Raw genomic sequence first — 56,185 nt, 5'->3', positions numbered from 1 at the left:
CGAAGGGTTGGTGGCGCTGTATGAGCCGGGCGCGGTACTGGCGTTGCCGAACGGCCAGGTCGCCACAGGCCGTGCGGAGATCCGCCAGGCGTATGAGCACCTGGTCGCTGACAAGCCCACCTTCGCCCCTGGACAGCAGCAGCCCACACTGCAGAACGGCGACCTGGCGCTCACGTCGGTGCGCTTGGCCGACGGCGGTGTCACCGTCGAGGTGGCTCGCCGCCAGCCCGACGGCACGTGGTTGTGGGCGATCGACCAGCCCAGCCTTCTGGGGTAGGTCACAGCCACTCGTTGATGGCGGCGATAGTCACGGTGGCCTCGTATCGGACGGCAAGCTTGTCGTACCTGGTCGCGACGGCCCGGTGGCGTTTGAGCCGGTTGATGCCGCATTCCACGGCGTGACGCTCACGGTAGTCGATCTTGCAGAACGTGGGTGGCCGACCACCTCGGCTGCCCCGGTTCTTGCGGTGGCGGATCTGATCAGCCTTCTCCGGGATCGTGCAGGTGATGCCACGCCTGCGCAGATAGGTGCGGTTAGCGCGGGAGCCGTACGCCTTATCGGCGCGGACCTTATCGGGGCGCTTGCGAGGGCGTCCAGGTCCGAGCCGGGGCACGCCGATCCGCTCCAACACGGGCTGGAACTGGGGAGAATCCCCACGTTGACCGGCGGTGATGATCAGCGATCACAGCTTCTGGCCCTGCTCGACGGCCAGATGCAGCTTGGTGGTCAGCCCTCCCCGAGAGCGGCCCAGCCCGTGGTCGGCGGGCTCGACATCGACGCCGCCGGGCGGCTCTACCTGCAGATCCCCCTTTTTCGCGCACCGGCGGCGTGCTGGTGCGCGCGGGTGATCGTGGAGTCCACGCTCACGTCCCAGGTGATCAGACCCTTGGCGTCTGCTCTGGCCTGCAGTTCCTTCAAGATCCGCGCCCAGGTGCCGTTCCGCTGCCAACGCCGGAACAGCCCGTATACCGTTTCCCACTCGCCATACCGGACGGGCACGTCCCGCCACGGCGCGCCTGTGCGCGTCCGCCACCGGATCCCATCGATGAGCTGCCGTTTCGTCCACTTCGGCGGCCTGCCCGGCTTCTTACCGACTGGCAGCAACGGCTCCAGGACCGCCCACTGCGCGGCGGTCAAATCACCACGACCCACCTAAAGATCATTTCAGAAGTGGATCACTCGCGTGATCCACTTCTGAAACAGGCCCTAGGTCGTCGTGGTGAATCGGTGCCTGTAGGTGCTCGGGGGCATGTCGAGGCGGGCCACGAACACGCGGCGCATCGTCTCCGGGTTCTGGAAGCCGACGCGCCGGGCGGTGGCGGCGACGGACTCGCCCCTCAGGAGAAGCGTCTTCGCGGTCTCCACGCGGACGTGCTCCACGAACTTGACCGGGGACATGCCGATCTCGGCCTGGAAGAGGCGAGCGAGATGGCGTGGGCTCACGCCCGCGATCGCGGCGAGGTCGTCCATCCCGTTGGGGGCCTCCGGATTCGCCGAGACCGCTTCCACCACACGTTTCACGCCGGCCTGGGTGCCTTGCGGCACGTCCAGCATCGTCGAGTACTGCGACTGTCCGCCGGGACGCCGCATGTAGACGACGAGTTGCCGGGCGACCTCCCGGGCCAGGTCGGGGCCTTGGTCGGCTTCGACGAGCGAGAGCGCCAGGTCGATCCCCGACGACACTCCGGCCGAGGTGTGGAACGCGCCGTCATGCACGAACAGCGCGTCCGGGACCACCTCGGCCGTGGGGCAGATCCGAGCGAGCAGCGCGGCGTGCGCCCAGTGCGTCGTGACGCGCCTGCCGTCCAGAGCACCGGCGGAGGCGAGCAGGAACGCTCCGGTGCACACCGAGGCGACCCGGCCAGCGACGCCCACCAGGTGCGATGTCGCTGTGCGCACCTCGACGTCCACGGGGGTGGTCGGCAGGGCGTCGCCTCCGGGGACGATCACCGTGTCGGCGTGCGCGACCTCCCCGGCGGCGCCGCCGACCTCCATCCTCGTTCCGATGGACGTGCCGACCGGGGCGCCGGTCGGAGAGGCGTAGCCGAGTTCGTAGCCCGCGCCCAGCCGCGCGGCCTCCGCGAACACCTCGGCGGGCCCGGCGACGTCGAGGTGCTTGACGCCCGCGAACACGAGGAACACCACGCGATGAACGCCCATGCCCTGATGATGTCCGAATTTGTGGGGTCGTTGTCAATCCGGACACTGTCCGCCGTGCCCCCTCCGGCGAGACTCTGGAACGGACTCATCCGGAGGGCAGGAGGCGACCATGGACGAGACCATCGCCGGGATCACGATCCCCGACACCGCGCTCGTGCGCGACATCACCGAGTACATCCGCGAGCGGGAGACCGACCTGCTCTACGACCACTCACGCCGCGTCTTCCTCTTCGGGGCGCTCATGGGACGGCGCCGCGGGCTCGGCGTCGACCTCGAACTGCTGTACGCGGGGGCGATGTTCCACGACCTCGGCCTCACCGACGCCTTCCACGACTCGGTGCTGCGCTTCGAGGTGGACGGCGCGAACGCCGCCCGCGACTTCCTCACCTCCCGCGGCGTCGAGCCCGGCCGCGCGTCCGCGGTGTGGACCGGCATCGCCCTCCACACCACCCCCGGCGTGCCCGAGTTCATGGCGCCTGAGGTCGCCCTCGTGACGGCGGGCGTCGAGACCGACGTCCTCGGCGTCCGGTACGGCGAACTCACCGACGCCGAGCGTGAGGCCGTCACCGCCGCGCACCCGCGTCCCGACTTCAAGAACCGGATCCTCGCGGCGTTCACCGAGGGCAACGTCCGCCGTCCGGAGACCACGTTCGGCAACGTGAACGCGGACGTCCTCGCGCACTTCATGCCCGGCTACCAGCGCGAGGACTTCGTCCGGACCATCCTGGACAACCCCTGGCCCGAGTGATCAGCCGGCCGCCTGGGCCTGGACCTTCGCGGTGTCGAACTCGACGTACTCGATGACGGCGCCGCCCGGGTGGTGGATCGTCAGGTTGCGTCCGGTGGGGACCTCGTTGGGGCCGTCGACGGTCTCGCCGCCCTCGCGCTCGACGATCGCGAAAACGTCGTCGAGGTCGTCCACGACCGTCGTGGCCTGGACGGCGCGATACGGTGCCAGCGCTTCCGGGGTGCCCGCGACCAGCAGGTATCCCCCGATGCTCGCCAGCTCGAGGTCCTTGTAGGAGAAGCGGAGGCCCGGCTTGGCGGCGGTGAGCGCCTCGAAGGTGGGCAGTGCGGCGTCCAGGTCGCTGACGTACACGCGGGCGAAGGTGGTGACGACGGCCATCGGCGGGCTCCTGATCATTTCAACAATCCCGAAACAACGAAATGATCGTATACTGGGAAGATCGGGACGCGCCAACCCCGACAGGCGACAGGAGAGCAGGATGCGTTCGCTGGCCCAGCCCAAGACGGCGGACCTGGACCTGGTCACGGTGCTGCACGCGCTCGCCGACCCCGTCCGCCTGGAACTGGTCCGCTGGATGACCACCGACGGCGAGGTGTCCTGCAGCCCGGACCACCTGGACGTCCCGCGCTCCACGCTCTCCAACCACTGGCGCGTCCTGCGCGAGGCGGGCCTCACCTGGACCCGCGCCGAGGGCAAGGCCCGCTACATGACGCTCCGCCGCGACGACCTGGACGCCCGCTTCCCCGGCGTCCTCCAGACCATCCTCGCCTCCGCCACCCCACCGGCACCGAGCACCACCGAATAGACGGCGGTCGGCCGGAGGACGCCTGCGGACATGGCGCGGCTATAGGGTGACAATAGGTTACGATCTAGCCACTTTGGGTCATTGATTGGGACATGTGGAGCATGTCTCCCAATCTGGAGCTGAACCAGGTCGTGGACCGGCTGAACGCCGCCGGCGCCGACATCCTGAACCTGGCGTTCGGGGAGTCCCGGCTGCCACTCATGGAGTCGCTCGCCGAGCTGCTGTCGGCCGCGGCCTACCAGACCACCTACGGACCGGTCGCCGGAACGCAGGCCGTCCGCGACGCGGCCGCCGGATACTTCGGACGCCGCCGCCTGCCCACCGACCCCGAACGGGTCATCGTCGCACCCGGCAGCAAACCGCTCCTCATGGCCGTCCAGCACGCCGTCCCCGGCGACTGCATCCTGCCGCAGCCCTGCTGGAACAGCTACGCGCCGCAGGTGCGGTTCTCCGGCAAGACTCCGATCAGGGTTCCCATCGCCCGCGGGCACGGGGGCGTTCCTGATCCGGACGTTCTACGGGACGCCATCCGGAGCGCGCGTGCCCGCGGTCTGGATCCGCGCCTGATGGTTCTCACATTGCCCGACACTCCGACCGGCACCGTGGCTCCGCCGGAAGCGGTGCGAGCGGTATGCGCGATCGCCGAGGAGGAAGACCTCATCGTCGTCTCCGACGAGATCTACCGCGACATCATCCACGACCCCGGAACCGAGCTGCTCAGCCCCGCCGAGATCGTCCCGCACCGGACGGTCGTCACCACCGGCCTCTCCAAGAGCCTCGCGCTCGGCGGCTGGCGCATCGGCATGGCACGGTTCCCGGCCGGACGGCGCGGCGAGCGGATCCGGGCCGGTGTGCTCGGCGTGGCGAGCGAGCTGTGGTCGACGCTGGCACGTCCGATGCAGGAGGTGGCGGGGTACGTGTTCGGCGGGCCGCCCGATGTCAGGCAGCGGCTGGAGGCGAGCGCCCGGCTGCACGGCGCCGTCGCCCGCGCGATGCACTCCGTCATGGTCGGCGCGGGAGCGCTGTGCCGTCCGCCCACCGGAGCGTTCTACGTCTATCCCGACTTCGAGCCGATGCGGACGCCGCTCGCCGCGCTGGGCGTCACCGACTCACGGTCGCTCCAGAGGTTCCTCTTCGACGAGTACGACATCGCGGTCATGGCGGGCCACCAACTCGGTGACGAGGTCGATGCCCTGCGCTTCAAGGCGTCGACGAGCATGCTCTACGGCCAGACCCCCGATGAGCAGCTGTCGTCACTGAACAGCGCCGACCCGGTGAACCTGCCGCACATTCGCAGGTCCCTGACCCGCGTCGAGGCGGCGGTGGCCGACCTCCGCTCGCGCTGCCTTGCGGGGAGGGCCGTCTGAGCGGTGGCGGTCAGGGCAGGGTGACGCCGACGAGCTTGGTGAGGAAGCGGTCGACCTGGGCCTCGAAGGGGAGCCAGGGGTAGTCGGGCTGGTTGACGCGCATCGAGATCGCGCCGTGGACGGCGGTTCTCAGGTCCAGGGAGACCGCCGACGCGTCGTCCCGCGGGGCCAGGCCGGCGTCCATGCAGCGTTGGACGGCGGCGGTGGCGCGGTCGGCCAGCTCCTGTTTGAACGCCATGGATTCGCGCTGGTTGAGCGTGCTCTCGTGCATCACCTTGTAGAGGCCGGGATGGTCCTGGACCCATCGGCCGAGCAGGAGGACGCGCGCGCGGAGCTTGCCGACGGGGTCGGCCTGCGCTTCCTCGGCCTCGTTGACGGACCGCGTGAGGTCGTGGTGGGCGCGTTCGAGGGTCGCGAGGACAAGCGCGTCACGGTCGGCGAAGTGGATGTAGACCGAGGTCGCCGCGATGCCGAGCTCGCGGGCCACCGCGCGCAGGGACAGCGCCTGGTCGTCGCCCAGCTCGTCCAGCAGGCGCAGGGTGGCCGCGACGATGTCCTCTTTCAGCCGCGCGCCCTGGCCGCGCCGATTGCGTCCCCGGGGCGCGGAGGTCGTTTCCATGATGCGCCATTGTACGGGCGCGCCCGTTGCCTTACAGTCGTAGCGCTACAAGCGTTAACCCAGGAAGGGGCGACCCATGGACCTCCACACCCGGGACTCCGTCTTCGCCGAGATGCGCGACGCCACCGCGCGCATGCTCTGGGACGGCCTCCCCGAACTGTCCGCGCGGGAGAAGGCCCTGCTCTGCCTCGTCGCGGACGTGTGCCAGCAGACCCTCGGCGCGCCGTTCGAGGAGCACGTGCGGCGCGCGTACGGCAACGGCGTCTCCCCCGACGACCTGCGGGAACTGCTGCGCTTCATCGCGTATGACAGCGGGTATCCGGCGGCCGTGGCGGCGCTCGAGCGGCTCGTCGCGATCGAGCGCGAGCTGGGCGTGAACCCGACGGGCGCGGGGCACGTGGTCAACGCCGACGGGACGGGGAGTCCGCTCCCCGAGGCGATGCTCCGGTCCGTCGCCGAGCTGGACGAGGGGTTCGCCGGCTACATGGCGCTCCAGTCGCGGATGCGGGGTGGCATGCAGCGGATCAGCGTGCGCGAGCGCGCGTTCGCCACGATGACCGTGGACGTGCTGTTCCAGACCCTTGAGGAGAGCTTCCGCGCTCACGTGACCCGCGCGCGTGGAGCCGGGGCGAGCGGCGAGGACCTGCGGGCCGTCGTGCGGTTCTCCGCGTTGTTCGGCATGACCAAGGCGTGGCGGGCCATGCACGTCCTGGACGCGCTGCTCGCCGAGGTCGAGGCCGTCCCCGCCTGACCTCGGGTCGTCCGGTCGCGGAGCCCGAACCTCCTGGTCCGGGCTCCGCGACTTGGTCGTGCAGGAGACCGCGCGGTCCTCGGTAGAGGGACGCCGCGACGGCTGTGGAGCGTGGTCAGCCGATGGGCTGGCACACCGCGTAGGCGGTGGCCGTGATTGCACCGGGGCCGCCGGAGATGCTGGAGAGCTCGGCCGTCCACGTCCTCGCGCCATTGTCCGGGTAGGAGCCCAGCAGCAGGGGCACCCGGAAAACGGTCCCCGGCGAGACGTCCTCCTTGACGCCGCCGCCGGTCAGCGTGGTGCCGATCGGGCACGTCGCCGTCGCCACGGTGATGATGCCGTCGAGCACATTCTCCGGTGCGCCGTCCACGATGATGCTCGGAAGGACCACCCCGTTCGGACCCGCCGGCCCTTCGGGACCTGCCGGGCCCTCAGGCCCCTCGGGACCCGCCGGACCCTCAGGCCCCGCCGGGCCTTCCGGACCCGCAGGGCCGTCGGGCCCCTCCGGACCCGCCGGACCCGCCGGGCCGGTGAGGCCGGTGGGGCCCTCCGGGCCTTCAGGACCCGCGGGGCCCGCCGGACCCGCAGGCCCCTCGGGACCCGCCGGACCTTCCTCCCCCGCAGGGCCCGCCGGACCCTCCGGACCGGCCGGTCCCGTGTCGCCGATCGGGCCCTCCGGGCCCGCGGGCCCCATGATCCCGGCCGGGCCTTCCGGCCCCTCGGGTCCGGCGGGTCCGGCAGGGCCCTCCGGACCTTCGGGACCCATCGGGCCCGCCGGACCGATCAGGCCGGCCGGCCCCTCCGGACCTTCAGGACCCGCAGGGCCTGTCTGGCCGTTCAGCCCGGCAGGGCCCTGCGGCCCCTCGGGACCAGCGGGACCCATTGGCCCCTCCGGCCCCTCCGGCCCCGCCGGGCCTATGGGCCCCTCCGGGCCGATCGGCCCCGCCGGGCCGATCATGCCGGGCGGCCCCTCCGGACCCGCCGGTCCGGCAGGACCCGCCGGGCCTTCCGGCCCCTTCTCACCCGTCCGGCCTCGCGGCCCCCGACGGCCTCTCGGGCCGTGGTGGCCGATGAAGCCCCGGCATATCGTGTGCCTGCCGTAGTGATCACAGCCGTCGTCTCCCCCGCCCGCCGCCGCGGCGTGGGCGACGGCTCCGTCGAAGGCGAGCGCGACGACCGCCGCGGCGGTCATCGTGGTGATCAGGCGCCGCGCGCCTGGGGCAATGCTCATGGTTCTCCTCACGGTCGATGATGGTGAAGGTCGTGCGATGCGATGCGGCCGGGCGCGGCGTCATGTGCCGGGCTTGCGCCCCCAGACGTAGACGGCCTGCCCGGTCCGGGTCATCCGCCAGAGCCGCCGGGCGGCCTCGTAGTCGAGGTTCACGCAGCCGTGTGAACCGGGTCCGGTGGCGACCGAGCCGTAGACGCCGTGGATCGCCTGCCCGCCGGTGAAGAACTGGCTGAACGGCATGGGCGAGTTGAAGGCGGTCGACCAGTGGAATTTGTGCCGCCACCAGACGCGGAACCATCCGGTCCGCGTGGGACGGCTCCAGCGTCCGGTACGCGCGGGCACCGGCCCGAACAGCGTCCTGTGTCCTCGTTGCATCCAGAGTCGCTGCCGGGTCAGGTCGACGCAGATGACCTTGCCCCGCCATGCCGGGCAGCGGCCGCGCGCGCGTGCGCGTGCTGCGGCGACCCCGACGTGGTCCCGGGCCACGGGCGAGGCGCCCGCGTGCCGGATCCCCCCGTCGGCCGCGTACGACGGAGGGCCCGGGACGACGACCGCCACGGCCGTCGCCAGGCCACACCAACGCAGACGGCCGAAGCGACCCTCCAAGGTCATGATCACAAGCTAGATCGCGGAGTTTCACGGCCCGGCAGCGGAACGGGCAAAAGAGCTGCCGGACTTCACCAAGAGCGCCCTGTCAGGCTTGCCTCGGCACCGCCGGGCCGTCCGCGTTCCGCTCGCTCTCGTCCACGATGTCGTAGATCGCCGGATCCGCGACCAATTCCGCCGAGAGCGCGTCGTCCACCTCGGCTCTTATGCACTGCCCCGGCTCGGCGTCGCGAACCCTCGCCCGATCGGAGTCCGCCGTCAGGCCGCCAGGGCTCGGGCCACCGGGCGGGACGCGGCGTGCCGGATCGGGACGGCCGTCAGCAACGCCACGACGGCGAGCGCGACCGGAACGTCCAGGTGGACGCCGTCGGCGGCGCGGACGGGCACCGCGCCCGTCCCGTCGTGCCTCCGCAGGCCACGGGCTCGCAGACCCGGCTCCCTCACATGCACTCCTCGTCCGGTGGTGCCCGCGGGGCGTCCGACCGGCCCCGAGCTCCCGAGGGCCCTAGAGCCGGGAGGGTCGTCAACCGTCGTGGATCACACTCCGGAGGGTCCCGGGCGGGCCTGAGAGGTCGCGCACACCTGATCGTTTCGAGGTGTCGCGCAGGGTTACCGGTGGGTAGGACCCGGGTCGTCAACACTCGTGGTTTCGGGGGGAATCGCATGTACTACAGCAGTGGGAACTACGAGGCGTTCGCACGGCCGCGGAAGCCGAAGGGCGTGGAGGACAAGACCGCCTGGTTCGTCGGGTCGGGGCTCGCGTCCCTCGCCGGAGCGGCCTTCCTCATCCGGGACGGCCAGATGGACGGAAGCCGGATCACCGTCCTCGAGCGGCTGCGGATTCCGGGTGGCGCACTCGACGGGATCAAGGAGCCGGAGAAGGGATTCGTCGTCCGGGGCGGACGCGAGATGGAGGACCACTTCGAGTGCCTCTGGGACCTGTTCCGTTCCATCCCGTCCATCGAGGTGGAGGGCGCGAGCGTCCTCGACGAGTTCTACTGGCTCAACAAGGACGACCCGAACTACTCCCTCCAGCGCGTCACCGAGAAGCGCGGCCAGGACGCGCGCACGGACGGCCTTTTCGCGCTCAACGAGAAGGCGCAGAAGGACCTCGTGAAGGTGTTCCTCGCGGCGCGCGAGGAGATGGAGGGGAAGCGCATCAACGAGGTCTTCGGTGAGGACTTCCTGAAGAGCAACTTCTGGCTCTACTGGCGCACCATGTTCGCCTTCGAGGAATGGCACGGCGCCCTCGAGATGAAGTTGTACCTGCACCGTTTCGTCCACCACATCGGAGGGCTCCCCGACTTCTCCGCCCTGAAGTTCACCAAGTACAACCAGTACGAGTCGCTGGTGCTGCCGCTGTACCGGTGGCTGCTCGACCAGGGCGTGAACTTCCACTTCGACACCGAGGTCGTGGACGTCGACTTCGTCCTCACGCCCGAGCGCAAGCAGGCGTCCGGGCTGAAGTGGATCCGGGACGGCGTGGAGGGCGGGACCGAGCTCGGCCCGGACGACCTGCTGTTCATGACGATCGGCTCGCTGACCGAGAACTCCGACAACGGCGACCACCGGACGCCCGCGAAGCTGAACGAGGGACCGGCCCCCGCCTGGGACCTGTGGCGGCGCATCGCGTCCAAGGACCCGGCGTTCGGCCGCCCGGACGTGTTCGGCTCGCACATCCCCGAGACCCAGTGGGAGTCGGCGACCGTCACCACGCTGGACGACCGCATCCCCCGGCACATCCAGCGCATCTGCAAGCGCGACCCGTTCAGCGGACGCGTCGTCACCGGCGGCATCGTCACCGTCCGCGACTCGGCCTGGCTGCTGAGCTGGACGGTCAACCGGCAGCCGCACTTCAAGCAGCAGCCGAAGGACCAGGTCGTCGCGTGGCTGTACTCGCTGTTCGTGGACGTCCCCGGCGACTACGTCAAGAAGCCGATGCGGGAGTGCACCGGCGAGGAGATCGTCCAGGAGTGGCTGTACCACCTCGGCGTCCCGGAGGAGGAGATCCCCGAGCTGGCCGCGACGGGCGCCAAGGCCGTGCCGGTGATGATGCCGTACGTGACGTCGTTCTTCATGCCGCGCCGGGCGGGCGACCGTCCGGACGTCGTGCCGGAGGGCGCGGTGAACTTCGCGTTCATCGGCCAGTTCGCCGAGAGCAGCCGCGACTGCATCTTCACGACCGAGTACTCGGTCCGGACGCCGATGGAGGCGGTCTACACGCTGCTCGGCGTCGAGCGCGGCGTCCCGGAGGTGTTCAACTCGACCTACGACGTCCGGAAGCTGCTGGCCGCGACGAACCGGCTCCGGGACGGCGAGGAGCTGCGGCTGCCGATGCCGGAGATCCTGCGCAAGCGCCTGCTGGGCAAGCTGAACGAGACCGAGATCGGCGAGTTGCTCACGGAGTACCGCCTGTTCGGGTGATTCGCAGGTGATGCCCCTTGCGCACCTCCGGGTTCATACGTGAAGCTCTCTCGCATTCACGCGGACACCGGAGGTGCGTGGTGCGGGTGCGGCTCGACGTCGTGGTGGGCTCCGTCGTCCTGGTGGACGTCGTCAGGGTGTTCCTGCCGTCCCTGATCACCGTGGTCGGCGACGCGGGCAGCACGCCGGCCGAACTCATCGGGCTGTACGCGCTGGTGTGGTTCGCGGCGGCGTTCGCGGCCGCGCCGTTCGCCCGGCGGATCGGGCCGGGCGCGGCGGTCGTCCTGCTCGCGGCGCGCGCCGCGCTCCAGTTCACCGACGGCGGGACCGCGCAGGTCGCGGTGGCGAGCGCCGGTCTGCTCGCCGGACTGTGCTGGCTGGTCGCGACGGCCGGGACGGCACGGGACGCGCGCCCGGTCGCGACCGGCTTCGTCGCGGGGCTCGCCGCCTCGGGCGTCCTCCACGCGGCGCTCGGCGGCGTCGACCTGGTCTGGCGGGACGGACTGTGGCCGTGGGCCCTGCTCGTCCTGGAGCTGGGGCTGTTCGCGCTCGCCCTGTTCCGTCACCGCACGCCCGGCGACGAGGAGGCCTTCCACGGGCGTCGGCTGTGGTGGACGCTCGGCCCCGCGCTCCTGCTGTGGGGCCTCTACACGGGCAGTTCGTCGCATGCGCAGGCCAGCGCGGACGGCGCGACCTGGGCCGCCGTGGCGGTCGCGACGGGCGCCGTCCTGTCGGTCGCGGTGGCCGCGCGCCCCGCGTTCTGGACGCGCCGTCCGGCGGTTCCCGGGGTGCTGCTCGTCCTGTCGGCGCTCGGGTTCGCGTTCGGGCGGGCGACGGTGGACGGCGTCCACGGCGTCTCCCCCACCTGGACACTGATCGCACAGGTCGGCGGGCAGTTCGCGCTGGCCGGATGCCTGGGCTGGGCGGCCGCCGAGCCCAGCCCCTCGCCCACCGGCGAGGACGCCACGACCGCGACCCGCCGCGGGCTGGCCACCGCGACCGGCCTCCTCGTCTTCGTGGTCCTGTTCTTCGCGTACTACTCGGCCTACGACCTCGGCATGCCGAACCGGTGGGTTCCGGTGGCGGCGGCGGTCATCGTCGCGGCGGTCTCGTTCGGCCGCGCGAGCCGTCCGGACGAGGGACGGCAGTGGCCGGTGCTCGCCGTCGCCGCCGCGTCCGCGCTCCTGGTCACGCTGACCACGAGCTGGCCCGGGACGCCCTCCTGGACTCCGATGCCCGGCGACGGGCTCCGCGTCGCCGCCTACAACCTGCGCATGGGCTTCGGAATGAACGGCACGATGACCGCCGCACGGCAGGCGGACGCCCTGCGGTCGCTGCGTCCGCACGTGGTGCTGCTGAGCGAGGTCGACCGCGGCTGGTTCCTGAACGGCGGCCGCGACCAGCTGAGGCTGATGTCCGGCCGGCTCGGGCTGAAGCCGCACTGGGCGCCCGCCGGGGACGAGGTGTGGGGCGACGCGCTGCTCACGAACCTGCCGGTCGTGTCCGTCCGGAACCACGTCCTGGTGAAGGGCGGGCCGACCGGGGCCGAGGCCCTCGAGGTCGGCCTGCGGTGGCACGGAACCGTCGTCACGGTCATCGCCACCCACACCCAGCCCCCGGACGGCTGGACCGACCTCGGGCAGGCGGAGCAGCTCGCGCGGATCGCGCGGGACGCCGCCGCGAAGGGCGGCCCGGTCGTCCTGGGCGGCGACCTCAACATGCAGCCGAGCGACCGGGCCTTCCAGGTCCTGCTCGGAGCGGGACTGAAGGACGCGTTCGCGGCGGCCCGCCCGTTCCTCACCTACCCGGCACGGCCCAGGCCGACCGACCAGCTCGACCACATCCTGACGACGCCGGGCCTGACCCCGCAGGACCCCGCCCGGCCGGCCGTCCCGTACTCCGACCACCTCCCCGTCGCGGTCACCCTGCGCTCGTAGCGGTTTGCCGACTCTTACCGTGGGCCAGGGAGATGATCTCGGCTACGGCCGATCACTGAGGGTAGCGCTATAGGTGCGAAACACGACATTCGAGTTTCCGGAGGGCACCGTGAGCAAGAAGAACAAGCAGACCCGCCAGGAGGAACGGCTCCACGAGACCAAGCCGCGCAACGGCCAACAGAACCATGCCCAGCAGGTCAAACAGGCCCGTCTCCAGGCGTACGACGCCAAACTCGCCGAACGCTTCGAGACCTTCGACCGCAACAACGACGGCACGATCTCCCGGCAGGACCTCGAGTTCATGGCCGACGGCATCCTGCGGGCCCTCGCGCAGAACCCGGGATCGAAGAAGGGCCGGGCCCTGCGCGAGGGCGCCCGCCAGTACTACGAGGGCCTGGCGCGCAGCGCCGGCACCAGTCCGGACGGCCCCATCGACCGGGCCGAGTTCCTCGCCGCCGCCGAGAGCTCCCTCCACTCGGGCATGCGCGGCTTCGACGACTCGCTGCGTCCGTGGGCGGAGGCGGTCATCGCCGTCGCCGACCTCGACGACGACGGCAGGGTCTCGGTCGACGACTGGACGCAGGTCCTGACCGCCATGGGCGCGGACCAGCGGCACGCGATGGCGTCCGCCCGCGGACTCGACACCGACCGCGACGGGCACATCAGCACCCAGGAACTGCTGGCCGAGGCCCGCAGGTTCTACGTCTCGGACGAGCCGGTGGACGTGTTCTCGGCTTGATCACCGACCCTTGGGAGCCTCCCCGGCCGCTGACGGGCGGGGAGGCGCCCGACACCGCCCGGGAACCGGCGGGGGCAGGGTCCGGGCCGCTCGAAGTGATCACCTGCTGGGTGCGGGACCACCTGTGCCGTCCGCACCCCGACCTGGGACGCCCCGGGGCGGTGTGCCCGTACACGCGGCAGGCCCTGGAGGGCGGGCGGCTGCTCGGCGCGGTCTGGGCGGCGCGTCCGGACGGGCCGGAACAGGTGGCGCTGGTGATGCGCCGGTACCTCTCCTGGTTCGTCGCCCACCAGGACGGCGCGGGCGATCCGCACCGGGCGCTGCTCGTGGCGTTCCCCGAAGTGGACGAGCGCGACTGGGAGTCGGTCATCGAGGGCGCCCAGCGGAGGCTGAAACCGTCGTTCGTCCGGCACGGGCTGATGATCGGCGAGTTCCATCCCGGTCCGCCCGCCGCCCCGGGCATCCGCAATCCCGGGTTCCGGCCGCTGCACGGGCCGCTGCCGATCCTGGCCGTCCGGCCGATGGTCCGCTCGGACCTGCCCTTCCTCGACCAGGCCCCCTGGTCCCTCGACGCCTGGACGGCCCGCTTCGGCTGAGCCGGTCAGCGCTTGAGCCGGTCAGCGCTCCGTGAAGGCCCGCGCGAACGCCTCGGCCTGGTCGGTCGCGTGATGGACGGCGTTGGCGAACGGCATCCGCACGCCGGACGAAACGCCTAGCAGCCAGATCCGCTCGGCGCGCCCGTTCATGCGCAGGCGGAGGTCGGCGTCCAGTTCCGGAGGCGTGCTGGTTCCGGATGAATCGTGTGCGAACGAGAGGGCTCCGTGTCGCATGCCCAGGGGTCTGCTCGTGAAGCCGGTCGCGCAGACGACGGCGTCGAAGGGCTCGGACTCGCCGTCCGGCCACCGCACCCGCCAGGGGGACGGGCCGTCCAGCCGTCGCGGACCCCCTGCGCGCACCCGCACCTGCCCGGTCTCCAATAGTTCGAGCAGGTGTTCGGCGTTGCCGAGGGGAAACGAGCCCAGGTAACGCATGAGCGGCTCGCACGCGCGCAGGACCCGGCGGCGCGCGTCGCCGTCCCGGCGCACCAGGATCGGGTTGGCGAGGTCGACGAGTTCGACCAGGACGTCCTGCCAGCCGACGAGGCCCCGGCGCGCGAGCCCGATCTCGGCGCGCAGCCGCCCGACCGTGTCAGCGGGCGCATCCGCGCAGGTCAGCGGGGTTTCGAGGGTGCGTGTGACGAGGTCCAGGATCCGCCGGGTGAGGCGCGGGTCGGCGGAGTCCAGCGCGTGGACGTCGGCCGGGTCGATCCGCACGGCTCCCCGGACGGTCCGCGTGCGCACGGCGGGCAGCGCCCCGGACGGCGACGCCATCGTCACCCGGTGGCCGTGGCGGGTGAGGAGGAGCGCGGCGTCGATGGCGGACAGTTTCGTCCCCAGCACGAGGACCCGGCCGGACGGCGGCACCGACTCCAGCATGCGTTCTTCGGGGAACGGGCTGGTCACGATGCCCGGACGGTCGCGGAGCCCGTCCGGGACCGACGGCGGCCCCCAGCCCAGGCACACCAGGACTTCGGACGCGTCCAGGTGCGAACCGTCGTCCAGGAGGACGCGGTAGCCGTCGCCGACGGGCCGGACGGACGCCGCGCGCCGTGGCACCCGGCGATGCGCCAGTCCGGGACGTCCCGCCGCCGTCTCGTAGACCTCGCGCAGATACCGGGCGAACTCCCGGCGCGGTGCGAACACCTCGCGTTCGACGGGCGCGCCGCATGCCCGCAGCGCCCGGTGGAAGTCGGCGGGCAGTCCCGGCCGCAGGGACATCAGGGCGGCCGAGGTGTTGCAGAGCAGCGCGGCGTCGCCGACGCCGAAGGCCGTGCCCGCTCCGGCGGGCAGCGGGTCCACGATGTCGACCGGCGCGTCCACGCCCGCGCGCGCCAGGGTGGCGAAGGCGGCCGTCCCGGCGACTCCCCCACCGATGATCACCACACGTCGGCGCATCACGTCCGTCCCCCGAAGCGGCGCTAGAGATCACCCACAGTGGTTCTATCACCGCGCCCCTGCGCGGCCGGCGGAGGGCCGGACGATGTCTCCGCTGTTCAGCCCAGCTTTTGGATACCCCATGGGGTATCAGGTACGGTGACGGGGTCAGATACCCCATGGGGTATGTCCGGACCCTGGAGGGGAGCCGCATGAGCGTCGTGGAAGAGCTGGAGAGGCTGAGGCGGGAGGCGGACCGTCCACCGGGACGGGCCGGGCTACTCGGCCGGCTCGGCGGATGGGCCGCCGGGCACGCGCGGCTCGTCCTGCTGGTGTGGCTGGTCCTGGTCGGCGTACTCGGGGCGTTCGCGCCCAAGGTCAACTCGGCGCTGTCCGGCGCGGGCTGGCAGGCGGACGGATCGGCCTCGGTCCAGGTCCGCGAGCTGGCCGAGAAGCACTTCGGCGGCAACGCCTCCAGCGCCCTCCAGGTCGTCGTCAAGGCCGACCGGCCGGTCACCGACCCGGCCGTGTCCGGGGTCGTCGACCGCGCCGTCGCCACCCTGGACGCCGACGCGCGGGTCGGGCAGATCGTCCGGCCCCAGCCCGGCGCCACGGTGAGCCAGGACGGCCGGACCGCGGTGATCCTCGCGGGCGCGGCGGCCGACCCGAACGAGATGGTCCGCGCCGCCGACGACCTGAAGGACCCGCTCGCCAAGCTCTCGGCGGACGGCGTCCAGGTGCGCGCCACCGGCGCCTCGGTGCTGTGGAGCGACTTCAACAAGGCCAACCACGACGCGATGATGAAGTCCGAGATGCTGTCGTGGCCGGTGACCATGGCCATCCTCGTGCTGGCGTTCGGCTCGCTCGTCGCCGCCGGGCTGCCGCTGCTGCTCACCCTCGCCGGACTCGCCGCGTCGGCGGGCTCGCTCGTGCTGCTGACCGAGCTGACCCCGATCTCCATCTGGGCGATGAACTTCGCGATGATGTTCGCGCTCGCGCTCGGCATCGACTACGCGCTGTTCCTGGTGATGCGGTTCCGGGACGCGCTCCAGCGGTCCGGTCCCGTCCGCGCGGTGGTCGAGACGATGGACACCGCGGGCAAGGCCGTCCTGCTGTCCGGGGCGACCGTCCTGGTCAGCCTGTCGGCCGTGATGCTCGTGCCGTCCCCGGCCTTCCGGTCGATGGCGGGCGGGATCATGCTGGCCGTCGTGTTCGTCCTGGCCGCGACGCTGACGCTGCTGCCCGCCGTCCTCGGGATGCTCGGCAAGAGGATCGACCTCGGCACGCCTCCGTGGGCGCGCCGCAGGGACAAGGCGAAGGCCAACCGGTTCGAGGCGTGGGGACGGCTGCTGTGGCGGCGTCCGGCGCTGTTCGGCGTGGCCGCGACCGTGCTGCTGGTCGCGCTGGCGATCCCGGTCCTCGGACTGCGGACGGCGATGCCGTCGATCACCGTCGTCCCGGAGGACGCGTCGGCCCGCATGGGCTACGCGGCCGTCCAGGAGTCGTTCGGCAAGGGCGCGCCCGGCGCGCTCCAGATCATCACGCCGCGGGCCCAGGCCGACGCCGCCTCGTCGGTGCTGCGGAACGACCCCGGCATCGGGGCCGTCATGCCCGCCGCCCCGTCCGCGGACGGCTCCGGGCTGGCGCTCGTCCAGGCCGTCCCGAAGGTCGACCCGTCCGACCCCGCGCTGTCGGCGACCGTGGACCGGCTCCGCGCCGACCTGCCGGACGGCGCGCTCGTCGGCGGCGCGTCCGTCGAGAACCTCGACCTGAAGAGCCTGCTGGACGCCAAGACCCCGCTGGTCCTCGGCACCGTCGTCGGCCTCGGGTTCGTCCTGCTGCTGTTCGCGCTGCGCGCCCCGCTGATCGCCGCGCTCGGCGCCCTGACCAGCCTGCTGTCCACCGCCGCCGCGTTCGGCGCGGCCCGGCTGGTGTTCCAGGACGGCCACGGGTCCGGCCTGCTCGGCTTCACCCCGCAGGGCTTCCTGGACGGCTGGGCCCCGGTGTTCTTCTTCGCCATGATCTTCGCGATCGCGATGGACTACACCGTGTTCCTGCTGGCCACGGCCAAGGAGGAGTGGGAGCGGACCGGCGATCCGCGGCAGGCGGTGGTCGGCGCGCTCGCCCGCTCCGGCCGGGTGATCTTCGCGGCGGCCGGGGTGATGGTCGCGGTGTTCTTCACCTTCGCGCTGTCCGGGCCGCTGCCGCCGAAGGAGATGGGCGTCATCCTGGGCGTGGCCGTCCTGCTCGACGCGCTGCTCGTCCGGCTGGTGCTGCTCCCGGTGCTGCTGCGCGTGACCGGGCGGGCCGCCTGGTGGTGCCCGCGGTGGCTGGACCGGCTGCTGCCGAACGTCCGGTTCTCGCATGACTGAGCGCGGGAGCCGGAGCGGGACGGAGACGCCCGCCACGAAACCGGTCCGTGCATATACCCCCGTGGGTACCATGGACCCACCGCTCAGCTCGACAGGGAGGTCAGCGATGAAGGTCGACGAGAACGCGCAGGGCGCGGTCCTCAACCGGCTCCGCCGTGCTCAGGGCCAGCTCGCCGGAGTGATCGCCATGATCGAGGCGGGCCGTGACTGCAAGGACGTCGTCACGCAGCTCGCCGCCGTGTCCCGGGCCCTGGACCGGGCCGGGTTCAAGATCGTGGCCAGCGGGATGCGCCAGTGCATGGCCGCCGCCGAGGAGGACGCCCCGCCGATGAGCGAGGAGGAGCTGGAGAAGCTCTTCCTCACCCTCGCCTGACCCGGCGCGGAACCTCTCCGCGGAGCCCCTCCGCAGAGCCCTTTCCGCAAGGCCGTTCACCCGGTCCCCGTCACGGGGGCCGGGTGAACGCGTTCCTCCGGCACGCCGACATCCGCTTGTAGCGGGACGGTGACACAACGTGGTCGTAGGGTGTCTGCCGAGGAACCGACCCCAGGAAGGGGCCGGGTGCAGAACGGGAGCTACTTCTATGCGCAAGACCCTCACCACCGGCGCGGCCACCGCGATCCTGGGACTCATGCTGAGCGCCGTCCCGGCCCACGCCGAGACCGCCACGAGCCACTCCGGCCTCGCGCCGAACTTCCCCATGTGCGGCTTCGCCCCCCTCCCCGTCCCGCTTCCCATCCCGGTGCCGATGGGGCCGCCCTGTCCGCCCATGGGGCCGATGGGTCCCATGGGGCCGATGGGGTGACCCGCTCGCGCGCCTGAGGCGCGCGAGCACCCGGAACGACGCCGGCCTGGCCGACACGCTTCTGCGTGTCGGCCGGGCCGTTTTGGCGAAGGGCCTTGCGTACGTGACGCCGGGAACGCCGTCAGTCGGTGAGGCGGCGGAGGAAGTCGCGGATCAGCGCGGCGCTCTGCCGGGTGCGGGTGACGAACGGGAAGTGGCCGGTGTCGAGCAGCTGGATGTGCGCGTCCTTCAGGTCGCGGGCGAAGGCGAGCGCGCCGTCCGGGCCGAAGATCTCGTCACCGCGTCCCCACACCGCCAGCAACGGCGGCTGCTGGGTGCGCAGGTACTCCTGCCAGGCCGGGTAGAGCGGCGGGTTGCTGCCGTAGTCCAGGAACAGCGCGAGCTGGATCTCCTGGTTGCCCGGACGGTCCAGGAGCGCCTGGTCGTGCAGCTCGTAGGCCGGGTCGACGAGCGACACCTCCGGAAGGCCGTGCGTGTACTGCCAGTGCGTGGCCTCGCGGGTGAGCAGGCCGCGCAGCGCGTCGCCGTTCTCCTTCGACGGGTCGGCCCAGTACGCGCGGATCGGCTTCCAGAACGGGGTCAGGCCCTCGTCGTAGGCGTTGCCGTTCTGCGTGACGATCCCGGTGACGCGCTCGGGGTGGCGGGTCGCCAGCCGGAAGCCGACCGGCGCGCCGTAGTCGTGCACGTGGATCGCGTATCGGGTCAGGCCCAGCTCGTCGAGCAGCTTGTCCACCACGTCCGCCAGGTGGTCGAACGTGTACTCCCACTCGTCGGCCGAGGGGGCGGAGCTGAGCCCGAAGCCGGGGTAGTCCGGCGCGATCAGGTGGAACTCGTCCGCCAGCTCGGCCATCAGCCCCTGGTACACGACCGAGGACGTCGGGAACCCGTGCAGCAGGACCAGCGTGGGCGCGGACGGGTCGCCCGCCTCCCGGTAGAACACGTCGAGCCCGTCGATCCGGACCGTCCGGTGGCGTACAGCAGCCATGATCTTCTCCAACCATCTAAAGGCGTTTAGCCGGTTTCCGATGCCCTGAACGTACCCCGGGTCCACTCAACCAGTCAACCCACTTTTGCCGGTTGATACACTCGGGGCATGCCACGACCGCTCACCGGAGAACCCCTCGCCCTCGACCTGGTCGACACGATCTGGATCGACCAGGACCGGCGCTTCGACGAGTTCGACGAGCCGGACGGCCTCGCGGGCTGGCTCGCCGAGCACGCCCTCCCCGTCCCGCCCGGAGGCCCCGAGGCCGCCCGCGCCCACCTCCTGACCGCGCGCGACGCCGTCCGCGCCGCCCTCGAAGGGGACGAACGGCCGCTCAACGCCGTCCTCGCGCACGGTTCGCGGCGTCCACTGCTGCGCGACGGCGAGCCCGCCTCCGAGGTCGTCACCGGCGACCCCGAATGGACGCCCGCCTGGATCGCGGCCGCCGACCTCGTCCGCCTCCTCGGGGAACGCCGCGAGCGCGTCCGCAAGTGCGCGAACCCCGACTGCGTGCTGTGGTTCTACGACCTCACCAAGAACGGCTCGCGCCGCTGGTGCTCCATGGCCGTCTGCGGCAACCGCACCAAGACCGCCCGCTTCCAGCAGGCCCACCGCCACGCCTGAGCGGCGGCCACAGATAGTCAACTAGTTGATTAGGTGCGTGTGCTAGCCTGCGGCCAGGTAGTCAACTCGTTGAATAGGGGTGAGGCATGCATCCGTTCCGGAAGGCCGCCGAGGAGCGCGACCTGGAGGCCATGGAGGCGCTGCTCGCCGACGACGTGGTGTTCACCAGCCCAGTCGTGTTCAAGCCCTACTCCGGCAAGCCGATCACGATGGCGATCCTGCGCGGCGTGCTGCGCGTGTTCGAGGACTTCCGGTACGTCCGGGAGATCTCCGAGCCGGGCGGGCGCGACCACGCGCTGATGTTCCGCACGACCGTCGGCGGACGCGAGGTGCACGGCTGCGACTTCATCCACGTCCGCGAGGACGGCCTGATCGACGAGCTCACCGTCATGGTGCGCCCGCTGTCCGGCGCGAACGCGCTGGCCGAGGCCATGGGCGCGCAGTTCGAGCGGATCGAACGCGAGGCCCTCGGCGGCTGAGGCCGCGTCGCCCGAAGCGCCCGCCTCACGCGGATGATCGGCGTGCGCGGACCGGGAGGGTCGCCCAGCCGTTGAAGGTGGTCGACGTCCGGCGGCGCGGCTCGGGGGCGGCGGGCGCGAGATCCGGGAAGCGGCCGAACAGGCGGGTCAGCGTCTCGGCCGCCTCGAGCCGGGCCAGGGCCGCGCCGAGGCAGTAGTGGTGGCCGCCGCCGAACGCCAGGTGCGGAAGCGGCTCGCGGGAGAGGTCCAGCCGTCCGGGGTCGGCGAAGCGGCGCGGGTCGCGGTTGGCCGCGTCGATCCGGACGACGACCCGTGACCCCGCCGGGACGCGCACGCCGCCCAGCTCGTGGTCGGTGAGCGCGACGCGTCCGGCGAGGCGGACGGGCGGCTCGGCGCGCAGCAGCTCCTCGACGGCGCGCGCCGGATCGGCGTGCAGGCGCTCGATCTGCGCACGGTCGCGCAGCAGCGCGGACGCGCCGTTGCCGATGAGGTTCGCGGTCGTCTCGTGCCCGGCGGCGAGCAGCAGGACGCAGGTGGCGAGCAGTTCCTCCAGGCTCAGCCCGTCCGTCGCGGCCAGCGCGCCGACGAAGTCGCCGCCGGGGGCGCGGCGCCGCTCCACCAGCAGCGGCAGCAGGAACATCATCACCTCCTGGGACGCCTCCGCGCCGCGCTCGACGTCCTCGGCGGTGGGGACGGCCTCCAGCATCCGGACGAGCCCGGGCGTGTGCTCGCGGAACACCCTCGCGCCCTCCGCGCCGACGTCGAGGAGCTCGGCGATGACGGCCAGCGGGACCAGGTAGGCGGCCTCGGCCATCAGGTCGGCCTCGTCGGCGTCCGCGAACAGGCCGGAGAGGACGGTGTCGACGATGGCGGCCACGCGCGGCCGGAGCCGTCCGACCGCGCGCGGGGTGAACGCGGGGCTGAGCAGGCGGCGCAGGCGGGTGTGGTCGGGCGGGTCCAGGAACAGCAGCACGCCGGGCGGGACGGCGAGGCTCCGGCCGGCGATCCTGCGCGGATCGCTGCTCCAGCCCGGTTCGCGCAGCACCCGCGCCGCCTCGTCGTAGCCGGAGACGACGAACGCGCCGAGCGTCTCGTCCCGGACGACCCACGCGCCGGGCGGTGTGTCCGAGCCCGTGTCAGACCAGGCTGCGGCCCTCATGGCGCTCCTTCCAGAACCTCTGGTCGAGTTCCCCGTACGGTGTCGCGGGCGGGCCGCCGCGGTCCCACTCGTTGCAGATGTCCAGCCAGGGGCCGGTCGCGTTCAGCTCGCCGAGGACGGCGTTCATCCCCAGTTCGATGCGGGTGAGGAGCATGAAGTCGGGCGGCAGGCTCAGCCGCCGGACGAGCGGCCCGTACTCGCCCGTCGGCGAGTACGCGCGGGCGACCATCCGCGCCGTCCGCTCGGGGGTGAAGGTGAACGGCTGCGGCTCGACCAGCGAGTTCAGGGTCGTCCGGAACCAGCCGATCACCTCGGCCGGGTCGAACGCCTCCCCGCCGGACGGCAGGAACCCGGTGTCGCGCATGACGGTGGCGAACGCCTCGGCGTCGTCGTCCACCGCGGCGGACACCATCGCGCCGATCTGCACGGCCTGCCGTGGCGTGAACCGCTTGACGCAGCCGAAGTCGAGGAACGTGACCGTGCCGTCCTCGTGGAACAGGTAGTTGCCGGGGTGCGGGTCGGCGTTGAACAGCCCGACGCGGCGCAGCGAGCCGATCGTGAAACGGTAGAGCGCCTCGGCCCACCGGTCGCGCAGGCCGGACTCGGCGGTGAGGGCCTTCCGCCAGCGCATCCCGTCCGAGAGTTCCATCGTCAGGACGCGGCCGGCGCACAGCTCCGGGACGATCTCGGGCACGCGGATGAACGGATGCCCCCGGTAGAGGTCGGCGAACTCGGCCTGGCTCGCGGCCTCGGCGCGGTAGTCGAGCTCCGCGCCGATCCGCTCGGCCGCCTCGCGGGCGAGCCCGCGCAGGTCCATCCGGGTCAGGGCGGGGGCGATCGAGCGGGCCAGGGTGAAGAAGCCGACGAGCAGCTCGGTGTTCGCCAGGTCGGCGCGGATGGCCTCCGCGACGCCCGGATACTGCACCTTCACCGCGACCCGGCGGCCGTCCGCGAGCGTCGCCGCGTGCACCTGCCCGATGGACGCGGCGGCGAGCGGCTCGCGGTCGAACTCGGCGAACAGCTCCTCGGGCGGCGCGCCGAGCTCGGCCGCGACCATCGCGGCGGCGTCCTCGTAGGGCATCGGGGGCGCGTCGTCCTGGAGCCGGGCGAGGGCGGCGCGGTAGATCGGCGCGTACTCGCCGTCCACGGCGGGCGTGAAGCTGACGAACGACAGCAGCTGCCCGGCCTTCATCAGCACGCCCTTGGACCGGCCGAGCCGCCGCGCGTACCGGTCGGCGGCGCGTTCGTGGAACCCGGCGTCGCGGCGTCCGCGCAGGGAGGCGACGACCGCCTCCCCCGCCGTCCGGCTCGCGGCGCCCAGGAGCGGAGCGGCGCGGGCGACCCGCCCGTGCCGGACGACAGGAGACCTTCCCTGCTCGGTCATCGATGAGCCCCCGTAAGTGGACACTGTCTTCGCCTCAGTGTTTACTTAGGCCATGACGCCGTCAACCCCGACCCGGGACCGGATCCTCGACGCGGCCATGCGCCTGTTCGGCGAGCAGGGCTACCGCGGCACGAGCGTCGCGCAGATCGAGCGGGCCGCCGGGCTGACCCCGGGCGCGGGCGGCCTCTACCACCACTTCCGCACCAAGGAGGCGCTGCTGCGGGCGGGCATCGAGCGCAACCTGAACCGGCTGGACGCCCTGCGCGACATCCGCCGGGTGCTCGGCGGCCTCGGCGACCTGCGCGCCGAGCTGACCCTGAGCGCGCGCTACGTGCTGGCCGAGCTGGACGGCGAGGAGGAGCTGCTGCGCATCATGCTGACCGAGGCGCGCAGCCGTCCGGAGATCGTCGAGGACGCGGTGCGGCAGCTGGTGAACACCACGTTCACCGAGTTCACCGCCTGGCTGCGGGAGAGCGCCGGCGTCCCGGAGGAGCGCGCCGCCGCCGTCGCCTCGGTCGGGCTCGGCGCGCTGTTCTCGTCCCGCGTGATGAGCGGGCTGCTGAAGGTGTCCCCGGTCGGCGTCGACGACGAGACGTTCGTCGCGACCTGGGTCGAGATGATGCACCGCATGCTGACGCCGGAAGAGAGCTGACGCCCGGCCGGGACATGGCCCGGCCGGGCGGGATCGGATGTCAGGCGCGGTGTTCGGGCGTCAGGCGCGGTGTTCGGGCGTCAGGCGTAGTGGCGGTAGACGGCCTGGGCGACGAGCGCCGGCTTCTCGCCCCGGTCGGTCTCCATCGTGAAGTCGAGCGTCATCTCGACGCCGTCGCCCTTGACCTCGGTCACGTCGGCGACGACACCGCGCAGCCGGAGCCGCGCGCCGACCGGGACGGGCGCCGGGAACCGCACCTTGTTCAGCCCGTAGTTGACGCTCATCTTCACGCCGTCGATGGTCAGAAGCTCGCTGAACAGCGGGATGAGCAGGGCGAGGGTGAGGTAGCCGTGCGCGATCGTGCCGCCGAACGGGCCGTCCGCCGCCCGCGCCGGGTCCGTGTGGATCCACTGGTGGTCGTCCGTGGCGTCGGCGAAGGTGTCCACCCGCCCCTGGGTGATCCCGGTCCAGCCGGTGTGCCCGAGGTCGGTCCCGCGCAGCGCGAGAAGCCCGGCGAGGCCGTGCGCGACGTGGGGGGCGGTGCGGGGAGCGGCCTCGGGGGCGGCGTCGGGGGCGGGGTTCACGGCAGGTCCTTTCCGAAGCGGGCGGCCAGCGCCCTCTTGATGATCTTTCCGGTGGGGTTGCGGGGCAGGTCTCCGGTCAGGACGACCGACGCCGGGACCTTGTAGCCCGCGAGGTGTTCGCGCAGGTGCGCGAGGATCCCGGCCTCGTCCGGGGACGTGCCGGGGCGCGGGACGACGACGGCCCGGCCGACCTGGCCCCAGCGCTCGTCCGGGACGCCGATGACGGCGCACTCGGCGACGTCCGGATGCCGGGCGAGGACGGCCTCGACCTCGGCGGGGTAGATGTTCTCCCCGCCCGAGATGATCACGTCCTTGATCCGGTCGACGAGGGTGACGTGGCCGTCCTCGTCCTCGGTCGCGACGTCACCGGAGTGGAACCAGCCGCCGTCCAGCACGCGCGCGGTGTCGTCGGGGCGGCCCCAGTAGCCGCGCATGACCGTGGGGCCGGAGACGAGGATCTCGCCCTTCTCCCCCGGCGGGACGTCCCGTCCCGCCGGGTCCACGATCCGGACGTCGGCGAAGAAGTGCGGCACCCCCGCCGTCCCGGCCTTTCGGGACGCGTCGGACTTGTCCAGGAACAGGACGCCGGGTGACGCCTCGGTCATGCCGTAGCCCTGGCTGAACGCGAGGCCGCGCTCCCGGTACACCCGGATGGTGCCGAGCGGCACGGGCGCGCCCCCGCAGGTGAGCTGCCGCAGGCTGGACAGGTCGGCGGACGGCCAGGACGGGTGCGCGGCCATCGCGTCGAACATGACGGGCACGCCGAACATGTACGTGACGCGGTGCGCCCCGATCGCCGCGAGCGCCCGCCCCGGGTCGAACGCGGACATCAGCACGACCGTCCCGCCCTTGAGCAGGGTCGGCAGGCAGGTCATGTTCAGCCCGGCAGCGTGGAACAGCGGCGCGGCGACGAGGGTCGTCTCGTCCCCGGCGAGGTCGACGTCCACCAGGACGTTGACGCTGTTCCAGGTGAGGTTGCCGTGGGTGAGGACGGCGCCCTTGGCCCGTCCGGTGGTCCCCGACGTGTACATGATCAGGCACGGGTCGTCCAGGCCGACCGGGGTGTCGGACGGCTCGGCGGACGCGGCGGCCAGCAGTTCCTCGTAGCCGAGGGCGCCTCCGCCGTCCGGCCCGGCGAGTGCGATCCGCGTCCGGACGGACCCGGCGGCCCCGGCGGCGGCGTCCGCCTGCTCGGGGGCGTGGACGAGCACGTCGGCGCCCGCGTCGGTGAGCGCGTGCTCCAGCTCGGGGACCGCCAGGCGCGTGTTCAGCGGGATGAACACCGCGCCGAGCGCGCCCGCCGCGAACAGCGTCTCCAGGAAGGCCGGGTGGTTCGGCCCGAGGTAGGCGACCCGGTCGCCCTGCCGCACGCCGAGGCCGCGCAGCGCGTTCGCCAGGCGGCACACCCGTTCGTGCAGCTCATCGTAGGTGCGCCGGGTCTCCCCGTGGACGATCGCGATCCGGTCCGGGGTCTTGCGGGCACGGCGGGCCGTCCACGATCCGATGCCCTGGTCACGCATGGCGCTCCACCTCCTCGTCGGCGGCGAGCCCCAGCAGGCGCGCCGCGTTCGTCTTGAGGATCTTCCGCCGAACGCCCGGTTTGATGTCGAGCCCCTCGAAGTCGCGCAGCCACCGGTCCGCCGTGATCACCGGGTGGTCGGACCCGAACAGCACCTTGTCCTGCAACAACGAGTTCGCGTACCGGACGAGCTGCGGCGGGAAGTACTTCGGCGACCAGCCCGACAGGTCGATGTGCACGTGCTCCTTGTGGAGCGCCACCGCGAGCGCCTCGTCCTGCCAGGGGAAGGACGGGTGGGCCAGGACGATCCGCAGCCCGGGGAAGTCGGCCGCCACATCGTCCACGAGCATGGGGTCGGACGGCGCGAGCCGGATGCCCCCGCCTCCGGGCAGTCCCGCGCCGATGCCCGTCTGCCCGGTGTGGAACAGGGCGGGCACGCCCAGTTCCTCGATGGCCTCGTACAGCGGGTAGGCCATCCGGTCGTTCGGGGCGAAGTCCTGAAGGCTCGGGTGGAACTTGAAGCCGCGCACGCCGTGCTCCTCGACCAGCCTGCGCGCGGCGCGGACGGCGGCCCTCCCCCGCCAGGGATCGACGCTGGCGAACGGGATGAGCGTTCCCGGATGCCGCGCGCAGCCCTCCGCGACCTCCTCGTTGGGGATCGGCGGATGCCCGGTCGCCTGCTCGGCGTCCACCGTGAACACCACGGCCATCATCTTCCGCTCGCGGTAGTAGGCGGCCGTCTCGTCGATGGTCGGGAGCCGGTGCCCGTGAGCGCCGAAGTACTTCTCGGACGCCTCCATCAGGTACGGCGGCAGTGACTGATGCCCGGACGAGGAGATCTCCGCGTGCGTGTGGACGTCGATCGCGACGATCTCGTCGAGGTCCACACCGCCGGCCCTCACCTCGGCGGGGTTCACTCGCCCGGTTCCTTCGGCGGGGTTCACGCGTTCGGGTCCTGCGGCGCGGGGATGCCGACGGTCTGCGCGGCGGCGCCGATGCCGGTCGCCCAGGCGGCGGCGATGTCGTCCGCCGTCCACCCGCCGGTCCGGTAGCCGACGGCGACCTCCCGCGGGTGCGACCAGAGGGAGAGCCGGTCGCCGCCGATGCCGATGGCCTGGCCGGTCACCCTCGCGGACGCCTCCGAGGCGAGGAACACCGGCAGGCCCGCGACGTCCTCGGGCGACCCGAACCCCTCGGCGGCGCGCAGCCATGCCGGGAACGGCTCGCCCCGCTCCTCCCATGCCTCGACGTGCGGCGCGAACGCGGGGATGGTCCTGGTCATCGCCGTCGCGGCGACGGGGACGACCGCGTTCACGGTGATCCCGGCCTTGGCCAGCTCCATCGCCCAGGTGCGGACCATGCCGACGATCGCGGCCTTCGCCGCCGAGTAGTTGGTCTGCCCGAAGTTCCCGCGCTGCCCGGCGGGCGACCCGACGACGATGATCCGCCCGCCCCGGCCCTGCTCGCGCATCCGCCGGACGGCGGCCCGGACGCAGGTGAACGTGCCGCGCAGGTGGACGTCGAGCACCGCGTCGAACTCCTCGTCGGACATCTTCCAGAGCACCCGGTCGCGCAGGATCCCGGCGTTGGCGACCAGGGCGTCGAGCCCGCCGAACTCGGTGACCGCGCGGTCCGCGAGCCGCTCGGCGACCTCGGCGGGGCCGACCGCTCCGGGCTCGGCGACCGCGCGCCCGCCCGCCGCGACGATCTCCCCGGCCACCCGCCCGGCCGCCTCGGCCTCGACGTCGTTGACGACGACGGCGGCGCCGGCCTCGCCGAGCGCGAGCGCGTACGCGCGGCCGAGCCCGCTTCCCGCCCCGGTGACGACGACCGCTCTGCCGTTCAGATCCACAACGTCCTCCCCTCGCGGCGAGGGCGCCCGCCCCCGCCGTGTCTCCACCCGCGCGCCCCGGACGAGGCGCGACGGGAGCCCAGGGAAGCCGCTCCGGGAATCTACGTCAATAGTGTTGACGTAAGTCGGCCCCGGTCAGGTCGCGGCCGGGGCGATCGGGCCGAGCCAGGTGCCGCCGGAGACGTCGACGGTCTGGCCCGTGACGTAGCGGGCGTCCGGTCCGGCGAGGAAGCCGACCACGTCCGCGACGTCCTCGGGCTCGCCGAGGCGGCCGAGCGCCGTGATCGCCTCCAGCGCGGCGGCGGCCTCCGGGATGGAGACGTACCCGGCGGTCATGTCGGTGCGGATCGCGCCGGGCGCGACCGTGTTCACCGTGATGCCGCGCCGTCCGAGCTCGTTGGCGAGGCTCGGGGCGAGCGCCTCCAGGGCGGCCTTGGTGACGGTGTAGCCGATCTGGACGGCCACGCCCATCCGGCTCGCGACCGAGCCCATGTTGATGATCCGGCCGTCGTCGTTCAGCAGCGGCAGCGCCCGCTGCGTCACGAAGAACGGCGCGGCGACGTTCACCTTCAGGAGCCGGTCGAGTTCGGCGGGGGTGAGCACGGCGATCGGGCTGGCCGAGGCGATCCCGGCGTTGTTGACGAGGATGTCCAGGCCTCGTCCGTCCAGTTCGGCGGTGAGGGCCTCGAACAGGCGGTCCACCGCGTCGTCCTCGCCGAACCGGGCCTGGATCGCGACGGCCCGGCCGCCCGCCCGCTCGATGTCGGCGACGGTCCGCTGCGCCGCGTCCTCGTCACCGCCGTAGTGGACGGCCACGAACGCGCCCTCGGACGCCAGCCGCAGCGCCACCGCCCGGCCGATCCCGCGCGAGCCGCCGGTCACCAGTGCCGTCTTGCCGTCGAGCTTGCCCATCGTCGTCTCCTCCTCGGTGTCCGGACCTCGGTCGCGGTCCGGCTATGAGGAGACAGTGCCCGGCGGCGCTCACCGCCTCCTCACCGCGCGCTCACCGGTCAGCCCGCCCGGTACACCGCCTCACCGCCGACGTAGGTGGCCAGGACGCGGGCCTCGGCGATCTCCTCGCGCGGGCCGGTGAGGATGTCGCGGTCCAGGACCACCAGGTCGGCGAGGCCGCCGGGACGCAGGCTGCCCGCCTCGTCCAGGCCGTTGACGTGCGCGGATCCCGCCGTGTACGCGGCGAGCGCGGTCACCGGGTCGAGCCGCTGCTCGGGCAGGAACACGCGCTCGTCGGCGGTCCCCGGCTCCTTGCGATTGACCGCGACGTGGATGCCCGCGAGCGGGTTCGGGCTGCTCACGGGCCAGTCGCTCCCGGCGGCGAGGGTCGCGCCCGCGCGCAGCAGGTCGCCGAACGGGTACTGCCACGCGGCGCGCTCGGGACCGAGGAACGGGATGGTCAGCTCGTCCATCTGCGGCTCGTGCGCGGCCCACAGCGGCTGCATGTTGGCGATCGCGCCGAGCCGGGCGAACCGCGGCACGTCGTCGGGGTGGACGACCTGGAGGTGCGCCAGGTGGTGCCGGGTGCCGCGGTGGCCGTTGGCGGTCCGCGCGGCCTCCACGGCGTCCAGGGCCTCCCGGACGGCACGGTCCCCCAGCGCGTGGAAGTGCACCTGGAAGCCCAGCGCGTCGAGCTCGGTGACGTGGCCGCGCAGCGCCTCGGGGTCGACGAAGCTGAGCCCGGAGTTCTGCGTCGCGCAACCGCAGGCGTCCAGGTACGGGCCGGTCATCGCGGCGGTGAAGTTCTCCGCGACGCCGTCCTGCATGATCTTCACGGTGTCCGCGCGGAACCGGCCGTGGCGCAGCCGCGACCGCGCCTCGACCAGCTCGGGGATCTGCTCGGCGCCGCGCTCGCGCTCCCACCACAGCGCGCCGTTGACCCGCGCGGTGAGGCTGCCGTCGCGCGCCGCCGTCAGGTACGCCTCGTCGTTCCCGGCGAAGCCGCCGAACGAGCCGACCGCCGCGTCCTGCCAGCCGGTGATGCCGAGCGAGTGCAGCAGCTCCTGCGCGCGCAGGAGCCCGGCCAGGCTCTCGGCGGGGGTCCGCGCGGGGACGAGCCGTCCGACCAGTTCCGTCGCGCCCTCTTGGAGGACGCCGCTGGGCGTGCCGTCGGCCTCCCGCTCGATCCGCCCGTCGGACGGGTCGGGCGTCTCGGCGGTCAGCCCCGCCAGCTCCAGCGCGCGCGTGTTGCACCAGGCGCCGTGGTGGTCGCGGTTCAGCAGGTAGACGGGACGGTCGGGGACGACCGCGTCGAGCAGCCGCCGGTCCGGAAGGCCGCCCTCGAAGCTCTCCATCGACCAGCCGCCGCCGGTGATCCACGCGCGGTCCGGGTGCGCCGCCGCGAACGCGCGCACCGCCTCGAGGTAGTCGGCGACCTCGACCGTCCCGGTCAGGTCGCATTCGCCGAGTTCCACGCCGCCGCCGACGGCGTGGACGTGCGCGTCCACGAAGCCGGGCACCAGCAGCCGCCCGGCCAGGTCGACGACCTCGGTGCGCGGGCCGACCAGATCGCGCACCTCGTCGTGCCCGACCGCGGCGATGCGCTCGCCCCGGACGGCCAGGGCGGTCGCCCGCGTGCGCGCCGCGTCCACCGTGTGGACGGGCCCGCCGAGGAAGACCAGATCGGCATGGGTCATGGATGTCGCTCCCGTCGATGACGTCGATGTTCCGCCCGGCCGCACCAGCTGGAGCACCGGACGGCAGACCAGGCAACCCGCACCCCTCCACAACGTCAATAACGTTGACGTAATATCCCGGCCATGAGCGAACGCGTCACCCCCGAGGACCGCCGCCGCCGCAGGCGGCCGACCAAGCAGGGCACCGTGCTGTCCGAGGAACTCATCGTGGAGACCGCGCTGCGGCTGATCGCCCGGCACGGCGCGGCGGCGCTGACCGTCCGGCGGCTCGGCGCGGCGCTCGGGGCCGACCCGAGCGCGCTGTACCGGTACTTCCGCGACACCGACGACCTCCTGCTGGCCGTCGCGGACGAGCTGATCGGCCGCACCCAGGCGGGCTGGGCGCCGACCGGCGAATGGCGCGCCGACCTGCGGGAGATCGGGCTGCGGATCCACGCGTCCTACCAGGCGCATCCGCAGCTGGCGATGCTCGCGGCGCACCGCACGACCGGGCGCGGCAACGAGATGCGCGCGGTGGAGGCGATCCTCGGCGTGCTGCGCTCGGCCGGGTTCCCCGACGCCGAGGCCGTCACGCTGTACCACGCGTTCATCGACCAGGCGCTCGGCCTGGCCGCCCTGGAGGCGGCGGCGATCGCGCTGCCGCCCGCCGCCCGGGACGCCGACCTGACGGTGTGGCGGGGACGGTACGCCGAACTCAGCCCGGAGACGCATCCCCACATCGCCGCCACCCGGCAGCTGCTCGCCGCCGACATGCGGCACAGCGTCTACCCGTTCGCGCTGGAGCTGCTGCTGGACGCCATGGAGGCCCGGCTTCCCGCGACGCCCGCCCCCGCTTATGACAACGCTATTGACCGATAACCGGGCGGACGGCTGTGATGGCCGTCATGCAGCAGCTCAGCGCGTCCGGCGCGGAGCCCCCGCGGCCAGCGACGACGCGCGGACCTCCAGCCGGGCCCCGAACAGCCGGCCGTCCGGGCCGGGACGCCCCTCGATCGCGTCCACCAGAAGCTCGACACCGGCGCGCGCGCTCTCGACGGGCAGGTACCCGAGCGTGCTCATCCCCGGATCGGTGTAGGCGGCGGCCGGATCCTCGGTCGCGCACACCACCAGCAGGTCGTCCGGCACCGATCGGCCGAGCCTGCGGAGGGCGTCGAGCAGCAGCGGCGGGCTGATCTCGGGCAGCACGAGCAGCGCGTCCGGCGGCCCGCCAGGCGCACCGGACGCACCGGACCCACCCGAACCGGAAGCGGACAGGACGACCTCGACGGCGGCGAGCACATGCGCCGGACCCGGCGCGTCCGAGGCGACGGTGACCGGGACCCGGCCGTTCCCGGCGCACCACCGGGCGTACGCCTCCCCGGACCGGTCGAAGAAGCAGGACGTCGACCGGGCCGTGACCAGGGCGATCCGTTCCACGCCCTGCGCGCGCAGGTGGTCCAGGGCCTCGATCGTCGCGCTCTCGTAGTCGAAGTCGAGCCAGCGGGCGGGCCGCGCGCCCTCCGCTCCCCCGCCCTCGGCGAGGGCGCGGCGGTCGCTGACGACCGGGACGCCCGCCGACAGGAAGTCGGCGACCAGCGGGTCGCCCTCGACCGGGTCGATCACGAACACGCCGTCCAGCGGCATGTCCAGCCAGCAGTCGTCCGGCGCGGCGGTCGGCAGCAGCACCACGCCGTAGCCGTGCTCCAGCGCCGCCCGCGTGGCCGCGGTCGTCAGCTGGGAGAAGTACGCGAGCTCCGCGTACACCCACGGGGACCGCACGTACTCGCGGGCGGCCAGGCCGAGCAGCCGGGTCCGCCCGGCGCGGAGCCGCCGGGCGGTGGCGTTGGGCCGGTAGCCGAGGCCGCGCGCGACCTCGCGGACGTGCTCGCGGGTGGCGTCCGGCAGCCGGCCGGTGCCGTTCAGCGCGTCGGAGACCGTCGTCTTGGACACTCCGGCGACGCGCGCGACGTCCACCAGGCGGACCCGGGGCGGGGGTGTGGTCATGCCCGGATCCTAACCCGCCCCGCACCCTTTCCCTCCGCCGCTTCACCCCCGCTTCACCTGTGCGGAATCGTTCCTTCAGAGGCTTGTGCAGGAACGTTCCTTCACCAATACTCACCAGCACTCTCCGGCCGGTCCCCGCGGCCGGTCCGTCGTAAGGGGTCGTCCGATGCGCACCTCCCGTTCCCTGGCCGCGCTGGCGCTCGTCGCGCTCGCGGCCGCCGCCTGCGGCGGCAGTCCGAGGCCCGCCGGCTCCGGCGCCTTCCAGATCTCCAAGGACACCCCGCCCGCCAAGGGCCCGGTCGACTCGGTCACCTGGTCGCTGTACGGCGAGCCGCAGTCGCTCGACTACGCCTTCGCGTTCGACTACCCGCCCAACACCGTCCTCGCCAACGTCTGCGAGCAGCTGCAGCGCATCACGCCCGATCTGAAGGTGGAGCCGGGCCTGGCGAGCGCGTCGTCCGCCCCCGACGCCAAGCGCTGGGTGTACACGATCCGCCCGGGCGTCCGCTTCCACGACGGGACGCCGCTGACCGCCGACGACGTGGTCGCGAGCCTCCGGCGGCACATGGACCCGAAGGTCGGCTCGTACTGGATCTCGTCGTACACCAACGTCGCGTCCGTGGAGAAGACCGGGCCGATGCAGGTCACCGTCCACCTGAAGAAGCCGGACCAGCTGTTCAACGAGGAGATGGGCACCTCCGCCGGGACGGTCGAGAGCGCCGCGACGCTGTCCAGGGCCGGACGCGGCTACGGCACCCCCGACGGCGGCGTGAACTGCACCGGCCCCTACGCGCTGGACAAGTGGCAGAAGGGCCAGTCGATCACCCTCAAGCGGTTCGACGGCTACTGGGACGCGTCGCTGAAGCCCAAGGCCGCGACCATCAAGAACGTCTTCATCCAGGACCCGTCCACCCGCGTGAACTCCATGCTGTCCGGCGAGGTCGACGGCGGCTACATGATCCCCACGTCCGGGTTCGCGAAGCTGCGCAACACGCCCAACGGCAAGCTCTACTTCGGCCCCAACACCACGGCCGTCTCCCTCATCCCCACCAACCTCAAGGGGGCGCTCGGCGACGTGCGGGTGCGCAAGGCGCTGTCCATGGCACTCGACCGGACGGGCATCATCAAGGCTGCGGCCGGAGGCGTCGCGACCCCGGCCAAGGCGCCCGGCGCGAGCGGCGCCTGGGGCATCGCGCCGGAGGCGGCCAAGGGCTACTACGCCCAGCTCCCCGACCTCGTCCGCGACGTCGACGGCGCCAAGCAACTCGTCAAGCAGGCGGGCGCGGACGGCAAGAAGCTCGTGATGACGACCAGCACGCTGTCGCCCGAGATCGGCGTCATCGCCAACGCCGTCCAGGCCGCCGGACGGTCCATCGGGCTGAACGTCGAACTGCGGTCCGTCGCGCCCGACGCCTACACCGCGCTGTTCTCCGACCCCAAGTCCCGGTCGGGCGTGGACCTGATCATGACGACCTGGTACGACTCCACGCCCGACCCGCTGGAGTTCTACGGCATCCTCCAGACCGGCAACTTCTCCAACTACGGCGGCTACTCCAACCCCGCCTACGACAAGCTGGTCGACCAGGCCAACTCCGAGCCCGACCCGGCCGCCCGCGCCGCGACCGTCGCCAGGCTCCAGCGGATCTCCATGGACGACATGGTCTGGATCCCGCTCTACGAGGTCCCCTACAGCCTGTTCCTCAACCGCAAGGTGACGGGCGCGCCGACCGGTATCACCCAGCTCATGTACCCCTGGGCCGCGATGCTCGGATCGGCGGGCTGACGTGGCGCTCTTCCTGGTCAAGAGGCTCGCCGGGATGGTCGCGACGCTGGTCGCGACCTCGCTGGCGGTCTTCGGCTCCCTCTACCTCGCGCCCGGCGACCCGGCGACGTTCCTGATGAAGGGACGTCCCGTCACCCCGGAGACGCTCGCCGCGATCCGCGCGCAGTACCACCTGGACGACTCCTTCGCCGTCCAGTACGCCAAGTGGATCGGCAACGTCCTGACCGGCGACTTCGGACGGTCGGTGCAGTTCCGGCAGGACGTCGGCGGGCTCGTCGCGTCCCGGCTGCCGACCACGCTCTGGCTCGTCGCCTACGCGGCGCTGCTGATCCTCGTCGTCGGCCTCGCGGTCGGCGCGCTCGCCGCGCTGCGGCGCGGGGCGGCCGACCGGATCGTCCTCATCGGGACGGGCATGGCGAACGCGACGCCCGCGTTCGTCGCCGCGATCGGGCTGATCTCGCTGTTCTCGGTGAAGCTGCACTGGTTCCCCGCGTTCGGGAACGGCAGCGGGTTCGGCGGGCGGATCAGCCACCTCACGCTTCCGGCGATCGCGCTCGCGCTGACGTTCGCGGGCCTGCTGGCCCGCGTCACGCGCTCGGCGATGCTGGAGGAACTGGCCCGCGAGCACGTCGAGGTCGCCCGCTCGCGCGGCGTGCCCGGCGCCGCCGTCGTCCGCCGGCACGTGCTGCGCAACAGCCTCGGCCCGATCAGCACCGTCACCGGGACGATCGTCGCCGGGCTGCTGGTCAGCACCTCGATCGTCGAGACCGCGTTCGGGCTGTCGGGCGTCGGGCAGCTGCTGGTGTCGTCGGTGACCGTCAAGGACTTCCCCGTGGTGCAGGCCGTGTCACTGCTGGTCGTGTTCGCCTTCGTGGCCGCGAACCTGCTGGTCGACCTGCTCCAGCCCCTCATCGACCCGCGAGTGAAGGGAGCCGCCCGGTGACCGCCGTCCACCTCGAGAGGCGCGCCCTGCTGCGCCGCCTGCACGGCGGCGACGTGATGCAGACGGCAGCGCTGATCGTCCTGGCCCTGATCGTCCTGGTGGCGGTGTTCGCTCCCTGGATCGCGCCGCACGACCCCAACGGCCTGGACCTGTCGGCCGCGCTCGGCGGCGCGTCCGGCGACCACCCCCTCGGCACCGACGAGTCCGGACGGGACGTGCTGTCCCGGCTCATCTACGGAGCCCGCACCGGGCTGCTGGGCCCGCTGGTCGTCGTCGTGGTCTCGACCGCGCTCGGCGCCGCCGTCGGCGTCGCCGCCGCGTGGTGCGGCGGCTGGGTCGACGCGCTGCTGTCCCGCGCGATGGACCTGGTGTTCGCGCTGCCCGGACTGCTGCTCGCGATCGTGCTGGTCGCCGTGTTCGGGCCGGGCCTGACCGCGCCGACCGTCGCGATGAGCATCGCCTACGTCCCCTACGTCGGACGGCTCGTGCGGAACGTGGCCGTCCAGGAGGCGACGCGTCCCTACGTCCAGTCCTACCGGGTGCAGGGCTGGTCCGGCTGGACGATCTGCCTGCGCCACCTCGTGCCGAACATCGCGCCGCTCGTGCTGGCGCAGTCGGCGATGAACTTCGGGTACGCGCTGATGGACCTCGCCGCGCTCAGCTTCCTCGGGTTCGGCGTGCAGCCGCCCGGCGCCGACTGGGGCGCGATGATCAACAACGGCGCGAACGCGCTGCTCCAGGGCGCGGCCATGCCCGCGCTCGCGCCCGGCGCGGCCATCGTGGTCGCGGTCGTGGCGTTCGGCGTCGTCGGCGAGGGCGTCGCCGACCGGGTCGCGAAGCGGGAGGCGTGATGACCGGGACCGCACGGGAGACCCTGCTGGAGATCGACGACCTCACCGTCCGGCTCGCCTCGGGCGCCGCCCGGCCCGTCCTGGACGGGGTGGCGCTGCGCGTCGCGCGGGGCGAGTCCGTCGGGCTGGTCGGCGAGTCCGGCTCCGGCAAGTCGGTGACCAGCCGGGCCGCGCTCGGGCTGCTGCCCGCCGGGGCCACCGCCACCGGGACCGTCCGGGTGGCCGGGGACGACGTCCTGACGATGTCCGCCGCGCGGCTGCGCGAGCTGCGCCGCCGCGAGGTCGCGATGGTGTTCCAGGACCCGCGCGCCTCGATCAACCCCGTCCGCCGGATCGGGGACTTCGTCACCGAGGGCCTGCGCGCCGGCGGCACGCCCGCGCGCGCCGCGCGGGCGACGGCCGAGGAGCTGCTGGAGGCCGTCGGGATCACCGACCCGCGCCGGGCGCTGCGCCGCTTCCCGCACGAGTTCTCCGGCGGCATGCTGCAACGCGTCATGATCGCCGGGGCGCTCGCGGGCGGGCCGCGGCTGCTGCTCGCCGACGAGCCGACCACCGCCCTGGACGTCACCACGCAGGCGGAGGTCATCGCGATCCTCACCCGGCTCCAGGCCGAGCGCGGAACGGGCCTGCTGTTCGTCACGCACGACCTGGACCTCGCCGCCGCCGTCTGCGACCGGATCTACGTCATGTACGCGGGCCGGATCGTGGAGGAGCAGACCGCCGAGGGCCTGTTCGCGCGTCCCCGGCACCCGTACACGGCGGGACTGCTGGCCGCGACGCCCCGGATGGGGTCCGGCGAGCCGCCGCGCGGCGTTCCGGGACGTCCGGTGTCGCTCGCCGAGAACCCCGAGGGCTGCGCGTTCGCCGCCCGCTGCCGCCTCGCCGCCCCGGAGTGCGCCGCCGAACGGCCCGCGCTCCGCCTCGTGGACGGCGTGTCCGTCGCCTGCCATCGCGCCGAGGAGCCGATCCATGACTGAACAGCCGGTTCTGGCGGTCGAGGGGCTGCGCAAGACGTTCGGCGACCACGCGGCCGTCGACGACGTCTCGTTCACCGTCCCGCCGGGCGGCGGCCTGGCGATCGTCGGCGAGTCCGGGTCCGGGAAGACCACGACCGCGCGGATGCTCGTCGGACTGGAACGGCCGTCCGCCGGACGCGTCGTCGTGGACGGCGCCGACCGCACCGCCCCGCCGCGCGGCCGGACGGCCCGCCTCGCGCGCGCCCGCGCGATCCAGATGGTGTTCCAGGACCCGTACCTGTCGCTCGACCCGCGCGTGACCGTCGCCGACGCCGTCGAGGAGCCGCTGCGCCTGCACTTCGACCTGGACTCCGCGACCCGGCGCGCGCGCCGCGACGAGCTGCTCGACCGCGTCGGACTCGGCGAGCGGGAGGCGGCCGCGCTCCCCCGGCGGCTGTCGGGCGGTCAGCGGCAGCGCGTCGCGCTCGCCCGCGCGCTCGCCGTCGAACCGAAGGTGCTGGTCCTGGACGAGGCGACGTCCGCGCTGGACGTGTCGATCCAGGCCCAGATCGTCGAACTGCTGCGCGACCTGCGCGCCTCGCTCGGCGTCGCGTTCGTGTTCGTCAGCCACGACCTGTCGCTCGTCCGGCACGTCGCCGACGACCTGCTCGTCCTGCGCCGGGGACGGACCGTGGAGACGGGGCGGGCCGCCGCCGTCCTCGACGGGCCCCGGCACCCCTACACCCGGCTCCTGCTCGACTCGGTGCCCCACCCGGGCTGGGACCCGGCGCGGATCGCCGCCGACCGCAGAGCACTGGACTGACATCGGCAAAGGCGAAGGCCGGGGCGGCGAGCGGTTGAACCGCCGAGCCACCCCGGCCTTTGCGACGTTCGGCGGGACGCGTCCGTCAGGACGGCGTGGGTTCGACCGCCGCCCGCCGGTCACGCTCACGGTCGAAACGTTCCAGAATCCGCTCGGAGCCGCTCGCCCAGTTGACCTTGAGCGCGGCGACCGCGCTCTCGACGTCCCCGCCGAGCAGGCACTCGGCGATCCGCTCGTGCTCGGCGGCCGAGCGCTCCAGCACGTCCTGGTCGCCGACCACGACCCGCTCGTAGCGGTGCATGGTCAGCTTCAGCGAAGCGATCATGTCCATCAGCCGCTCGTTCGGGCAGCCCGACGTCAGCGTCTCGTGCCAGGCGTCGTCGTGGCGTTCCAGGTCGGCGTAGGCGGCGCGCGGGTCCGGGAACCCCCGCGCCTCGGCCAGCAGCCGGGGCGCGATGGACACCAGGAACGCCGGGTCGCTCAGCCGCAGCGCGAGGGACTCCATCTCCCGCACGATCGTGCTGAGGTCCAGGAACTCCTTGCGGCTCATCGGCGCGAACCGGAAGCCCTTGCCGCGCTCGCTGCGTATCACGCCCTCGCGCTCCAGCGCGATCAGCGCCTCGCGCAGCGGGGTGCGGCTGACGCCGAGGTCGGCGGCCATCCGGTTCTCGTTGATCGGCTCGTCCGAGGCGAACTCGCCCCGCCCGAGCCGCTCCAGCAGCTCGTCCTTGATCTGCTCACGCAGCGGACGGCGCTCGATCGCCATGCTCTCCCTCTTCCCCAGTGCCCGGATCCGACCGTCGCGGGCCGGGAGTGCGGCCGGCGACCGCCCGCCGCGCACCCGGCCGCGGGTCAGGCGGTGCCCGCGCCGTCCACGGCGAGGACGGCGCCCGACACGAACGCCGCCGCGTCGCTGGCGAGGAACGCCACGGTGCTCGCGATGTCGCGGGGGGTGCCGATGCGGCCGAGCGGCCGGTCGGCGGCGTCGGCGTAGAACGCCTCGACCGGCTCGCCGAGCTGCGCCGCCTCGTCGGCGAGCATCCCGGTGGCCGTGTCGCCCGGGCAGACGCAGTTGACGCGGATCTTCTGCGGCCCGTGGTCGATCGCCATCGCGCGGGTCATGTTGACGACCGCTCCCTTCGACGCACAGTACGATACGGCCTGCGCGCCTCCCTGGATGCCCCAACCGGACCCGGTGTTGACGATGCTTCCGCCGCCCGCCTCGGTCATCAGCGGAACCGCGTACCGGCTCATCAGCATGATCGACTTGATGTTGACCGCCATCACCAGGTCCCAGTCGTCCTCGGTGATCTCGCACACGGTCGAGCGCCGGATGATCCCGGCGTTGTTGAACAGGATGTCGAGGCCGCCGAACGCCTCCTTGGCGAGGCCGATCGTCCGCTCGCAGTCGGCGGCCTTCGACACGTCGCAGTGGGAGAAGAGGGCGTTCGGGATGGCCTTGGCGGCCTCCTCCCCGGCCTCGGCGTTCAGGTCGGCGAGCACGACGGACGCGCCCAGCTCGGCGAGCAGCTCGGCGGTGGCGCGGCCGATTCCGGACGCGGCGCCGGTCACGACGGCGCGCTTACCGGTCAGGTCGATCATCTTCAGGCTCCTTGAACGGGATAGCGGGCGGTCCGGCCACGGCCGGTGATGACGGTGCGGTAGCCGGCCAGGACGCCGTCCAGGCCGGGGTCCCCGGTGTCGAGCAGCAGCGGGCGGCCGCCGAGCGCGGCGAGCTTGGCCTCGGTCGCGACGGCCAGCAGCCGGTCCGGCCCGACGGCGCGCAGCACCTCGGGCGCGATCTGCTGGTTGCCGCGGCCGAGCAGGAAGCCCTGCCCGCCGATCGGGGTGACGGCGATCCACGTGCCGCCGGTCCAGTCGTCGTCGGTGACGAGCCGGAGGAGTTCGGCGGCGTTGACGTCGGCGGCGAAGAACCGTCCGTCGCGCAGCACGTTGACGCCCATGACCGGGACGTCGACGCCGAGCGCCGCGGCGACGGCGCGGGTCGTCCCGCCGGGGCCGAGGACGAGCTGCCCGGCGCCGACGCGCCCGGCCAGCTCGGCGGCGATCCCGCCGACCGCGTACGGGTCGGCGGCCGAGCTGCCCACCTTGCGCTGCTGCACGCGGACGGGCACGTCGGGGACGAGCAGGTGGCCGTACAGCCGGGCCGAGACCCGGCCGGACCGGACGGCCTCCTCGTCGAGGTCCATGACCTCGGCCTCGGTGAACGCCCGCGTCGTGGCGACGCGGGCGGCGACCTCGCCGGCGGCGCGCGGCCCGACGCCGAACACCGCCGAGTGCATCTTCACGCCGGTCGGGACGCCGAGGACGGGCACGGACGCGCCGACGGCGTCCAGCACGTCCCGGGCCGTCCCGTCGCCGCCGGCGAACAGCAGCAGGTCGACGTGCCGGGCGAGGGCCCGGGCGGCGGCGACCGTGTCGGCCGCCGTCGTCCCCGAAGCGTCCGCACGGTCCGGGCCGTCCGACGCGTCCGGGGTGTACCGGACGTCGGGTTCGAGCCCGGCGGCGCGGACCGCGTCCTCGCCCATGGGCCCGGCGGCGGTCAGCACGACCGCCGCGCCGACCCGGGCCTTCAGCTCCTCCAGCGCGGCGGCCGCGCGTTCGGACGCGCGCGGGACCGCGCCCAGTTCACGGGCGCGGGCCTGCACGTCAGGGCCGTCGCTGCCCTTGAGGCCGACCCGGCCGCCGAGTCCGGCGACCGGGTTGACCACCAGTCCGTATCTCACTGGCCGAGGATCTTCCGGCGGTACGCGCGCCAGGTGACGGCCCAGGTCTTCGGGTCGTCGAGCGTCTCGTGCCGGATCTGGTGGATCGTCGAGTTGTGCGGGGCGGACCGGACGGTCTCCGGGTCCTCGTACGCCTCGCGCGCGACCTCGGCGAGGATCGCGGCGTACTCGTCCAGGTCCTGGCGGGAGTAGGACTCGGTCGGCTCCAGCGTCATCGGCTCGGGCACCACGTACGGGTGGTGGCTCGTCCAGTAGTGCGTGCCGAAGTCGGCGGCGCGGACGCCGATCTCCTCGCTGTGCACGCCGGTGTCCTTGTGCAGTTCCTCCCAGGAGTACCGCACCTGCTCGATGCGCCGCTTGCCCTCGGCGTACGGCGCGGACACGCCGCGGATCTCCAGGATCTTCTTCATCAGGTAGTTGTTGTTCAGCACGGCGATCTCCGCGACCTCACGGAGGCCCTCCGCGCCGAGCGACATCACCCAGGCGTACGCGCGCACGAGGTTCGGCACGACGCCGTAGAACGGGCGGATCTTCCCGACGGACTCGGGACGGTCGTCGTCCAGGTAGTAGCGCGTGCCGTCGAACTCCACGGTCGGACGCGGCAGGAACGGCACGAGCTTGTCGCTCACGCCGGACGCGCCCGCGGCCGGGCCACCGCACGCGTGCGGGGTGGAGAACGTCTTGTGCAGGTTGAAGTGGCACATGTCGAACCCGGCCGCGCGGGCGCGGGTGATGCCGAGGATGCCGTTGGCGTTCGCCTGGTCGTAGGCGCACAGGCCGCCGGCCTCGTGCACGATGTCGACGAACTCGGCGATCCGGGAGTTGAAGATCCCGGTGTCCTCCGGGTTGGTGATCATCAGGGCGGCGGTGCGCGGCCCGACGGCCGCCTTCAGCGCCTCGATGTCGGGGTAGCCGTCCGCGTCCGGGTACAGGGTGATGACCTTGAACCCGGCGGTCTTGGCGCAGGCCGCGTTGGACGGGTGGGAGAAGATCGTCGTGATGACCTCGTCGCGCTGCTCCAGCTCGCCGCGCGAGGCGAAGTAGGCGCGGATCATCGCGATGTTGGTGTAGATCGCGGCCGAGCCCGCGCCCGGCTGCAGCGAGACCCGGTCCATGCCGGAGATCTCCGCGAGCATCTTCTCCAGGTGGTACATGACCTCCAGGACGCCCTGGACGGTCGAGTCGTCCTGGAGCGGGTGCAGCTCGGAGACCCGGTGGTCGCGGACGAACCGGTCGTTGACCTTCGGGCTGTACTTCATCGTGCAGGTGCCCTGGCCGACGTCGATGTTGAGGTCGACGCCGAGGTTCTCCTGGGAGAGCCGCAGGTAGTGCCGCAGGACGTGCAGCTGCGACATCTCCGGCAGGCCCGGGGCCTGCTTGCGGCGCAGTGCCTCGGGCAGCGAGTCGTCCAGGGGGACCTCGGGCGCCGGGACGGCGACGCCGCGCGTGCCGGGCGTGCCGAGCTCGAACAGCAGCGGCTCGTCCCAGCGGGCCTGGTGGAAGCGGCGCAGCGGCGGCTTCGGGGCGATCCGCGCGTCCTCGATCGAGACGGGTCCGGTGTTCGCGGGGGCGCTCACTTGGCGATCTCCTCAAGCAGGGCCGCGAGGCGGTCGATGTCGTCCTTGGTGTGCACCTCGGTGACGCAGTACAGGGCGTCGCGGTCGGACAGCGCGTGCCCGCCGAAGACGTCCCGCTCGCGCAGCGCCTCGTTGATCTCGGCGACGGTGCGGGAACCGGTGAACCGGACGGCGAAGTCCGCGAAGTGCGGCGCGTCGGCGTTCGGGACCTCGACGCCCGGGATCGCGGCGAGCCGGGTCATGGCGTAACGCGTGTTCGCCATGATGGTCTCGCCGATCTCGCGCATGCCCTGCGGGCCCATCAGCGCGAGGTAGACGCCCGCGGCGATGCCGTTGAGCGCGGCGGCCGTGCCGACCCACTCCTTGCCCTCTTCGCGGATGGCGAAGGACGTGCGCTCGTAGGCGACGTCACCGAAGCCGTACTCGCCCTCGACCGCGGTCGGCACGACGCCGAACAGCCGGGAGGGGAACTCGGCGACCAGGTGCTCCTCGTCGTGGGTCGCGATGAACCCGGCGTTGCCGCCGCCGAAGCTCATGTGCACGCCGAGCGGCTGGACGTCGCCGCAGACGATGTCGGCGCCGTAGGACGCGGGCGGCGCGACGACGCCGAGCGAGATCGGGTTGCAGTTCACCACGTACAGCGCGCCCGCGGCGTGCGCGAGCTCGCCGAGCTCGGGCAGCGCCGGGTCGACGACGCCCAGGAAGGACGGGGCCTCGGCGTAGACCGCCGCGACGTCCCCCTCGGCGATCGCGGCGCGGACGGCCGCGACGTCGGCGCGTCCGTCCACCACCGGGACGACGACCACGTCGTGGTCGGGACGCACGTAGTCGTCGATCTTGGACAGCTTGTCGGCGGAGACGGCCGAGGCGACGACGATCCGGCGCGCGCCGGTGACGCGCCCGGCCATCCGCAGCGCGGTGCCCGAGGCCTGGAAGCCGTCGTAGGTCGGGACGTTCACGACGTCCATCTCGAGCAGCTCGCCCATGAGCGACTGGTACTCCCAGAGTGCCTGGAAGCGTCCGTGGTCCTCGTAGGGCTCGCCCGCGTAGGCGGTGAGGAACTCGGAACGGTCCACGACCTCGTCCACCACCGTGGGGACGTGGTGCTGGTAGACGCCGCCACCGAGGAAGCTCAGCGCGTCCCGGGTGCTGGTGTTACGGCCCAGCAGGCCGTTCATGTGCCGGACGAGCGCCGCCTCCGAGCGCATCGGCGCGGGCAGATCCAGCGGAGCCTGCAAGCGCAGGTCCGCCGGAACGTCAGCGTAGAAGTCCTCCACCGATTCGGCCCCGACGGCGTCGAGCATCGCCCGCTTCACATCGGGTGCCGAGTTGGGGATGTACGGGTGGGCAAACGAGCCGGTCATGCTCCCCCTCTTGACGAAACATCATCATTCGGTGTGCTGTATACAGCATTCAGCATGACGGTGTCAGGAGGCAAGGGTGCATAGCAAAGGGATGAACCGGACAAGAAGGTCGGTTCTGTTCGCGGGTGCGGTGGCCGCCGCGGTCGCGCTGAGCGGCTGCGCGGCGGGCGGCGGATCGGGCGGCAAGAAGGCCGCGCCGAGCCTGGCCGCCGGGTCGAACGCCGACATCAAGGGCGACGTCACGATCTGGTCCTGGGACGTCGCCGCGACCGCGCTCAAGCGGCTCGCGCCCGAGTTCGAGAAGCAGCACCCCGGGACGAAGATCAACATTGTCGACATCGGCTACGACAACGCCTACGACAAGATCACCGTCGGTCTGAAGGCGGGCAAGGGCCTGCCCGACATCACCACCGTCGAGGGCCCGCGGTTCCAGAGCTTCCTCGGCTCGTTCCCGGGCGGGTTCTACGACCTGAGCACGCTCGCGGACAAGTACAAGGACCAGTACAACCCGGCCGCGTGGAAGACCGCGACCGACGAGAAGGGCCGCATCCTGGCCCTGCCGTGGGACTCGGGACCCTGCGGCGTGTACTACCGCCGCGACCTGTTCCAGAAGGCCGGTGTCGACCCGAACTCGATCAACACCTGGGACGACTACGTCAAGGCCGGCGAGCAGGTCAAGGCCAAGACCGGGACGAAGTTCATCACCCTCGACCCGGCCGAGGACAACACGTTCCTGATGATGCTCCAGCAGCAGGGCCAGGGCTACTTCAAGGACGGCAAGGTCGCGGTGAACTCGCCGCAGGCCGTCAAGGCGATGACCGTCCTGAAGCAGCTGTCCGACAAGGGCCTGGTCGACTGGGCGCGCGGCTGGGACGCCACGGTCACCTCGTCCAAGACCGGCAAGTCCGCCACCACGCCGCAGGCGGCCTGGTGGAGCGGCACGCTCACCAGCGAGATGAAGGAGATGAGCGGCAAGTGGGGCGTGTTCCCGCTTCCCGCGTTCGAGCAGGGCGGGGTGCGCACGTCCAACAACGGCGGCTCGCTGCTGACCGTCACCTCGCAGACCAAGAACCCCAAGACCGCGTGGGCGTTCACCGAGTTCATGCTCGCCAACAGCGCCAACCAGGTGTCGATGCTCAAGAACGAGGGCCTGTTCCCGGCGTTCCTGCCCGCCCTGAAGGACCCGCTGGTCCAGCAGGCCGACCCGTACTTCGGCGGCCAGGCGGCCAACAAGGTCTTCGCCGACCTGTCGCCGTCCATCCCGGCGATCGACTACACCAAGGACGGCGCGAAGGCGACCCAGCTGGTGTGGTCGGCCAACGCGGGCGTGATGCTGCGCGGTAAGGACCCGAAGGCGACGCTGGACTCCACGGCCAAGCAGATCGCGTCCGCCACCGGCCGTGAGACCGCCGGCTAGCGCATGGCAGTCGTGCAGACCGAATCCGCGAAGCGAGAGAGCGTCCCCGCGGGGGACGCTCCCCGGCCGCGGCGGCGACGGATCAGCCTGACCCACTGGTGGTTCACGGGTCCGGCGACCGTCCTGTTCGTGGCGTTCTTCGCCTATCCGCTCCTCGCGAGCATCTACCAGAGTTTCACCGCCGACCAGGACGGCGTGACCGTCTGGGTCGGGCTCCGCCAGTACCGGCGCCTCGTCCAGGACCCGGTGCTGCTGCAGTCTCTGGTCAACACCGCGATGCTGCTGGTGATCCAGGTCCCGGTCATGATCGGCCTGGCGCTGGTGCTGGCCGGGGTGCTCAACGCGTCCTGGCTGCGGTTCCGCGGCGGCTGGCGGATGGTGTACTTCCTGCCCGCCGTCACCACCCTGGTCGCCTACTCCGTGGTCTTCCGGGTGCTGCTCAAGACCGACGGCGGCATGGTCAACCAGATGCTGGACGGCATCGGGATCGGCGGCGTGGACTGGCTGAACGACGCCACCTGGGCGCGGATCTCGCTGATCCTGTCGATCACCTGGCGGTGGACCGGTTACAACGCGGTGATCCTGCTGGCCGGGCTCCAGGCGATCGGCCGCGAGCAGTACGAGGCCGCGTCGATCGACGGGGCGGGCGCGGTCACCACGTTCGTGCGGGTGATCGTGCCGCAGCTCAAGCCGGTGATCCTGTTCTGTTCGATCACCTCCACGATCGGAACGCTCCAGCTGTTCGACGAGAACTACGTTCTGACGCGCGGCGGACCGGACAACGCGACGATGACGCCCGTCCTGTACCTCTACAAGGTCGGGTTCGACCAGATGGACTTCGGCTACGCGGCGGCGATCGCCTGGGTGGTCGTGCTGCTCATCGGCCTGGTGTCGCTGGTCCAGTTCCGCCTGTTGGGGAAGGGGGCGCGGTGAACCCGCGGATTCTTGGCCGGGCGGGGGCCTATCTGGTCCTGCTGGCCGGCGCGGTCATCAGCCTCGTGCCGTTCTACTGGATGGCGGTGGCGGCCACGCACCACACCGCCGACCTGTTCGGCTCGCCGCCGCCGTTCATGCCCGGCGGGGCGCTGATGGACAACCTGTCCCGGTTGCAGAACGAGCACCGGTTCGGGCGGGTCGTCGTCAACAGCCTCGGCGTCGCGCTCGTCTACACCGTGCTCAGCTCGCTGATCTCGGCGATGTGCGGCTACGGCCTCGCCAAGTACAGCTTCCGAGGCAGGGGCATCCTGCTCGGCGTGGTGCTGGCGACGATGATGATCCCGATGCAGGTGCTGCTGGTCCCGCTGTTCCAGATGATGGCGAACCTCGGCTGGACCGACACCTACCAGGCGGTCATCCTGCCGTTCCTGGCCAACGCGTTCGGCATCTTCCTCATGCGGCAGGCGTTCCTCGCCTTCCCGGACGAGCTGATCGAGTCGGCCCGCATCGACGGCGCGAGCGACATGCGGATCTTCTACCAGGTCGTCCTGCCGGGCGTGCGCCCGCAGCTCGGCGCCCTGATCATCTTCACCTTCATGAGCCAGTGGAACAGCTTCATCTGGCCGCTGCTCATGCTGAACACCGAGGAGAAGTTCACCGTGCCCATCGCGCTCAACCAGATGATCGGGCTGTCCCATGTGGACTACTCCGGCCTGATGCTGGGCTCGTTCGTGGCGACCCTCCCGATCATGATCGTGTTCTTCGTCTTCCAGCGGCAGTTCGTCGCCGGCCTGCTCGGCGGGGCGGTGAAGGGATGACCGGCGGTTCGGGAACCGACAGCGGGAAGAGCACCCTGACGCGGGTCGGCGGGATGCTGTACGGCGGGGACTACAACCCCGAGCAGTGGCCCGAGGAGGTGTGGGCCGAGGACGCCGCCCTCATGAAGGAGGCCGGGGTCACCATGATCACGGTCGGCGTCTTCTCCTGGGCCAAGCTCCAGCCCGGCCCGGACACGTGGGACTTCGGGTGGCTGGACCGGCTGCTCGACCTCCTGCACGGGCAGGGCATCGCGGTCGACCTGGCCACGGCGACGGCGTCGCCGCCCGCGTGGCTCGTGCGGGCGCGTCCGGAGGTCCTGCCGGTGCGGTCGGACGGCGTCCGGCTGGAGTTCGGGTCGCGGCAGCACTACTGCCCGTCCTCGCCGGTGTACCGGGAGGCGGCGGTCACGCTCGCGCGGAAGATCGCCGAGCGGTACCGGGACCACCCGGCGCTCGCGCTGTGGCACATCCACAACGAGTACGGCGACCACGTCACCGAGTGCTTCTGCGCGGAGTCGGCGGCCGACTTCCGGCGCTGGCTGCGCGGGCGGTACACGGACCTGGACGCGCTGAACGCGGCCTGGGGCACGGCGTTCTGGTCGCAGCGGTACGGGTCGTGGGACGAGATCGAGCCGCCGCGCGACGCGCCCGGCCCGGTCAACCCGACGCAGACGCTCGACTGGCGCCGGTTCTGCTCGGACGCCCTGCTCGCCTGCTACCAGGGCGAGAAGGACATGCTGGACGAGGTGTCCCCCGGCGTCCCGGTGACCACGAACTTCATGTCGATGTTCAAGGCGCTGGACTACTGGAAGTGGGCGTCGCGGGAGGACTTCGTCTCCGACGACGCCTACCCGGACCCGCACGACCCCGAGGCGCACATCACGGCCGCGATGAACTACGACCTGATGCGCTCGCTCAAGGGCGGTCGGCCGTGGTTGCTGATGGAGCAGGCTCCGTCGGCGGTGAGCTGGCGTCCGGTGAACGTGCCGAAGCGTCCGGGCCTGCACCGGCTGTGGTCGCTGCAGACGGTCGCGCGCGGCGCGGACGGCGTCATGTACTTCCAGTGGCGGGCCTCGCGCGCGGGCGCGGAGAAGTTCCACAGCGCGCTGCTCCCCCACGGCGGGACGACGTCGCGCGGCTGGGCCGAGACCGTCCGGTTCGGGGCGGAGCTGGCGAAGCTCGGCCCTGTCGCGGGCAGCCGCACCGAGGCCGACGTCGCGATCGTCCTGTCCTGGGACTCGTGGTGGGCGCTGGAGCAGGAGGACCACCCGTCCACGCGGCTGGAGCTGCGGGCGCTGGTCGCGTCCTGGTACCGGGAGCTGTGGAAGCGGAACATCGCGGTCGACTTCGTCCCTCCGGAGGCCGACTTCGGGCGGTACAAGGCCGTCCTCGCGCCGAACCTGTACATGCTGCGGTCGGAGACGGCCGAGCGGCTCACCCGGTTCGTCGCGGACGGCGGCCACCTGGCCGTCGGGTTCTTCTCCGGGATCGTGGACGAGCACGACCACATCCACCTCGGGGGCTACCCGGCCCCGCTGCGCGAGGCGCTCGGGGTCGTGGTGGACGAGTTCTGGCCGGTCCCCGACGACGCGTCCGTGCGGGTCGAGGGCCTGGGCTCGGCGACGACGTGGAGCGAGTGGCTGGACGTCACGACCGCCGAGCCCGTCGCGTCCTACGCCGAGGGCCCGCTGGCCGGACGGCCGGCGATCACCCGCAACGTCCACGGTGAGGGGATCGGCTGGTACCTGAGCTGCCACCTGCCGTCCGCGCTGGGCCGGATCCTGGACGAGGCGGGCGTGGGCCCGGTCCACGCGACGCCCGAGGGCGTCGAGGCGACCCGGCGCGGCGACCACCTGTTCCTGCTGAACCATACGGACACCGTGTCGCGTGTGAGCGGTTTGTCCGGTATTGATCTGTTGTCCGGCGCGACCGTCCGGGGCGAGCTCGAACTCCCCCCGCTCGGCGCGGCGGTTCTCACCCCCGCATCAGAAACAAGGTGATCATGCGCAAGCCCCTGAGCGCCGCCATCGGAGTCGTCGCTCTGCTCCCCCTCGCGGCGGTCCCCGCGCACGCGGCGCCCGCCCACCCGGCCGGGCCCTCCGGCTACGCCAACGTGCTCGACATGCGCGGCACCCCCACGGCGTCCGAGCCGCCGGAGTTCAACGACATCTCCGTGTTCTCCGACCGCGGCGCCTGGCACGCCTACGCCCTGCCCAAGGACCCGGCGACCTACGGCGGCTTCACCGGCCCGCTGTACATCGCGCAGGAGTACCCCTGGTGGCTGAGCAAGGCGTTCAGCCGCGTCCAGCTCAGCGAGAACGGCCGGAAGATCGACCTGTCCGGCGCCAAGCCGGCGCTGTCGGCGCTGCCCGGCCTGCTCCGCCAGGTCTACGACCTGGACGGCCTGCGGCTCACCCTCGAACTGCGCTTCGGCAGCGCCCACACCGCGCTCGTCCGCGCGTTCGTCGAGAACACCGGCCGGACGGCCCGGACGATCCAGGTCGGCTGGACGGGCGAGCTGCTGCGCCCGGACGCCGAGCCGATGAAGAGCGCCCCCTCCCTCAAGGCCACCGGCAAGGGCGTCCAGGTCGACTTCGCCAAGGTCCGCAAGACCTGGAGCTACCTGACCAACGGCACCGAGCGGTTCGAGATCACCCACGCCGAGCCGGTCCGGACGACCGTCACCGGTGACTCCTACACCACCGACCTGGCGCGTCCGCTGACCGTCAAGCCGAAGGCGACCAGCGCCCTGACCTGGGCCGAGACCTACACCTTCGACGAGGCCGAGCGGCGGGCGGAGACCCCGGCCGTCGCGGGCCTGCTGCGTTCGCCCGAGCGCGCCGAGGCCCAGGGCGACGCCCGCTGGAAGGGCTACGTCTCCAAGGCGACCCGCGGCGTCCCCGCCGAGCGGCGGCGCCTGGCGGTCAAGTCCGTCGAGACGCTCGTGTCGAACTGGCGCGGCCCGGCGGGCGCGATCCGCCACAACGGGATCACGCCGTCGATCACCTACAAGTGGTTCAGCGGCCTGTGGTCCTGGGACACCTGGAAGCAGGCGGTCGGCACGGCCAAGTTCGACCCGGCGCTCGCCCGGGACCAGATCCGCTCGATGTTCGACTACCAGATCACCGCCCAGTCCAAGGACCGGCCGCAGGACGCGGGCATGATCCCGGACGCGATCTTCTACAACACCCCGGCCGAGGGCGGCGGCAACTGGAACGAGCGCAACAGCAAGCCGCCGCTCGCCGCCTGGTCGGTCTGGCAGGTCTACCTCAAGGACCGGGACGCCTCGTTCCTCCGCGAGATGTACCCGAAGCTCGTCGCCTACCACGACTGGTGGTACCGGACGCGCGACCACGACCACAACGGGCTCGCCGAGTACGGCGCGACGGTCGACCCGGCCAACGCGACCGCGGACGACCAGCTCGAGGCCGCCGCGTGGGAGAGCGGCATGGACAACGCGCCGCGCTTCGACGCGGAGCTCGGCGTGAAGATGCTGGCCAACACCGACGCGTCCGGCAAGGTCGTCGGCTACTCCATCAACCAGGAGTCGGTCGACCTCAACGCCTACCTGGCCGCCGAGAAGCACTACCTCGCGCTGATCGCCGGAAAGCTGGGCAAGCACGCCGAGGCCGCGAAGTTCGAGAAGGACTCCGCCAAGGTCGCCGGTCTCGTGCGCGCGCGGATGTACGACGGCAAGTCGGGCTTCTTCTACGACACGGCCATGACCGCCGACGGTGGGAAGACCCTCACCGAGCGCGGACGCGGCATCGAGGGCGCGATCCCGCTGTGGGCCGGTGTCGCCTCGAAGCAGCAGGCCGCGGCCGTCCGGTTCAAGATGGTCGACCCGAACGAGTTCGCGACCAAGGTCCCGTTCCCGACGGTGTCGAAGAGCTCGCCGTACTTCCAGTCGACCAAGTACTGGCGCGGGCCGGTCTGGATCGACCAGGCGTACTTCGCGCTCACCGGCCTGCGCGGCTACGGCTACCAGGCCGACGCCCGCACCCTCGCCGACCGGCTGCGCGCCAACGCGTCCGGCATGCTCGGCGACGGCCCGCTGCACGAGAACTACGACCCGCTGACCGGCGCGCAGCTGAACTCGCCGAACTTCAGCTGGTCCGCGGGCCTGCTCCTCGCCCTGGACGACTGAGCCGTCCGAGTCGACAGGGTCGACTGAGTCGACCGGTTCCCGCCGTCCTGGCCGCCGCTCCCCGGAGCTAGCCGGTCAGGACGGCACGGGTGCCCGCGGCGATCTCCAGATCCTCGCGGGCCCCGACGACGGCGACGCCGACCTCGCCCCCCGCCGGGCTGAGGACGGCGTCGCCGTGCGCGTCCTCGTTCGCCGACGGGTCGATCCGGACGCCGAGGAACGCCAGGTCCGACGCCAGCCGGGCGCGGGCCTCCGCGTCGTGCTCCCCGACACCCCCGGTGAACACCAGCGCGTCCATCCCGCCGAGCGAGGCGGCCATCGCGGCGGCGCACTTCCGCAGGCCGTGGTGGTAGACGTCGAGCGCCGCCTCCGCCGTCTCGTCACCGGCCGCGGCGCGCGTCCGCAGCTCCCGCATGTCGCCCGTCCCGGCCAGCGCCCGCAGCCCGGAACGGTGTTCGAGCGCGTCGTCGATCTCCTCCGCCGGGACGCCGTGCCGGAGCAGCCACATCGGGATGCCCGGGTCCACGCTGCCCGCGCGGGTGGCCATCACCAGCCCTTCGAGCGGTGTGAAGCCCATGGTCGTGTCGACCGACCGCCCGTCGAGGACGGCCGCCAGCGACGCGCCCGCGCCGAGATGGCAGACGACCATGCGCCGCCGCGGTCCCAGGAGCCCGCCCGCGCGGCGCGACGCGTACGCGAACGACAGCCCGTGGAAGCCGTAGCGGCGGATCGCGAACCGCTCCCGCCACTCCTCTGGCACCGCGTAGGTCGCGGCGGCGTCCGGCATGCCGACGTGGAACGCGGTGTCGAAGCAGGCCACGGCCGGGACGTCCGGCAGCGCGCGCCGCATCTCCCCCAGCGCGTACAGCGACAGCGGCTGGTGCAGCGGCGCGAGGTCGATCAGGGTGTGCAGGCTCTTGGTCACCTCGTCGTCCACCAGGACCGGGTGGGTGTAGGCCCGTCCCCCATGGACGAACCGGATGCCCACGGCGTCCGGGCGGGGCATGCGGTCGACGAGGGCGAGCACCCGCTCGGCCTCCCGCTCCACGCCCCCGGTCGCCAGCTCGGCATGGACGAGCACCTCGTCGTCGGCGTCCAGCAGCGCCAGCTTCACGCTGCTGGACCCGGGGTTCACGGTGAGCACGCGCATCGGCGTCCCCCTCCCTCAGTCCGGAATTCAGTACGGCCAGACCCAGTCGCGGACCTCGGGGGCGTCCTCCCCGTGCTCGCGCGTGTAGGCGCGCAGCCGAAGCCGCGTGTCCGCCATCCGCTGCCGGATGTGCCCGACGCGCCCGCCGAGGCCGGGGACGCGGTCGATGACGTCCATGACCAGGTGGTAGCGGTCCAGGTCGTTCAGCATGACCATGTCGAACGGCGTGGTCGTGGTCCCCTCCTCCTTGTACCCGCGCACGTGCAGGTTGTCGTGCCCGGGACGGCGGTAGGCGAGCCGGTGGACCAGGTACGGATAGCCGTGGAACGCGAAGATCACCGGTTTGTCGGGGGTGAACAGGGACGCGTACTCGGCGTCCGGCATGCCGTGCGGGTGCTCCCCGGGCGGCAGCAGCCGCATGAGGTCCACGACGTTGACGACCCGGACGCGCAGGTCGGGCAGCAGCCGCCGGAGCAGGTCGGCGGCGGCGAGCGTCTCCAGGGTGGGGACGTCGCCCGCGCAGGCGAGCACGACGTCCGGGTCGGCGCCGCCGTCGGTGCTCGCCCACTCCCAGATGCCGATCCCGCGCACGCAGTGCCGGACGGCCTCGTCCATCGGCAGCCACACCGGAGCGGGCTGCTTGCCCGCGACGACCACGTTCACGTAGTCGCGGGAGCGCAGGCAGTGGTCGGCGACCGACAGCAGGGTGTTGGCGTCCGGCGGGAGGTAGACCCGGACGACCTCGGGCTTCTTGTTCATCACCACGTCGATGAACCCGGGGTCCTGGTGGGTGAAGCCGTTGTGGTCCTGCCGCCAGACGTGCGAGGACAGCAGGTAGTTCAGCGACGCGACCGGCGCCCGCCAGGGCAGGCCCCGGCTCACCTTCAGCCACTTCGCGTGCTGGTTGAACATGGCGTCCACGATGTGCGTGAACGCCTCGTAGGTGTTGAAGAGGCCGTGGCGTCCCGTCAGCAGGTAGCCCTCCAGCCAGCCCTGGCACAGGTGCTCGCTCAGCACCTCCATGACGCGGCCGGACGCGGCCTGGTGCTCGTCGGTGCCGAGCCGCTCGCCCGCGAAGACCCGGTCGGTGACCTCGAAGACCGCGCCGAGCCGGTTGGAGAGCGTCTCGTCCGGGCCCATGATCCGGAAGTTCTCCGGATTGGCGGACACCACGTCCCGCAGGTAGCCGCCGAGGACGCGGGTGGCCTCGGCGGTCGTCGTGCCGTACTTGTCCACCCGGACGGCGTGCGCGCGGAAGCCGGGCAGGTCGAGCGGGCGCAGCAGCCGTCCGCCGTTGGCGTGCGGGTTGGCGCTCATCCGGCGGTCCCCGGCGGGGGCGAGGCCGCGGAGCGCCGCGGCCGGGCGCCCGTCCTGGTCGAAGAGCTCCTCGGGACGGTACGACCGCAGCCACGCCTCCAGCTGCGCGAGGTGCTCCGGGTCCTCCCGGACGCGGGCGAGCGGCACCTGGTGCGCCCGCCAGGTGCCCTCGACGGGCAGGCCGTCCACCTCCTTCGGGCCGGTCCAGCCCTTCGGCGTCCGCAGGATGATCATCGGCCAGCGCGGGCGCCCGGTCGCGCCCTCCTCGCGGGCGGCGTGCTGGATCCGCGCGATCTCGTCCAGGGCGCCGTCGAGCGCGGCGGCCATCTCCCGGTGCACCCGCGCCGGGTCGTCCCCGGACACGATGACCGGCGCGTAGCCGCAGCCCTCGAACAGCGCGCGCAGCTCGTCCTCGGGGATCCGGGCGAGCACCGCCGGGTTCGCGATCTTGTAGCCGTTCAGCGCCAGGATGGGCAGCACCGCGCCGTCGTGCACCGGGTCCACGAACTTGGTCGAGTGCCAGCTGGTGGCGAGCGGCCCGGTCTCGGCCTCGCCGTCCCCGACGATGCACGCCACGACCAGGCCGGGGTTGTCGAACGCGGCGCCGTAGGCGTGCGCGAGCGAGTAGCCGAGTTCGCCGCCCTCGTGGATCGAGCCGGGAGTCTCCGGCGCGACGTGGCTCGGGACACCGCCGGGGAAGGAGAACTGCCGGAACAGCCGTCCCATGCCCGCCGCGTCCTGCGGGACCTCCGGGTAGACCTCGCTGTAGGTGCCCTCGAGCCAGGCGTTCGCGACGGCGGACGGCCCGCCGTGCCCCGGCCCCATGACGTAGATCATGTCGAGGTCGCGGTCCCGGATGACCCGGTTGAGGTGGACGTAGCAGAGGTTCAGGCCGGGCGAGGTGCCCCAGTGCCCCAGCAGGCGGGGCTTGATGTGCCCGGGACGCAGCGGCTCGCGCAGCAGCGGGTTCGCCATCAGGTAGATCTGACCGGCCGACAGGTAGTTCGCCGCGCGCCAGTAGGCGTCGATCAGGCCCAGTTCGGTCTCGGTCGCACTCACGGTTCCTCCCGATGATCGCCGCTCCCTTAACGGCGTTCCTTCCCGGCGAAGGCTCGGGAAGTCACCCGTCACGGGACCATTTGCGGCCTCGCCCCGGAGAGGGACACGCAGATCGCCCCATCTACCCCGATTCATCATCGATGGACCGACCCGACGCGGCCTGCCCGGCGGGACTCGACCACGCGAGTCCCGCCGAGCCGTTTCTCCTAGCCCATCCGGGCGATCCGGCCCTTCTCACCGGACGCCCAGCAACCCCCGTGCGCGCACGAGACGGTGTCGAAGCTGCCCGTGTCGAAACGCTTCCAGGTGCGCCCGTTGTCGCGGGACACGTCGCTGCCGGTCGGGCCGACCGCGAGCAGCAGCGGACCGACGTACGTCACGCCCGAGCGGTACTCGGCGGGCGGACGCGGCGCGAGCCGCCAGGACCGTCCGGCGTCGCCCGTGGTCGCGGCGGCCTTCGGGGACGCCTCGCCCGGACGGTAGTCGCCGCCGACCGCGACGCCGTGCCGGGCGTCCCGGAACGCCAGCCCGAACACGCCCGCCGCCGCGCCGCTCGGCAGCGGCGCGTTCGTGACCGTCCAGGTGCGTCCGCGGTCGCGGCTGTGGAACACGCGCGAGCTCGCGCCGCCGCCGGTCGCGATCCACGCGTCCCGGGCGCCGTGCGAGACCAGGCACTGGCCGCTGGCGGCGAACGCGGCCTCGCCCGGCAGCGCGGCGGGCATCCCGGCGTTCGGCAGCACCTTCCAGCTGCGGCCGCCGTCGGCCGTCGACAGGATCCGGAACTTCCCGTCCACCGGGTCGCTGACGGCCAGCCCGTTCTTCCGGTCGAAGAACGTCATGCAGTCGTAGAACGCGTTCGGGTCGCCGTTCGTGAACCCGGTCGTCCAGGTGCGGCCGCCGTTGGACGTCCGGTACACGCGGGACGCGTCGCCTTCGCCGATCGCCAGCACGACGGCGTTGTCGGCGTCGAACGCCTCCACGTCGCGGAACTCCAGGCCCGCGGCGTCCGCCGGGGCGACCTTCGCCCACGTCCGGCCGCCGTTCACGGTGCGCAGGACGGTCCCGCCGCTGCCCGCCGCCCAGGCGGTGTTCCGGTCCACGGCCGCCAGGCCCCGGAACCGGGACTGGACGCCGGTGTCGGTGAGCTTCCAGCCGAGCGAGGAGCCCGGCTTGTGGGGCGCGGCGTCGGCCGTGCCGCCGAGTCCGGCGGCGAGGGTGGCCGCGGCCAGGCCCGCCACCGGGAGAGATCGAAGGATCATGCGCGTCAGAGTCATGCGCGGAAGTTAGCGAAACGGGATCTTCACGTCCAGACCCGACACGGCAGGGGATCCCTCCGACCTGGCCGGGGTCCGCGCCGGGCCGGAGGGCTCGGCCGTGTGGACGGTGCTCCCGGCCGCTACTAAGGTGTGCGCTGGACGACACCGAGCGGACGGGGGTGGGCGTGGACGCCACAACGCCACGTCACCGCAGGCTGCTCATGCTCCTGGCGGGCCTCTTCGGGCTTGTCACGACCATCGCGTCCGCCCTTCCCGGCGGCCCCGCCGCGGCGGCGGAGAGCTCCGCCAGCGCGTCCGGCCTTCCCGGACAGGACTGCGCGAGCCACTGCGCCCAGCGCACGGCCCAGGACCACGCCACCGGCACCCCGGTCGGGAACGCGCAGGCCGGGGCCGCACAGGACCGGGCGGCTCGGCAACGGGCGGCCCAGCGCAGCGAGGCCCTGCAGGCGGGCGCGGCCCTCTTCCAGCGGTACTACGCGGCCATCATCGACCGGTACGAGACGCGACCGTCCCATGACGGCGCGCGACCGGTCCTCTCCACGGTGCCCGCGGCGGCGCCCGGTCCGGCCGGGGCGCCCGCCCCGCGCGCCGGACGGCCCGTCCCGCCCGCCCCCG

At 72.4% G+C, this 56,185-nt stretch carries 52 protein-coding genes and 1 pseudogene (1 of these 53 cut by a window edge); 27 read left to right on the top strand and 26 right to left on the bottom strand.

Annotation, left to right across the window (positions count from 1 at the left end):
• Nucleotides 1–277 carry the 3' portion of a YybH family protein gene (locus tag EBO15_RS20055; protein ID WP_122195951.1) on the top strand. 83 nt of this gene lie to the left of the window's left edge, so the window shows 277 of its 360 coding nt (coding positions 84–360); the start codon falls outside the window, past its left edge; it ends in the stop codon at nt 275–277.
• Between the two features lies 1 nt (nt 278).
• On the opposite strand, the pseudogene EBO15_RS20050 reads toward EBO15_RS20055, so the two are convergent.
• Both EBO15_RS20050 and EBO15_RS20045 read right to left on the bottom strand, forming a co-directional pair.
• Nucleotides 279–1,153, bottom strand: a pseudogene (locus EBO15_RS20050) (IS5 family transposase).
• A gap of 54 nt (nt 1,154–1,207) precedes the next feature.
• On the bottom strand, nt 1,208–2,161 hold the full coding sequence (locus EBO15_RS20045) for a GlxA family transcriptional regulator (RefSeq protein ID WP_122195950.1): 954 nt from the start codon (nt 2,159–2,161) through the stop codon (nt 1,208–1,210).
• Between the two features lie 109 nt (nt 2,162–2,270).
• Between EBO15_RS20045 and EBO15_RS20040 the strand changes: the two genes are divergently transcribed.
• Nucleotides 2,271–2,909: an HD domain-containing protein gene (locus tag EBO15_RS20040; protein ID WP_122195949.1), complete on the top strand. Its 639-nt coding sequence runs from the start codon at nt 2,271–2,273 to the stop codon at nt 2,907–2,909.
• On the opposite strand, the gene EBO15_RS20035 is transcribed toward EBO15_RS20040, so the two are convergent.
• Nucleotides 2,910–3,287 (bottom strand): VOC family protein, encoded by a 378-nt coding sequence (locus EBO15_RS20035; RefSeq protein WP_122195979.1) that lies wholly within the window; start codon nt 3,285–3,287, stop codon nt 2,910–2,912.
• 100 nt (nt 3,288–3,387) lie between these two features.
• Here EBO15_RS20035 and EBO15_RS20030 point away from each other — a divergent pair, with 100 nt between their 5' ends.
• Nucleotides 3,388–3,714, top strand: coding sequence for an ArsR/SmtB family transcription factor (locus tag EBO15_RS20030; RefSeq protein ID WP_122195948.1), 327 nt, complete (start codon nt 3,388–3,390; stop codon nt 3,712–3,714).
• A gap of 101 nt (nt 3,715–3,815) precedes the next feature.
• The gene (locus tag EBO15_RS20025) at nt 3,816–5,081 is read left to right on the top strand and encodes a pyridoxal phosphate-dependent aminotransferase (RefSeq protein WP_122195947.1); all 1,266 of its coding nucleotides are present in this window, start codon (nt 3,816–3,818) and stop codon (nt 5,079–5,081) included.
• A gap of 10 nt (nt 5,082–5,091) precedes the next feature.
• Here the strand turns inward: EBO15_RS20025 and EBO15_RS20020 are convergent, their stop codons facing one another.
• A complete protein-coding gene (locus tag EBO15_RS20020; RefSeq protein ID WP_122195946.1) occupies nt 5,092–5,700 on the bottom strand; it encodes a TetR/AcrR family transcriptional regulator in 609 nt (202 codons plus the stop codon).
• Between the two features lie 76 nt (nt 5,701–5,776).
• On the opposite strand from EBO15_RS20020, the gene EBO15_RS20015 reads away from it, so the two are divergent.
• Nucleotides 5,777–6,451, top strand: coding sequence for a carboxymuconolactone decarboxylase family protein (locus EBO15_RS20015; RefSeq protein ID WP_122195945.1), 675 nt, complete (start codon nt 5,777–5,779; stop codon nt 6,449–6,451).
• Between the two features lie 115 nt (nt 6,452–6,566).
• Here EBO15_RS20015 and EBO15_RS46135 read toward each other — a convergent pair whose 3' ends face one another.
• The 3 genes from EBO15_RS46135 to EBO15_RS43665 form a co-directional block, all read right to left on the bottom strand.
• On the bottom strand, nt 6,567–6,821 hold the full coding sequence (locus EBO15_RS46135; RefSeq protein ID WP_233616309.1) for a hypothetical protein: 255 nt from the start codon (nt 6,819–6,821) through the stop codon (nt 6,567–6,569).
• 921 nt (nt 6,822–7,742) lie between these two features.
• Entirely contained in the window at nt 7,743–8,294 is a 552-nt protein-coding gene (locus EBO15_RS20005) for a L,D-transpeptidase (protein WP_147481564.1), read from the bottom strand.
• Nucleotides 8,295–8,546: 252 nt separating this feature from the next.
• Entirely contained in the window at nt 8,547–8,732 is a 186-nt protein-coding gene (locus EBO15_RS43665) for a hypothetical protein (RefSeq protein WP_147481563.1), read from the bottom strand.
• Between the two features lie 219 nt (nt 8,733–8,951).
• Between EBO15_RS43665 and EBO15_RS20000 the strand changes: the two genes are divergently transcribed.
• The 4 genes from EBO15_RS20000 to EBO15_RS19985 all read left to right on the top strand — a co-directional run bounded on the left by EBO15_RS20000 (nt 8,952) and on the right by EBO15_RS19985 (nt 13,984).
• The gene (locus EBO15_RS20000) at nt 8,952–10,712 is read left to right on the top strand and encodes an oleate hydratase (protein ID WP_122195943.1); all 1,761 of its coding nucleotides are present in this window, start codon (nt 8,952–8,954) and stop codon (nt 10,710–10,712) included.
• Nucleotides 10,713–10,792: 80 nt separating this feature from the next.
• On the top strand, nt 10,793–12,649 hold the full coding sequence (locus EBO15_RS19995; RefSeq protein WP_122195942.1) for an endonuclease/exonuclease/phosphatase family protein: 1,857 nt from the start codon (nt 10,793–10,795) through the stop codon (nt 12,647–12,649).
• Between the two features lie 109 nt (nt 12,650–12,758).
• Nucleotides 12,759–13,388: an EF-hand domain-containing protein gene (locus tag EBO15_RS19990; RefSeq protein WP_158628286.1), complete on the top strand. Its 630-nt coding sequence runs from the start codon at nt 12,759–12,761 to the stop codon at nt 13,386–13,388.
• A gap of 95 nt (nt 13,389–13,483) precedes the next feature.
• A complete protein-coding gene (locus EBO15_RS19985; RefSeq protein ID WP_325051922.1) occupies nt 13,484–13,984 on the top strand; it encodes a DUF6875 domain-containing protein in 501 nt (166 codons plus the stop codon).
• A 21-nt stretch (nt 13,985–14,005) separates the two neighbouring features.
• Here EBO15_RS19985 and EBO15_RS19980 read toward each other — a convergent pair whose 3' ends face one another.
• Complete coding sequence (locus tag EBO15_RS19980; protein WP_122195940.1) at nt 14,006–15,382, bottom strand: FAD/NAD(P)-binding protein; 1,377 nt, start codon at nt 15,380–15,382, stop codon at nt 14,006–14,008.
• Between the two features lie 191 nt (nt 15,383–15,573).
• Between EBO15_RS19980 and EBO15_RS19975 the strand changes: the two genes are divergently transcribed.
• From EBO15_RS19975 to EBO15_RS19965, 3 genes are all read left to right on the top strand, one after another.
• On the top strand, nt 15,574–17,733 hold the full coding sequence (locus tag EBO15_RS19975) for an MMPL family transporter (protein ID WP_122195939.1): 2,160 nt from the start codon (nt 15,574–15,576) through the stop codon (nt 17,731–17,733).
• A gap of 106 nt (nt 17,734–17,839) precedes the next feature.
• Nucleotides 17,840–18,106 carry a metal-sensitive transcriptional regulator gene (locus EBO15_RS19970; RefSeq protein WP_122195938.1) on the top strand — a complete coding sequence of 89 codons (267 nt, stop codon included), beginning with the start codon at nt 17,840–17,842 and terminating at the stop codon, nt 18,104–18,106.
• Nucleotides 18,107–18,314: 208 nt separating this feature from the next.
• On the top strand, nt 18,315–18,536 hold the full coding sequence (locus EBO15_RS19965; protein WP_122195937.1) for a hypothetical protein: 222 nt from the start codon (nt 18,315–18,317) through the stop codon (nt 18,534–18,536).
• Nucleotides 18,537–18,657: 121 nt separating this feature from the next.
• Here EBO15_RS19965 and EBO15_RS19960 read toward each other — a convergent pair whose 3' ends face one another.
• Nucleotides 18,658–19,521 carry an alpha/beta fold hydrolase gene (locus EBO15_RS19960; RefSeq protein WP_122195936.1) on the bottom strand — a complete coding sequence of 288 codons (864 nt, stop codon included), beginning with the start codon at nt 19,519–19,521 and terminating at the stop codon, nt 18,658–18,660.
• A gap of 108 nt (nt 19,522–19,629) precedes the next feature.
• Here EBO15_RS19960 and EBO15_RS19955 point away from each other — a divergent pair, with 108 nt between their 5' ends.
• Together EBO15_RS19955 and EBO15_RS19950 are read left to right on the top strand one after the other, a co-directional pair.
• Nucleotides 19,630–20,145 carry a CGNR zinc finger domain-containing protein gene (locus EBO15_RS19955; protein ID WP_122195935.1) on the top strand — a complete coding sequence of 172 codons (516 nt, stop codon included), beginning with the start codon at nt 19,630–19,632 and terminating at the stop codon, nt 20,143–20,145.
• Nucleotides 20,146–20,231: 86 nt separating this feature from the next.
• Complete coding sequence (locus EBO15_RS19950) at nt 20,232–20,624, top strand: nuclear transport factor 2 family protein (RefSeq protein ID WP_122195934.1); 393 nt, start codon at nt 20,232–20,234, stop codon at nt 20,622–20,624.
• 25 nt (nt 20,625–20,649) lie between these two features.
• On the opposite strand, the gene EBO15_RS19945 is transcribed toward EBO15_RS19950, so the two are convergent.
• Nucleotides 20,650–21,783 (bottom strand): cytochrome P450, encoded by a 1,134-nt coding sequence (locus tag EBO15_RS19945; protein ID WP_122195933.1) that lies wholly within the window; start codon nt 21,781–21,783, stop codon nt 20,650–20,652.
• Nucleotides 21,761–23,167, bottom strand: a complete 1,407-nt coding sequence (locus tag EBO15_RS19940) for an ABC1 kinase family protein (RefSeq protein ID WP_122195932.1) — start codon at nt 23,165–23,167, stop codon at nt 21,761–21,763. Before EBO15_RS19940 ends, EBO15_RS19945 begins: the two co-directional genes overlap by 23 nt.
• A gap of 52 nt (nt 23,168–23,219) precedes the next feature.
• Here EBO15_RS19940 and EBO15_RS19935 point away from each other — a divergent pair, with 52 nt between their 5' ends.
• The gene (locus EBO15_RS19935) at nt 23,220–23,819 is read left to right on the top strand and encodes a TetR/AcrR family transcriptional regulator (protein ID WP_122195931.1); all 600 of its coding nucleotides are present in this window, start codon (nt 23,220–23,222) and stop codon (nt 23,817–23,819) included.
• An 80-nt stretch (nt 23,820–23,899) separates the two neighbouring features.
• On the opposite strand, the gene EBO15_RS19930 is transcribed toward EBO15_RS19935, so the two are convergent.
• The 6 genes from EBO15_RS19930 to EBO15_RS19905 all read right to left on the bottom strand — a co-directional run bounded on the left by EBO15_RS19930 (nt 23,900) and on the right by EBO15_RS19905 (nt 30,422).
• Entirely contained in the window at nt 23,900–24,403 is a 504-nt protein-coding gene (locus tag EBO15_RS19930) for a MaoC family dehydratase (RefSeq protein WP_122195930.1), read from the bottom strand.
• Entirely contained in the window at nt 24,400–25,923 is a 1,524-nt protein-coding gene (locus tag EBO15_RS19925; protein ID WP_122195929.1) for an acyl-CoA synthetase, read from the bottom strand. Before EBO15_RS19925 ends, EBO15_RS19930 begins: the two co-directional genes overlap by 4 nt.
• Nucleotides 25,916–26,839 (bottom strand): amidohydrolase family protein, encoded by a 924-nt coding sequence (locus EBO15_RS19920; RefSeq protein WP_325051920.1) that lies wholly within the window; start codon nt 26,837–26,839, stop codon nt 25,916–25,918. The genes EBO15_RS19925 and EBO15_RS19920 overlap by 8 nt, the downstream gene beginning before the upstream one ends.
• A gap of 23 nt (nt 26,840–26,862) precedes the next feature.
• A complete protein-coding gene (locus tag EBO15_RS19915; RefSeq protein WP_122195928.1) occupies nt 26,863–27,774 on the bottom strand; it encodes an SDR family oxidoreductase in 912 nt (303 codons plus the stop codon).
• A gap of 135 nt (nt 27,775–27,909) precedes the next feature.
• Complete coding sequence (locus EBO15_RS19910; RefSeq protein WP_122195927.1) at nt 27,910–28,686, bottom strand: SDR family NAD(P)-dependent oxidoreductase; 777 nt, start codon at nt 28,684–28,686, stop codon at nt 27,910–27,912.
• Nucleotides 28,687–28,784: 98 nt separating this feature from the next.
• A complete protein-coding gene (locus EBO15_RS19905; protein WP_122195926.1) occupies nt 28,785–30,422 on the bottom strand; it encodes an amidohydrolase in 1,638 nt (545 codons plus the stop codon).
• Between the two features lie 123 nt (nt 30,423–30,545).
• Between EBO15_RS19905 and EBO15_RS19900 the strand changes: the two genes are divergently transcribed.
• Nucleotides 30,546–31,280, top strand: coding sequence for a TetR/AcrR family transcriptional regulator (locus EBO15_RS19900; protein WP_122195925.1), 735 nt, complete (start codon nt 30,546–30,548; stop codon nt 31,278–31,280).
• Nucleotides 31,281–31,316: 36 nt separating this feature from the next.
• Here EBO15_RS19900 and EBO15_RS19895 read toward each other — a convergent pair whose 3' ends face one another.
• Nucleotides 31,317–32,405 (bottom strand): LacI family DNA-binding transcriptional regulator, encoded by a 1,089-nt coding sequence (locus EBO15_RS19895; RefSeq protein ID WP_122195924.1) that lies wholly within the window; start codon nt 32,403–32,405, stop codon nt 31,317–31,319.
• Nucleotides 32,406–32,571: 166 nt separating this feature from the next.
• Between EBO15_RS19895 and EBO15_RS19890 the strand changes: the two genes are divergently transcribed.
• From EBO15_RS19890 to EBO15_RS19870, 5 genes are read left to right on the top strand one after another with little or no spacing between them, the layout of a single operon-like run.
• Nucleotides 32,572–34,188 (top strand): ABC transporter substrate-binding protein, encoded by a 1,617-nt coding sequence (locus EBO15_RS19890; protein ID WP_122195923.1) that lies wholly within the window; start codon nt 32,572–32,574, stop codon nt 34,186–34,188.
• Nucleotide 34,189: 1 nt separating this feature from the next.
• A complete protein-coding gene (locus EBO15_RS19885; RefSeq protein WP_122195922.1) occupies nt 34,190–35,131 on the top strand; it encodes an ABC transporter permease in 942 nt (313 codons plus the stop codon).
• Nucleotides 35,128–35,982 (top strand): ABC transporter permease, encoded by an 855-nt coding sequence (locus EBO15_RS19880; protein WP_199744675.1) that lies wholly within the window; start codon nt 35,128–35,130, stop codon nt 35,980–35,982. Before EBO15_RS19885 ends, EBO15_RS19880 begins: the two co-directional genes overlap by 4 nt.
• Entirely contained in the window at nt 35,982–36,959 is a 978-nt protein-coding gene (locus tag EBO15_RS19875) for an ABC transporter ATP-binding protein (RefSeq protein ID WP_122195921.1), read from the top strand. The genes EBO15_RS19880 and EBO15_RS19875 overlap by 1 nt, the downstream gene beginning before the upstream one ends.
• Complete coding sequence (locus EBO15_RS19870; protein WP_122195920.1) at nt 36,952–37,761, top strand: ABC transporter ATP-binding protein; 810 nt, start codon at nt 36,952–36,954, stop codon at nt 37,759–37,761. Before EBO15_RS19875 ends, EBO15_RS19870 begins: the two co-directional genes overlap by 8 nt.
• Before the next feature lie 85 nt (nt 37,762–37,846).
• Here the strand turns inward: EBO15_RS19870 and EBO15_RS19865 are convergent, their stop codons facing one another.
• From EBO15_RS19865 to gcvPA, 5 genes are all read right to left on the bottom strand, one after another.
• A complete protein-coding gene (locus EBO15_RS19865; protein ID WP_122195919.1) occupies nt 37,847–38,527 on the bottom strand; it encodes a GntR family transcriptional regulator in 681 nt (226 codons plus the stop codon).
• Nucleotides 38,528–38,613: 86 nt separating this feature from the next.
• On the bottom strand, nt 38,614–39,363 hold the full coding sequence (locus tag EBO15_RS19860) for an SDR family NAD(P)-dependent oxidoreductase (protein ID WP_122195918.1): 750 nt from the start codon (nt 39,361–39,363) through the stop codon (nt 38,614–38,616).
• Nucleotides 39,364–39,365: 2 nt separating this feature from the next.
• Nucleotides 39,366–40,508, bottom strand: coding sequence for an ATP-NAD kinase family protein (locus tag EBO15_RS19855; protein WP_199744674.1), 1,143 nt, complete (start codon nt 40,506–40,508; stop codon nt 39,366–39,368).
• On the bottom strand, nt 40,505–42,085 hold the full coding sequence (gene gcvPB, locus EBO15_RS19850) for an aminomethyl-transferring glycine dehydrogenase subunit GcvPB (protein ID WP_122195916.1): 1,581 nt from the start codon (nt 42,083–42,085) through the stop codon (nt 40,505–40,507). Before gcvPB ends, EBO15_RS19855 begins: the two co-directional genes overlap by 4 nt.
• Nucleotides 42,082–43,449 carry an aminomethyl-transferring glycine dehydrogenase subunit GcvPA gene (gene gcvPA / locus EBO15_RS19845; RefSeq protein WP_122195915.1) on the bottom strand — a complete coding sequence of 456 codons (1,368 nt, stop codon included), beginning with the start codon at nt 43,447–43,449 and terminating at the stop codon, nt 42,082–42,084. Before gcvPA ends, gcvPB begins: the two co-directional genes overlap by 4 nt.
• Nucleotides 43,450–43,540: 91 nt before the next feature.
• Between gcvPA and EBO15_RS19840 the strand changes: the two genes are divergently transcribed.
• Genes EBO15_RS19840 through EBO15_RS19820 form a run of 5 tightly spaced genes read left to right on the top strand, consistent with a single transcriptional unit; the run spans nt 43,541 to nt 50,767 of the window.
• Nucleotides 43,541–44,866 (top strand): ABC transporter substrate-binding protein, encoded by a 1,326-nt coding sequence (locus EBO15_RS19840; RefSeq protein ID WP_122195914.1) that lies wholly within the window; start codon nt 43,541–43,543, stop codon nt 44,864–44,866.
• Nucleotides 44,867–44,878: 12 nt separating this feature from the next.
• A complete protein-coding gene (locus EBO15_RS19835; protein WP_233616308.1) occupies nt 44,879–45,799 on the top strand; it encodes a carbohydrate ABC transporter permease in 921 nt (306 codons plus the stop codon).
• Nucleotides 45,796–46,620, top strand: a complete 825-nt coding sequence (locus EBO15_RS19830; protein ID WP_199744673.1) for a carbohydrate ABC transporter permease — start codon at nt 45,796–45,798, stop codon at nt 46,618–46,620. The genes EBO15_RS19835 and EBO15_RS19830 overlap by 4 nt, the downstream gene beginning before the upstream one ends.
• Nucleotides 46,617–48,620 (top strand): beta-galactosidase, encoded by a 2,004-nt coding sequence (locus EBO15_RS19825; RefSeq protein WP_199744672.1) that lies wholly within the window; start codon nt 46,617–46,619, stop codon nt 48,618–48,620. The genes EBO15_RS19830 and EBO15_RS19825 overlap by 4 nt, the downstream gene beginning before the upstream one ends.
• A 2-nt stretch (nt 48,621–48,622) precedes the next feature.
• A complete protein-coding gene (locus EBO15_RS19820) occupies nt 48,623–50,767 on the top strand; it encodes an MGH1-like glycoside hydrolase domain-containing protein (protein WP_122195912.1) in 2,145 nt (714 codons plus the stop codon).
• A gap of 67 nt (nt 50,768–50,834) precedes the next feature.
• Here the strand turns inward: EBO15_RS19820 and EBO15_RS19815 are convergent, their stop codons facing one another.
• From EBO15_RS19815 to EBO15_RS19805, 3 genes are all read right to left on the bottom strand, one after another.
• Nucleotides 50,835–51,917, bottom strand: coding sequence for an acetate/propionate family kinase (locus EBO15_RS19815; RefSeq protein WP_122195911.1), 1,083 nt, complete (start codon nt 51,915–51,917; stop codon nt 50,835–50,837).
• Between the two features lie 27 nt (nt 51,918–51,944).
• The gene (locus tag EBO15_RS19810) at nt 51,945–54,293 is read right to left on the bottom strand and encodes a phosphoketolase family protein (protein ID WP_122195910.1); all 2,349 of its coding nucleotides are present in this window, start codon (nt 54,291–54,293) and stop codon (nt 51,945–51,947) included.
• A gap of 206 nt (nt 54,294–54,499) precedes the next feature.
• Complete coding sequence (locus EBO15_RS19805; protein ID WP_199744671.1) at nt 54,500–55,552, bottom strand: WD40/YVTN/BNR-like repeat-containing protein; 1,053 nt, start codon at nt 55,550–55,552, stop codon at nt 54,500–54,502.
• A gap of 182 nt (nt 55,553–55,734) precedes the next feature.
• Between EBO15_RS19805 and EBO15_RS19800 the strand changes: the two genes are divergently transcribed.
• A partial coding sequence (locus EBO15_RS19800; protein ID WP_199744670.1) for a hypothetical protein occupies nt 55,735–56,185 on the top strand: 451 nt, incomplete at its 3' end.

This window comes from Actinomadura harenae, from assembly GCF_003696215.1.
GTDB lineage: Bacteria > Actinomycetota > Actinomycetes > Streptosporangiales > Streptosporangiaceae > Spirillospora > Spirillospora harenae.
This window is presented reverse-complemented; position numbering and strand designations above follow the sequence as displayed.

Coding starts and splice junctions, on each gene's coding strand:
- EBO15_RS20045 (WP_122195950.1), bottom strand. CDS start 2,161: ATGGGCGTTCATCGCGTGGTGTTCCTCGTGTTCGCGGGCGTCAAGCAC.
- EBO15_RS20040 (WP_122195949.1), top strand. CDS start 2,271: ATGGACGAGACCATCGCCGGGATCACGATCCCCGACACCGCGCTCGTG.
- EBO15_RS20035 (WP_122195979.1), bottom strand. CDS start 3,287: ATGGCCGTCGTCACCACCTTCGCCCGCGTGTACGTCAGCGACCTGGAC.
- EBO15_RS20030 (WP_122195948.1), top strand. CDS start 3,388: ATGCGTTCGCTGGCCCAGCCCAAGACGGCGGACCTGGACCTGGTCACG.
- EBO15_RS20025 (WP_122195947.1), top strand. CDS start 3,816: ATGTCTCCCAATCTGGAGCTGAACCAGGTCGTGGACCGGCTGAACGCC.
- EBO15_RS20020 (WP_122195946.1), bottom strand. CDS start 5,700: ATGGAAACGACCTCCGCGCCCCGGGGACGCAATCGGCGCGGCCAGGGC.
- EBO15_RS20015 (WP_122195945.1), top strand. CDS start 5,777: ATGGACCTCCACACCCGGGACTCCGTCTTCGCCGAGATGCGCGACGCC.
- EBO15_RS20005 (WP_147481564.1), bottom strand. CDS start 8,294: ATGACCTTGGAGGGTCGCTTCGGCCGTCTGCGTTGGTGTGGCCTGGCG.
- EBO15_RS20000 (WP_122195943.1), top strand. CDS start 8,952: ATGTACTACAGCAGTGGGAACTACGAGGCGTTCGCACGGCCGCGGAAG.
- EBO15_RS19980 (WP_122195940.1), bottom strand. CDS start 15,382: ATGCGCCGACGTGTGGTGATCATCGGTGGGGGAGTCGCCGGGACGGCC.
- EBO15_RS19975 (WP_122195939.1), top strand. CDS start 15,574: ATGAGCGTCGTGGAAGAGCTGGAGAGGCTGAGGCGGGAGGCGGACCGT.
- EBO15_RS19970 (WP_122195938.1), top strand. CDS start 17,840: ATGAAGGTCGACGAGAACGCGCAGGGCGCGGTCCTCAACCGGCTCCGC.
- EBO15_RS19965 (WP_122195937.1), top strand. CDS start 18,315: ATGCGCAAGACCCTCACCACCGGCGCGGCCACCGCGATCCTGGGACTC.
- EBO15_RS19960 (WP_122195936.1), bottom strand. CDS start 19,521: ATGGCTGCTGTACGCCACCGGACGGTCCGGATCGACGGGCTCGACGTG.
- EBO15_RS19955 (WP_122195935.1), top strand. CDS start 19,630: ATGCCACGACCGCTCACCGGAGAACCCCTCGCCCTCGACCTGGTCGAC.
- EBO15_RS19950 (WP_122195934.1), top strand. CDS start 20,232: ATGCATCCGTTCCGGAAGGCCGCCGAGGAGCGCGACCTGGAGGCCATG.
- EBO15_RS19945 (WP_122195933.1), bottom strand. CDS start 21,783: ATGAGGGCCGCAGCCTGGTCTGACACGGGCTCGGACACACCGCCCGGC.
- EBO15_RS19940 (WP_122195932.1), bottom strand. CDS start 23,167: ATGACCGAGCAGGGAAGGTCTCCTGTCGTCCGGCACGGGCGGGTCGCC.
- EBO15_RS19935 (WP_122195931.1), top strand. CDS start 23,220: ATGACGCCGTCAACCCCGACCCGGGACCGGATCCTCGACGCGGCCATG.
- EBO15_RS19925 (WP_122195929.1), bottom strand. CDS start 25,923: ATGCGTGACCAGGGCATCGGATCGTGGACGGCCCGCCGTGCCCGCAAG.
- EBO15_RS19910 (WP_122195927.1), bottom strand. CDS start 28,686: ATGGGCAAGCTCGACGGCAAGACGGCACTGGTGACCGGCGGCTCGCGC.
- EBO15_RS19905 (WP_122195926.1), bottom strand. CDS start 30,422: ATGACCCATGCCGATCTGGTCTTCCTCGGCGGGCCCGTCCACACGGTG.
- EBO15_RS19900 (WP_122195925.1), top strand. CDS start 30,546: ATGAGCGAACGCGTCACCCCCGAGGACCGCCGCCGCCGCAGGCGGCCG.
- EBO15_RS19895 (WP_122195924.1), bottom strand. CDS start 32,405: ATGACCACACCCCCGCCCCGGGTCCGCCTGGTGGACGTCGCGCGCGTC.
- EBO15_RS19890 (WP_122195923.1), top strand. CDS start 32,572: ATGCGCACCTCCCGTTCCCTGGCCGCGCTGGCGCTCGTCGCGCTCGCG.
- EBO15_RS19875 (WP_122195921.1), top strand. CDS start 35,982: ATGACCGGGACCGCACGGGAGACCCTGCTGGAGATCGACGACCTCACC.
- EBO15_RS19870 (WP_122195920.1), top strand. CDS start 36,952: ATGACTGAACAGCCGGTTCTGGCGGTCGAGGGGCTGCGCAAGACGTTC.
- EBO15_RS19865 (WP_122195919.1), bottom strand. CDS start 38,527: ATGGCGATCGAGCGCCGTCCGCTGCGTGAGCAGATCAAGGACGAGCTG.
- EBO15_RS19860 (WP_122195918.1), bottom strand. CDS start 39,363: ATGATCGACCTGACCGGTAAGCGCGCCGTCGTGACCGGCGCCGCGTCC.
- gcvPA (WP_122195915.1), bottom strand. CDS start 43,449: ATGACCGGCTCGTTTGCCCACCCGTACATCCCCAACTCGGCACCCGAT.
- EBO15_RS19840 (WP_122195914.1), top strand. CDS start 43,541: ATGAACCGGACAAGAAGGTCGGTTCTGTTCGCGGGTGCGGTGGCCGCC.
- EBO15_RS19825 (WP_199744672.1), top strand. CDS start 46,617: ATGACCGGCGGTTCGGGAACCGACAGCGGGAAGAGCACCCTGACGCGG.
- EBO15_RS19820 (WP_122195912.1), top strand. CDS start 48,623: ATGCGCAAGCCCCTGAGCGCCGCCATCGGAGTCGTCGCTCTGCTCCCC.
- EBO15_RS19815 (WP_122195911.1), bottom strand. CDS start 51,917: ATGCGCGTGCTCACCGTGAACCCCGGGTCCAGCAGCGTGAAGCTGGCG.
- EBO15_RS19805 (WP_199744671.1), bottom strand. CDS start 55,552: ATGATCCTTCGATCTCTCCCGGTGGCGGGCCTGGCCGCGGCCACCCTC.